Source organism: Acidovorax sp. GW458-11-26-14-TSB4 (genome assembly GCF_059423865.1).
Genome location: NZ_JBWKYR010000031.1, coordinates 1 through 53,941 on the forward strand (window position 1 = coordinate 1; position 53,941 = coordinate 53,941).

The 53,941-nt window shown below is 67.9% G+C and carries 51 protein-coding genes; 37 read left to right on the forward strand and 14 right to left on the reverse strand.

All coding sequences use genetic code 11. The features are described from left to right. Positions 1-180 precede the first annotated feature (180 nt). A complete protein-coding gene (gene pyk / locus AC07X5_RS30080) occupies positions 181-1,617 on the forward strand; it encodes a pyruvate kinase (protein ID WP_494773127.1) in 1,437 nt (478 codons plus the stop codon). A gap of 13 nt (positions 1,618-1,630) precedes the next feature. Here the strand turns inward: pyk and AC07X5_RS30085 are convergent, their stop codons facing one another. Beyond that, positions 1,631-2,371 carry a phosphatase PAP2 family protein gene (locus AC07X5_RS30085; protein WP_494773128.1) on the reverse strand — a complete coding sequence of 247 codons (741 nt, stop codon included), beginning with the start codon at positions 2,369-2,371 and terminating at the stop codon, positions 1,631-1,633. An 89-nt stretch (positions 2,372-2,460) separates the two neighbouring features. On the opposite strand from AC07X5_RS30085, the gene AC07X5_RS30090 reads away from it, so the two are divergent. The 12 genes from AC07X5_RS30090 (at position 2,461) to AC07X5_RS30145 (ending at position 13,801) form a co-directional block, all read left to right on the forward strand. Beyond that, on the forward strand, positions 2,461-3,171 hold the full coding sequence (locus AC07X5_RS30090; RefSeq protein ID WP_494773129.1) for a response regulator: 711 nt from the start codon (positions 2,461-2,463) through the stop codon (positions 3,169-3,171). Then, positions 3,171-4,550, forward strand: coding sequence for a histidine kinase dimerization/phospho-acceptor domain-containing protein (locus AC07X5_RS30095; protein WP_494773166.1), 1,380 nt, complete (start codon positions 3,171-3,173; stop codon positions 4,548-4,550). Before AC07X5_RS30090 ends, AC07X5_RS30095 begins: the two co-directional genes overlap by 1 nt. Before the next feature lie 89 nt (positions 4,551-4,639). Continuing rightward, on the forward strand, positions 4,640-5,704 hold the full coding sequence (gene fba, locus AC07X5_RS30100; protein WP_494773130.1) for a class II fructose-bisphosphate aldolase: 1,065 nt from the start codon (positions 4,640-4,642) through the stop codon (positions 5,702-5,704). Positions 5,705-5,894: 190 nt separating this feature from the next. Next, positions 5,895-7,010, forward strand: a complete 1,116-nt coding sequence (locus AC07X5_RS30105; protein WP_494773131.1) for a Re/Si-specific NAD(P)(+) transhydrogenase subunit alpha — start codon at positions 5,895-5,897, stop codon at positions 7,008-7,010. Further along, entirely contained in the window at positions 7,007-7,717 is a 711-nt protein-coding gene (locus AC07X5_RS30110) for a hypothetical protein (protein ID WP_494773132.1), read from the forward strand. Before AC07X5_RS30105 ends, AC07X5_RS30110 begins: the two co-directional genes overlap by 4 nt. A 21-nt stretch (positions 7,718-7,738) precedes the next feature. Next, positions 7,739-8,284, forward strand: a complete 546-nt coding sequence (locus tag AC07X5_RS30115) for a phenylacetic acid degradation protein (RefSeq protein ID WP_494773133.1) — start codon at positions 7,739-7,741, stop codon at positions 8,282-8,284. Between the two features lie 30 nt (positions 8,285-8,314). Next, the gene (locus AC07X5_RS30120; protein WP_494773134.1) at positions 8,315-8,644 is read left to right on the forward strand and encodes an NAD(P) transhydrogenase subunit alpha part 2; all 330 of its coding nucleotides are present in this window, start codon (positions 8,315-8,317) and stop codon (positions 8,642-8,644) included. Then, on the forward strand, positions 8,641-10,065 hold the full coding sequence (locus AC07X5_RS30125; protein ID WP_494773135.1) for an NAD(P)(+) transhydrogenase (Re/Si-specific) subunit beta: 1,425 nt from the start codon (positions 8,641-8,643) through the stop codon (positions 10,063-10,065). Before AC07X5_RS30120 ends, AC07X5_RS30125 begins: the two co-directional genes overlap by 4 nt. Before the next feature lie 143 nt (positions 10,066-10,208). Continuing rightward, positions 10,209-11,888, forward strand: a complete 1,680-nt coding sequence (locus AC07X5_RS30130) for a long-chain-fatty-acid--CoA ligase (RefSeq protein ID WP_494773136.1) — start codon at positions 10,209-10,211, stop codon at positions 11,886-11,888. A 12-nt stretch (positions 11,889-11,900) separates the two neighbouring features. Continuing rightward, the gene (locus tag AC07X5_RS30135; protein WP_494773137.1) at positions 11,901-12,698 is read left to right on the forward strand and encodes an RCC1 domain-containing protein; all 798 of its coding nucleotides are present in this window, start codon (positions 11,901-11,903) and stop codon (positions 12,696-12,698) included. After that, on the forward strand, positions 12,665-12,967 hold the full coding sequence (locus AC07X5_RS30140; protein ID WP_494773138.1) for a hypothetical protein: 303 nt from the start codon (positions 12,665-12,667) through the stop codon (positions 12,965-12,967). The genes AC07X5_RS30135 and AC07X5_RS30140 overlap by 34 nt, the downstream gene beginning before the upstream one ends. A 90-nt stretch (positions 12,968-13,057) precedes the next feature. After that, on the forward strand, positions 13,058-13,801 hold the full coding sequence (locus AC07X5_RS30145; protein ID WP_494773139.1) for a 5'-methylthioadenosine/adenosylhomocysteine nucleosidase: 744 nt from the start codon (positions 13,058-13,060) through the stop codon (positions 13,799-13,801). 161 nt (positions 13,802-13,962) lie between these two features. Here the strand turns inward: AC07X5_RS30145 and corA are convergent, their stop codons facing one another. The 5 genes from corA to AC07X5_RS30170 all read right to left on the reverse strand — a co-directional run bounded on the left by corA (position 13,963) and on the right by AC07X5_RS30170 (position 18,138). Next, positions 13,963-14,949 carry a magnesium/cobalt transporter CorA gene (gene corA, locus AC07X5_RS30150; RefSeq protein WP_494773140.1) on the reverse strand — a complete coding sequence of 329 codons (987 nt, stop codon included), beginning with the start codon at positions 14,947-14,949 and terminating at the stop codon, positions 13,963-13,965. A gap of 175 nt (positions 14,950-15,124) precedes the next feature. Further along, complete coding sequence (locus tag AC07X5_RS30155) at positions 15,125-15,904, reverse strand: uracil-DNA glycosylase family protein (RefSeq protein WP_409957806.1); 780 nt, start codon at positions 15,902-15,904, stop codon at positions 15,125-15,127. A 13-nt stretch (positions 15,905-15,917) separates the two neighbouring features. After that, a complete protein-coding gene (rimI, locus tag AC07X5_RS30160) occupies positions 15,918-16,397 on the reverse strand; it encodes a ribosomal protein S18-alanine N-acetyltransferase (protein WP_409957807.1) in 480 nt (159 codons plus the stop codon). 12 nt (positions 16,398-16,409) lie between these two features. Next, complete coding sequence (gene tsaB / locus AC07X5_RS30165) at positions 16,410-17,126, reverse strand: tRNA (adenosine(37)-N6)-threonylcarbamoyltransferase complex dimerization subunit type 1 TsaB (protein WP_409957808.1); 717 nt, start codon at positions 17,124-17,126, stop codon at positions 16,410-16,412. Positions 17,127-17,145: 19 nt separating this feature from the next. Then, on the reverse strand, positions 17,146-18,138 hold the full coding sequence (locus tag AC07X5_RS30170; RefSeq protein WP_494773141.1) for a DMT family transporter: 993 nt from the start codon (positions 18,136-18,138) through the stop codon (positions 17,146-17,148). Between the two features lie 60 nt (positions 18,139-18,198). Between AC07X5_RS30170 and dacB the strand changes: the two genes are divergently transcribed. The 4 genes from dacB to AC07X5_RS30190 all read left to right on the forward strand — a co-directional run bounded on the left by dacB (position 18,199) and on the right by AC07X5_RS30190 (position 23,128). After that, the gene (dacB, locus tag AC07X5_RS30175) at positions 18,199-19,653 is read left to right on the forward strand and encodes a D-alanyl-D-alanine carboxypeptidase/D-alanyl-D-alanine endopeptidase (protein ID WP_409957810.1); all 1,455 of its coding nucleotides are present in this window, start codon (positions 18,199-18,201) and stop codon (positions 19,651-19,653) included. Positions 19,654-19,800: 147 nt separating this feature from the next. Then, on the forward strand, positions 19,801-21,105 hold the full coding sequence (locus tag AC07X5_RS30180) for a lipase family protein (protein WP_494773142.1): 1,305 nt from the start codon (positions 19,801-19,803) through the stop codon (positions 21,103-21,105). Positions 21,106-21,274: 169 nt separating this feature from the next. Beyond that, positions 21,275-22,417, forward strand: a complete 1,143-nt coding sequence (locus AC07X5_RS30185) for an SGNH/GDSL hydrolase family protein (protein ID WP_494773167.1) — start codon at positions 21,275-21,277, stop codon at positions 22,415-22,417. A 39-nt stretch (positions 22,418-22,456) separates the two neighbouring features. Continuing rightward, on the forward strand, positions 22,457-23,128 hold the full coding sequence (locus tag AC07X5_RS30190) for an OmpW/AlkL family protein (protein WP_494773143.1): 672 nt from the start codon (positions 22,457-22,459) through the stop codon (positions 23,126-23,128). 68 nt (positions 23,129-23,196) lie between these two features. Here the strand turns inward: AC07X5_RS30190 and AC07X5_RS30195 are convergent, their stop codons facing one another. The 4 genes from AC07X5_RS30195 to purE all read right to left on the reverse strand — a co-directional run bounded on the left by AC07X5_RS30195 (position 23,197) and on the right by purE (position 26,958). After that, positions 23,197-24,153, reverse strand: a complete 957-nt coding sequence (locus AC07X5_RS30195; RefSeq protein ID WP_494773144.1) for an SGNH/GDSL hydrolase family protein — start codon at positions 24,151-24,153, stop codon at positions 23,197-23,199. Between the two features lie 114 nt (positions 24,154-24,267). Then, entirely contained in the window at positions 24,268-25,284 is a 1,017-nt protein-coding gene (locus tag AC07X5_RS30200; RefSeq protein WP_494773145.1) for an L-threonylcarbamoyladenylate synthase, read from the reverse strand. Positions 25,285-25,294: 10 nt separating this feature from the next. Then, the gene (locus tag AC07X5_RS30205) at positions 25,295-26,464 is read right to left on the reverse strand and encodes a 5-(carboxyamino)imidazole ribonucleotide synthase (protein WP_494773146.1); all 1,170 of its coding nucleotides are present in this window, start codon (positions 26,462-26,464) and stop codon (positions 25,295-25,297) included. Then, positions 26,461-26,958: a 5-(carboxyamino)imidazole ribonucleotide mutase gene (gene purE, locus AC07X5_RS30210; protein WP_494773147.1), complete on the reverse strand. Its 498-nt coding sequence runs from the start codon at positions 26,956-26,958 to the stop codon at positions 26,461-26,463. The genes AC07X5_RS30205 and purE overlap by 4 nt, the downstream gene beginning before the upstream one ends. A gap of 154 nt (positions 26,959-27,112) precedes the next feature. Here purE and trxA point away from each other — a divergent pair, with 154 nt between their 5' ends. After that, positions 27,113-28,018 carry a thioredoxin gene (gene trxA / locus AC07X5_RS30215; protein WP_494773148.1) on the forward strand — a complete coding sequence of 302 codons (906 nt, stop codon included), beginning with the start codon at positions 27,113-27,115 and terminating at the stop codon, positions 28,016-28,018. A gap of 62 nt (positions 28,019-28,080) precedes the next feature. On the opposite strand, the gene AC07X5_RS30220 is transcribed toward trxA, so the two are convergent. Continuing rightward, entirely contained in the window at positions 28,081-29,001 is a 921-nt protein-coding gene (locus tag AC07X5_RS30220; RefSeq protein WP_494773149.1) for a phosphoribosylaminoimidazolesuccinocarboxamide synthase, read from the reverse strand. Between the two features lie 200 nt (positions 29,002-29,201). Here AC07X5_RS30220 and AC07X5_RS30225 point away from each other — a divergent pair, with 200 nt between their 5' ends. From AC07X5_RS30225 to hprK, 4 genes are all read left to right on the forward strand, one after another. Further along, the gene (locus AC07X5_RS30225; RefSeq protein WP_494773150.1) at positions 29,202-30,437 is read left to right on the forward strand and encodes an MFS transporter; all 1,236 of its coding nucleotides are present in this window, start codon (positions 29,202-29,204) and stop codon (positions 30,435-30,437) included. Positions 30,438-30,641: 204 nt separating this feature from the next. Then, a complete protein-coding gene (gene hpf / locus AC07X5_RS30230) occupies positions 30,642-30,977 on the forward strand; it encodes a ribosome hibernation-promoting factor, HPF/YfiA family (protein WP_007857535.1) in 336 nt (111 codons plus the stop codon). Between the two features lie 108 nt (positions 30,978-31,085). After that, complete coding sequence (locus tag AC07X5_RS30235) at positions 31,086-31,553, forward strand: PTS sugar transporter subunit IIA (RefSeq protein ID WP_007857534.1); 468 nt, start codon at positions 31,086-31,088, stop codon at positions 31,551-31,553. A 38-nt stretch (positions 31,554-31,591) separates the two neighbouring features. Beyond that, positions 31,592-32,548, forward strand: coding sequence for an HPr(Ser) kinase/phosphatase (gene hprK, locus AC07X5_RS30240; protein ID WP_007857533.1), 957 nt, complete (start codon positions 31,592-31,594; stop codon positions 32,546-32,548). Positions 32,549-32,661: 113 nt separating this feature from the next. Here the strand turns inward: hprK and fur are convergent, their stop codons facing one another. Beyond that, a complete protein-coding gene (fur, locus tag AC07X5_RS30245) occupies positions 32,662-33,078 on the reverse strand; it encodes a ferric iron uptake transcriptional regulator (RefSeq protein WP_494773151.1) in 417 nt (138 codons plus the stop codon). A 91-nt stretch (positions 33,079-33,169) separates the two neighbouring features. On the opposite strand from fur, the gene AC07X5_RS30250 reads away from it, so the two are divergent. The 6 genes from AC07X5_RS30250 to AC07X5_RS30275 all read left to right on the forward strand — a co-directional run bounded on the left by AC07X5_RS30250 (position 33,170) and on the right by AC07X5_RS30275 (position 39,114). Then, complete coding sequence (locus tag AC07X5_RS30250; protein ID WP_409961292.1) at positions 33,170-33,745, forward strand: outer membrane protein assembly factor BamE; 576 nt, start codon at positions 33,170-33,172, stop codon at positions 33,743-33,745. A gap of 84 nt (positions 33,746-33,829) precedes the next feature. Beyond that, complete coding sequence (gene dapB, locus AC07X5_RS30255; RefSeq protein ID WP_494773152.1) at positions 33,830-34,660, forward strand: 4-hydroxy-tetrahydrodipicolinate reductase; 831 nt, start codon at positions 33,830-33,832, stop codon at positions 34,658-34,660. Positions 34,661-34,674: 14 nt separating this feature from the next. Next, complete coding sequence (locus AC07X5_RS30260) at positions 34,675-35,361, forward strand: MotA/TolQ/ExbB proton channel family protein (protein ID WP_494773153.1); 687 nt, start codon at positions 34,675-34,677, stop codon at positions 35,359-35,361. Continuing rightward, on the forward strand, positions 35,358-35,798 hold the full coding sequence (locus tag AC07X5_RS30265) for an ExbD/TolR family protein (protein WP_494773154.1): 441 nt from the start codon (positions 35,358-35,360) through the stop codon (positions 35,796-35,798). Before AC07X5_RS30260 ends, AC07X5_RS30265 begins: the two co-directional genes overlap by 4 nt. Positions 35,799-35,896: 98 nt before the next feature. Further along, positions 35,897-38,608, forward strand: coding sequence for a leucine--tRNA ligase (gene leuS / locus AC07X5_RS30270; protein ID WP_494773155.1), 2,712 nt, complete (start codon positions 35,897-35,899; stop codon positions 38,606-38,608). A 5-nt stretch (positions 38,609-38,613) separates the two neighbouring features. Continuing rightward, complete coding sequence (locus AC07X5_RS30275; RefSeq protein WP_494773156.1) at positions 38,614-39,114, forward strand: LPS-assembly lipoprotein LptE; 501 nt, start codon at positions 38,614-38,616, stop codon at positions 39,112-39,114. Between the two features lie 138 nt (positions 39,115-39,252). Here the strand turns inward: AC07X5_RS30275 and rocF are convergent, their stop codons facing one another. Further along, a complete protein-coding gene (gene rocF, locus AC07X5_RS30280) occupies positions 39,253-40,206 on the reverse strand; it encodes an arginase (RefSeq protein ID WP_494773157.1) in 954 nt (317 codons plus the stop codon). A 232-nt stretch (positions 40,207-40,438) separates the two neighbouring features. On the opposite strand from rocF, the gene holA reads away from it, so the two are divergent. Beyond that, complete coding sequence (gene holA / locus AC07X5_RS30285; RefSeq protein WP_494773158.1) at positions 40,439-41,494, forward strand: DNA polymerase III subunit delta; 1,056 nt, start codon at positions 40,439-40,441, stop codon at positions 41,492-41,494. Between the two features lie 12 nt (positions 41,495-41,506). Here holA and AC07X5_RS30290 read toward each other — a convergent pair whose 3' ends face one another. Then, on the reverse strand, positions 41,507-41,788 hold the full coding sequence (locus tag AC07X5_RS30290) for a hypothetical protein (protein WP_494773159.1): 282 nt from the start codon (positions 41,786-41,788) through the stop codon (positions 41,507-41,509). A gap of 285 nt (positions 41,789-42,073) precedes the next feature. On the opposite strand from AC07X5_RS30290, the gene AC07X5_RS30295 reads away from it, so the two are divergent. The 8 genes from AC07X5_RS30295 (at position 42,074) to gshB (ending at position 53,765) form a co-directional block, all read left to right on the forward strand. After that, complete coding sequence (locus tag AC07X5_RS30295; protein ID WP_494773160.1) at positions 42,074-43,645, forward strand: RCC1 domain-containing protein; 1,572 nt, start codon at positions 42,074-42,076, stop codon at positions 43,643-43,645. A gap of 97 nt (positions 43,646-43,742) precedes the next feature. After that, positions 43,743-45,023, forward strand: a complete 1,281-nt coding sequence (locus AC07X5_RS30300) for a glutamate-5-semialdehyde dehydrogenase (RefSeq protein WP_494773161.1) — start codon at positions 43,743-43,745, stop codon at positions 45,021-45,023. 60 nt (positions 45,024-45,083) lie between these two features. After that, positions 45,084-46,538 carry a Trk system potassium transporter TrkA gene (gene trkA / locus AC07X5_RS30305; protein WP_494773162.1) on the forward strand — a complete coding sequence of 485 codons (1,455 nt, stop codon included), beginning with the start codon at positions 45,084-45,086 and terminating at the stop codon, positions 46,536-46,538. Between the two features lie 12 nt (positions 46,539-46,550). Further along, entirely contained in the window at positions 46,551-48,017 is a 1,467-nt protein-coding gene (locus AC07X5_RS30310; protein ID WP_494773163.1) for a TrkH family potassium uptake protein, read from the forward strand. Positions 48,018-48,113: 96 nt separating this feature from the next. Beyond that, the gene (gshA, locus tag AC07X5_RS30315) at positions 48,114-49,409 is read left to right on the forward strand and encodes a glutamate--cysteine ligase (RefSeq protein WP_409961269.1); all 1,296 of its coding nucleotides are present in this window, start codon (positions 48,114-48,116) and stop codon (positions 49,407-49,409) included. 198 nt (positions 49,410-49,607) lie between these two features. Beyond that, positions 49,608-51,476: a potassium transporter Kup gene (locus AC07X5_RS30320; RefSeq protein ID WP_494773164.1), complete on the forward strand. Its 1,869-nt coding sequence runs from the start codon at positions 49,608-49,610 to the stop codon at positions 51,474-51,476. A gap of 65 nt (positions 51,477-51,541) precedes the next feature. Next, positions 51,542-52,729, forward strand: coding sequence for a benzoate/H(+) symporter BenE family transporter (locus tag AC07X5_RS30325; protein WP_494773165.1), 1,188 nt, complete (start codon positions 51,542-51,544; stop codon positions 52,727-52,729). 79 nt (positions 52,730-52,808) lie between these two features. Next, positions 52,809-53,765 carry a glutathione synthase gene (gene gshB / locus AC07X5_RS30330; protein ID WP_409961264.1) on the forward strand — a complete coding sequence of 319 codons (957 nt, stop codon included), beginning with the start codon at positions 52,809-52,811 and terminating at the stop codon, positions 53,763-53,765. Positions 53,766-53,941 lie beyond the last annotated feature (176 nt).

Here is a 53,941-nt window from a genome sequence, read left to right on the forward strand (position 1 = left end):
ATGGGTTGAACTGTACGCCGCACGTGTTCAGAGAAAAACCAGCCAGTCGCGAATTGACTGTTCCAGTTTTGGAAATAATGGCTGGTGGGTGGATGGGCCTGCCGATCAGGTGGTAATCCGCATGTAACTGGTTTCGTGTGAAAATTGAAATTCAATTACATAACCCGCAGAGACAAGCCCATGCAAATCCGCCGCGCCACCAAGATCGTTGCCACCCTGGGTCCCGCATCGAGCGACCCGCAACTGCTGGAGGCCATGATCCGTGCAGGCGTCAATGTGGTGCGCCTGAACTTCAGCCACGGCAAGGCGCAGGACCACATCGACCGCGCCACCACGGTGCGCGCCGCCGCGCAGCGCGCCGGCCGCGAAGTGGCCATCATGGCCGACCTGCAGGGCCCCAAGATCCGCGTCGGCAAGTTCGCCGAGGGCAAGGTGCAACTGGTGCCGGGTGAGAAATTCGTGCTTGATGCCTCGCGCACCGAACCGGGTGACATCAACGGCGTGGGGCTCGACTACAAGGAACTGCCGCGCGACGTGAAGGCCGGCGACGTGCTGCTGCTCAACGATGGCCTCATCGTGCTCACCGTGGACGCCGTGCGGGGTGAAGAGGTGCACACCACCGTCAAGCTGGGTGGCGAGCTGTCCAACAACAAGGGCATCAACAAGCAGGGCGGCGGCCTCACGGCACCCGCGCTCACGGCCAAGGACATGGAGGACATCCGCACCGCGATGAGCTTCCAGGCCGACTACGTGGCGGTGAGTTTTCCGAAGAACGCGACCGACATGGAGATGGCGCGCCAGCTGTGCAACGTGGCGGCGTCCGAGTTCCGCCACAAGCCGGGCCTGATCGCCAAGATCGAGCGCGCCGAGGCGATTCCGCACCTCGAAGCCATCCTGCGCGTGAGCGACGGCATCATGGTCGCGCGTGGCGACCTGGCCGTGGAAGTGGGCAATGCCGCCGTGCCAGCGCTGCAAAAGAAGATGATCCGCATGGCGCGCGACCTGGACAAGGTCGTCATCACCGCCACGCAGATGATGGAGAGCATGATCACCAACCCCGTGCCCACGCGCGCCGAGGTTAGCGACGTGGCCAATGCCGTGCTCGACGGCACCGATGCCGTGATGCTCAGTGCCGAGACGGCGGCGGGCAAGTACCCGCTCGAAACCGTGATGGAAATGGCCACCATCTGCGCCGCCGCCGAGGCCGCCGAGGACCACCCCCTCGATGCCGATTTCACGGGCCAGACCTTTGGCCGCATCGACCAGTCCATCGCCATGGGCGCGCTGTTCACGGCGCACCACCTGGGCGCCAAGGCCATCGTGGCCATGACCGACAGCGGCGCCACGGCGCTGTGGATGAGCCGCCACCGCATCCACATCCCGATCTATGCGCTCACCCCCAAGGTGGCCACGCAGCGCAAGATGGCCATGTACCGCAATGTGCGCCCGCTGCTCATGGACACCAGCGCCGACCGCGACACGGCGCTGGAGCAGGCCGAAGGCCACCTCAAGACGCGCAACATCGTGCAAAAGGGCGACGTCTACGCCATCACCTGCGGCGAACCCATGGGCGCGCCCGGCGGCACCAACATGCTCAAGATCTGCCGCGCAGGCTGATCCCGGGGGGTGCTCAGGCCGCGGGGGCCGCAGTGCCCGGCGTCCGGGCCATGCGGTCCCGCAGCACACGTGCGGAAAGGTCGCACATCCAGGCGACGGTCCAGCACAGCCAGCCTGACCACAGAGTGTGGCTCATGAAATGCGCGCCCCGCGCCTGCTGGGCCAGGCCCAGCAGCAAACCCCCCGCCAGCGAAGCCGCCAGGCAGGCCCACGCCGCCTGCGGCTGCGAGCGCCGCAGGGCGAACCAGCCCCCGACGAAGGCGAAGCCGGCCGAGGCATGGCCGGCGGGGAAGCACCTGCCGCCGCCGCCATCCACCAGGCCCCAGGCCCAGTGCGAGGCATAGCGCGCCACGCCGCCGAATTCGGCCAGGTCCCAGGGGCAACTGGTGCTGCTCAGGTTCTTGGCGATGCCCACCGCGGCCAGTGCGAGCAGCGCACTCGCCACCCACTGCAGGCGCTCACCCATGTCCAGGCGGCGCAGCGGGCCCAGGGGCCACCACACGCCGAGTGCCAGCAGCAAGACGAGCAGCCAGCCCACCCGTCGCGCCCCTTCGTGCGCAACGTGCACGAAGAACCACTGGTCGCGCATCGGAAATCCCGAGGCATCGCCAAAGGCGCGGGCCAGCGACCGGTCCTGGCCCAGAAAGTCCCACAGCACCACGAGGGCCAGGCAGGCCAGTGTCCAGGCCGCGATGCGCCGCTGTGCGGAGAACGGGGGGAGGGCGGGGTCAAGGGGCGAGGAAGGCAGGCGCATGGGGCGACGATAGGAATCCGCTCTTAAGGCCGTCTTAAACCCCTGCGGTGGTCTGGGCGCAGGCTGCGCGGGACTGCCACAATGCGCGCATGCGAATCCTTGTCGTGGAAGACGATGCCGGCATTGCCAGTGGCCTGCGGACCAACCTGCAGCAGCGCGGCTATGCGGTCGATGTGTGCGATGGCGTGGCGGGCGCCTGGGCGGCCCTGCGCGCCGAGCGCTTCGATGCCGTGCTGCTGGACCTGGGCCTGAAGGACGGCGACGGCAGCGAAGTGCTGCGCCGCCTGCGCGCCAGTCCGGTCGCCACCGCCGGGGTTCAGGTCGCAGTGGTGCTCCCGGACCCGGCTACGCCGGTGCTGATCCTCACGGCGCGCGACCACGTGACCGAGCGCATCGCCGGGCTGGACCTGGGGGCCGACGACTACCTGGTCAAGCCCTTCAACGTCGATGAGCTCGAAGCCCGGCTGCGCGCCCTGCTGCGCCGTGCCACCGGCCGCGCCACCCCCACGCTGCGCCACGGCGACATCGAGCTGGACCCCGGGGCGCGCACGGTGCTCCAGGCCGGGCAAGCGGTGGAGATGTCGCCGCGCGAGTTCTCGGTGCTCTGGGTGCTGATGGATGCACGTGGCCGCGTGCTCTCGCGCCAGCAGATCGAAGAGCGCCTGTACAGCTGGGACGTGGCCATCGAGAGCAATGCCATCGAGGTCTACATCCACCACCTGCGCCGCAAGCTGGGCAGCGCCTGCATCCAGACCATGCGCGGCGTGGGCTATTTCATGCCGCAGGAGAAAACCGGATGATGAAGGCCTGGGGCCGGCGCCTGCTGCGCGTGGCCGGCAGCTCCTCGCTCACCCGACAGCTGCTGCTGTGGTCGCTGGGAGCCCTGGCCCTGGTGTGGGCCAGCTTTGTCTACCTGGGCTACCAGACCGGCATCCACGAGGCCGACGAACTGACCGACGGCCACCTGGCCAGCGTCGCGGCGCTGCTGCTCAACCTGCGCGCGTCCGAGTCGGTGGATGTGGAGAACACCACCCAGCGGGCCGCTATGCCCTGGCTCAAGGCGCACGACTACCAGCAGTCGCTGAGCGTGGTGCAGTGGGACGCCCAGGGCCGCCTGCTGGCACACACTGGCAGTGCTCCCCTGCCCGCCTTCAGTGCGGCCGAAGGCTTTTCCAACCTCACGCTGGGCCCCAAGGCGACGGTGTGGCGCAGCTTTTCCCAGTGGTCGGCCGACCGCAGCCGCAAGGTGGTGGTGCTGCTGGAACTGGGTGAGCGCGACGACCTGGCCGAGGACATCGCCGAGCAGATGGTGGAGCCCGGCCTGTGGCTGCTGCCCGTCGTGGCCCTGGCGCTGGGCCTGGCGCTGTGGCGGGGGCTGCGCCCCTTGTACGAGCTGTCGCGCGACGTGGCCGCGCTCGACCCGGCCAGCGCCGAGCGGCTGACCGCCCGGCGCGCCTGGAGCGAGTTCGAGTCGGTGGTGGCGTCCATCAACACGCTGCTGGAGCGCCAGCAGGCCGCCATGGCACGCGAGCGCCGCCTCGCCAACGAGGTGGCGCACGAACTGCGCACGCCCCTGTCGTCGATTGCATTGCAGGCCAGCGCGCTCGACAAGGGGCTGGACATCGAGGCCCAGGCCCAGGCGGTGGCCCGCATCGGCCAGGACGCGCTGCGCGCCGGCCATGTGCTCAACCAACTGCTGGCCCTGGCGCGCACCAGCCGGGCCGAGCTGCACGAGGCCAAGGCGCCGCTGGACCTGGCGGCCATCGGCCGCGCGGTCTGCGCCGACTACGCCCAGGCCGCCTGGCAGCGCGGCGACGAGATCGCGCTGGCCGGGCCTGAGCGGATGGCCATGGCGGGCCATGCCGTGCTGCTGGACCTGGCGCTGCGCAATCTGATAGAAAACGCCCTCAAGCACACCCCGGAAGGCACCCAAATCGCCGTGCAGATGGGCTGGGACGGCGGTGGCACGGCCTGGCTGCAGGTCTGCGACGACGGCAGGCGCGAAGCGGATGGCCACGGCCTCCCGGTGCCGGTGGACAGCCTGCACCTGGGGCACGAGATCGTGCGCCGGGTGGCCGAGGCCCATGGCGGCCGTTTCGAGGCGGCGCCCGCCCCCGCCCCGTTTACCACCTGCTACCGGCTGGAATTTCCTACAACCCCTCTGGCGGGGGCCGGGTAAAATCACCGGTTACCAAGCGGTTACCGACCGCGCTGCGCCTGCCACCGGGCGCCCGGCACCCCATCAACCCCTGTACGGACCTCACGACCATGCCCCTCGTCTCGATGCGCGAACTGCTCGACCACGCCGCAGCCAACAGCTACGGCATCCCTGCCTTCAACGTCAACAACCTGGAACAGGTCCAGGCCGTGATGGCGGCTGCCGACGAGGTGGGCGCACCGGTGATCCTGCAGGCCAGTGCCGGCGCCCGCAAGTACGCCGGCGAGCCCTTCATCAAGCACCTGATCCAGGCCGCCGTCGAGGCCTTCCCCCACATCCCGCTGGTGATGCACCAGGACCATGGCACCTCGCCCAAGGTCTGTTCGGGCGCCATCGACCTGGGCTTCGGCTCGGTGATGATGGACGGCTCGCTGATGGAAGACGGCAAGACCCCTGCCTCCTTCGACTACAACGTGGATGTGACGCGCAAGGTCGTGGAGATGGCGCACAAGGTCGGCGTCACGGTCGAAGGTGAACTGGGCTGCCTGGGCAACCTGGAAACCGGCGAGGCCGGCGAGGAAGACGGCATCGGCGCCGAGGGCAAGCTCGACCACAGCCAGATGCTGACCGACCCCGAGGAAGCTGCCGTGTTCGTCAAGGCCACCCAGCTCGACGCCCTGGCGATTGCCATCGGCACCAGCCATGGCGCCTACAAGTTCAGCCGCAAGCCCACGGGCGACATCCTGGCCATCAGCCGCGTCAAGGAAATCCACCAGCGCATTCCCAACACCCACCTGGTGATGCATGGCTCCTCCTCGGTGCCCGCCGAGCTGCTGGCGGTGATCAACCAGTACGGCGGCAAGATGAAGGAAACCTACGGCGTGCCCGTCGAGGAGATCCAGGAAGCCATCAAGTACGGCGTGCGCAAGATCAACATCGACACCGACATCCGTCTGGCCATGACCGGCGCGGTGCGCAAGTTCCTGGCCGAGAACCCCGACAAGTTCGACGCGCGCGAATGGCTCAAGCCCGCGCGCGAGGCTGCCAAGCAGGTCTGCAAGGCGCGCTACCTCGAATTCGGCTGCGAAGGCCAGGGCAGCAAGATCAAGGGCCTGAGCCTGCAGCAGGTGGCCCAGCAGTACGCAGCCGGCACGCTGGCCCAGGTCGTGCACTGACCCGGCTCCGCCTCCGGCAAAGCCCGCCAGCCCTGTGCTCGCGGGCTTTTTTCTTGCCGAAGTGTCTCCTTTGCGATGGGGAGTTGCCTCTACATCAGGAGAAAGCGCCAGGCATCAAAGTTTCTTCATGTAAGCTCATGGTCAGCAAGTAAGTAATTCCACTGACCTTACCCCTGAGCAAGGAGACGACATGCTGATTGGTGTGCCTGCAGAGTCCATGGCCGGAGAGACCCGGGTCGCGGTGACGCCCGAGACGGTCAAGAAACTCAAGGCCCAGGGCCATACCCTGCGCATCGAGGCCGGCGCCGGCATTGCCGCCAGCGTCACCGACGCCGCCTACGAGGCCGCCGGTGCCGAGATCACTGATGCCGCGGGCGCCTGGGGCGCCGACCTGCTGCTCAAGGTGCGCTGCCCGTCCGAAGCCGAGACGCCGCGCCTGCGCGCAGGCAGCACGCTGGTCGGCATGCTCAACCCCTTTGACGCCGCCGGCCTGCAGCGCCTGGCGACGGCCGGCGTGACGGCCTATGCCCTGGAAGCCGCCCCCCGCACCACCCGTGCGCAAAGCATGGACGTGCTGTCCTCCCAGGCCAACATCGCCGGCTACAAGGCCGTGATGATCGCCGCCGACCGCTACCAGCGGTTCTTCCCCATGCTCATGACGGCCGCCGGCACCGTGAAGGCCGCGCGCGTGGTGATCCTGGGCGTGGGCGTGGCCGGCCTGCAGGCCATCGCCACGGCCAAGCGCCTGGGCGCGGTGATCGAGGCCTCGGACGTGCGCCCCAGCGTCAAGGAACAGGTCGAGTCGCTGGGCGCCAAGTTCATCGACGTGCCCTACGAGACGCAGGAAGAAAAGGACGCCGCTGAAGGCGTGGGCGGCTATGCCCGCCCCATGCCGCAAAGCTGGCTGGACCGGCAGAAGGCCGAAGTCGCCAAGCGCGTCGCGCAGGCCGACGTGGTCATCACCACCGCCTTGATTCCCGGCCGCCCGGCCCCGGTGCTGGTGACCGAAGACATGGTAAGGTCGATGAAGGCCGGCTCGGTGATCGTCGACCTCGCTGCGCCCCAGGGCGGCAACTGCCCGCTCACCGAACCCGGCCAGACCGTGGTCAAGCACGGCGTGACGCTGGTAGGGGAGACCAACCTGCCGGCCCTGGTGGCGGCCGATGCCTCTTCGCTCTATGCACGCAACGTGCTCGACTTCCTCAAGCTCATCGTCAACAAGGAAGGTGCCCTGCACATGGACCTGCAGGACGATATCGTGGCCGCCTGCCTGATGGCCCACGAAGGCACGGTGAAGCGCGCATGAGGGCGCTCCCCCGCCTGCTGGCCGCGATGGGCGCGACGGCGGTCCTGGCTGCATGCGCTCCCATGCCCGCCGGCCCGGCCGAATTCAGCGCCGGGCGCACGCGCGTGGTGCTGCCATCCCCCGCCTGGGAAGACCTGGGCAGCTTCAGCGAAACCCTGTCGGCGCTGCCACCGCCGGCCAGCGTGCCCCTGCAGACCCGTGCCGTGGCCTTGCGCGGAGCACGCAACGAAGTGCTGGCCGTCATGCTGGTGCAATCCCACCAGCGCAGCGATCCGCGCGATCGCACGCTGTGGACCGCCTCCTGCCCGCAGGAGCAGGGCCTGTGGGTGCGGGACGCCGCCGCCGGCAGCCCGCTGCGCGTGGATTGCCTGCGCTTCAAGCGCTGGGCCCACACCAGCGACCGCTTCCTGGACAAGGCCCACCCCGGCCTGGTGCGCTGGATCGGCGAGCGCGGCGTGGCACTCGCACAGCCGCACTCGCACGTGAACTACCGCTACGCCACCGAGGGCGGCGCCTACATCGAGGTGGATGCCCTGGTGGACCTGCGCCTGCTGAAGCTGCCCGCCGTCAACACGCCCGACTACCTGCGCGCAGGCCTGCCGGCCGAGGACTGGAGCCAGCAGATGGCGCGTGCCGTGCGCGTGAGCGTCGGCATGCTCGATGGATTCCTGGCCGTGCCGCCGTTCCCCGCCGCACTGCCGCAGTAAAAATCAAGGAAGGCACGGAACATGGGGATCATTTTGCAAATCCTGGGCCTGGTCATCACCTTCACCATGGCCATGGAGGCCCTGCGGCGCTTCGGCATCGATGTGGGCTGGCTCAACCCGCTGACCTTCTTCCACCGGCGCGCCTGGCGGAAAAAGGTCACCACGCCACCGCTCTACGCGCTCGACCATCCGGTGGACGTGGTCGCCGTGCTGGCCCTGGCCACGGTGCAGACCACGGGCGCCATCACCGTGCAGCAGAAGACCGGCGTGCAGGCGCTGCTGCGCGAGCACCTGGCGCTGACCGAAGGCGATGCCGGCAGCCTCTGGGTGGCCAGCGCACACCTGCTGCGCAACCGCGCGCTTGCGCTCACCGAGCTGCCCGAGGTACTCGCGCGCAGCGCCGACAAGTTCACCGATTACCACGTGCAAACGCTCAAGACCGTGATGCGATCGGCCGCTCTGATCGAGCCGCCCATCAACCCGGCCCAGCAACAGCTGATCGACGCTGTGGATGCCTATTTCGCCAAGAAGAACGCCGCCAAGGGCCCCTGGTCTGCCGGAACCTAACGCCAATTGAAGAAAGAAGGACACATTTCCATGGATGCCGTCTCTCCCACCCTCATCAACCTGATCATCTTCGTGCTGGCCATCTATGTCGGCTACCACGTGGTCTGGACGGTGACCCCCGCGCTGCACACGCCGCTGATGGCGGTGACCAACGCCATCTCTGCCATCGTCATCGTGGGGGCCATGCTGGCCGCCGCGCTCACCGAGACCACGCTGGGCAAGAGCATGGGCGTGATCGCCGTGGCGCTGGCCGCGGTCAACGTGTTCGGCGGTTTCCTCGTGACGCGCCGCATGCTGGAGATGTTCAAGAAGAAGGACAGGAAGGCCGCCGCGCCCAAGGCCGAAGGAGGCCAGGCATGAGCATGAACCTTGTCACGCTGCTGTACCTGGTGGCCAGCGTCTGCTTCATCCAGGCGCTCAAAGGGCTCTCGCACCCCACCACGTCGATCCGCGGCAACATCTTCGGCATGACCGGCATGGCGATTGCCGTGTTCACCACGGCGGCGCTGATCTGGACCTTATCGGGCGGCAAGCCAGAGGGCCTGGCCTATGTGCTGGGCGCCCTGGTGGTGGGCGGCGCGGCCGGTGCCCTCATGGCCAACCGGGTCGAGATGACCAAGATGCCCGAGCTCGTGGCCTTCATGCACAGCATGATCGGCCTGGCCGCGGTGTGCATCGCGGTGGCCGTGGTGGCCGAGCCCTGGGCCTTTGCCATCGTGCCCAAGGATGCGCCGATTCCCGGCGGCAACCGCATCGAGCTGGCGCTGGGTGCCTTCATCGGCGCAGTGACCTTCAGTGGATCGGTGATCGCCTTCGGCAAGCTCTCGGGCAAGTACAAGTTCCGCCTGTTCCAGGGTGCGCCCGTGCAGTTCCCCGGCCAGCACAAGCTCAACCTGGTGCTGGGCCTGGCCGTGCTGTTCTTCTGCTTCGGCTTCTGGCACTCGCAAAGCTGGATCGACATCGTGCTGGTGATCGCGCTCGGCTTCATCCTCGGCGTGCTGATCATCATCCCCATCGGCGGGGCCGACATGCCGGTGGTGGTCTCCATGCTCAACAGCTACTCGGGCTGGGCGGCTGCGGGCATCGGCTTCTCGCTCAACAACTCGATGCTGATCATCGCCGGCTCGCTGGTGGGCAGCTCGGGCGCGATTCTGAGCTACATCATGTGCAAAGCCATGAACCGCTCGTTCTTCAACGTGATCCTGGGCGGCTTCGGCGGTGACGCGGCCACCGCTGCATCCGGGGCCAAGGAGCAGCGGCCGGTCAAGAGCGGCAGTTCGGATGACGCGGCATTCGTGCTCGGCAATGCCGAGACCGTGGTCATCGTGCCCGGCTACGGCCTGGCCGTGGCGCGCGCCCAGCACGCGGTCAAGGAGCTGGCGGCCAAGCTCACCGAGAAGGGTGTGACGGTGAAGTACGCCATTCACCCGGTGGCGGGCCGCATGCCCGGCCACATGAACGTGCTGCTGGCCGAGGCCGAAGTACCCTACGATCAGGTGTTCGAGATGGAAGACATCAACGGCGAGTTCGGCCAGGCCGACGTGGCCATCATCCTGGGCGCCAACGACGTGGTGAACCCCGCCGCGCACACCAAGGGCAGCCCCATCTATGGCATGCCCATCCTGGAGGCCTACAAGGCCAAGACCGTGATCGTGAACAAGCGCTCCATGGCGGCAGGCTATGCCGGCCTGGACAACGAGCTGTTCTACATGGACAAGACCATGATGGTCTTCGGCGATGCCAAGAAGGTCGTCGAGGACATCGGCAAGGCCATCGAGTAGACCTTTTCCCCGCGGAGTAAGACCCTTCGGACGCTACGGCAACAGCGCTGTCGCCTAGGGGAAACTAAGCACCCACGGAGCCACCACCGGCAGAGACAATGCCGGGGTTCCATTGCAACGAGAAGTTTGGAGAGACACGCATCATGACCGACCGTCCCTGGTTGTCCGCCTATCCGCAAGGCGTTCCCGCCGATATCGATACCTCGCAGTACCCCTCCCTGGTGGCGCTGATGGACGAGGCGTTCACCAAGTACGCCAGCCGCGTGGCCTACAGCTTCATGGGCAAGGACGTGAGCTATGCCCAGACCGATTCGCTGAGCGCCGCCTTCGCCGCCTACCTGCAGGGCCTGGGCCTGGTCAAGGGCGACCGTGTGGCCATCATGATGCCCAATGTGCCGCAGTACCCCGTGGCCGTGGCCGGCATCCTGCGCGCCGGCTTCGTCGTGGTCAACGTGAACCCGCTGTACACCCCGCGCGAACTGGAGCACCAGCTCAAGGACTCGGGGGCCAAGGCCATCGTCATCATCGAGAACTTCGCCACCACGCTGCAGCAGTGCATCGCCAACACCCCCGTCAAGCACGTGGTGCTGGCGGCCATGGGCGACCAGCTGGGCCTGCTCAAGGGCACGCTGGTCAACTACGTGGTGCGCAACGTCAAGAAGATGGTGCCCGCCTACGACCTGCCTGGCGCTGTGCGCTTCAACGACGCGGTGGCCAAGGGCACGCGCGGCAGCTTCAAGAAGCCCGACATCCGCTCCGACGACATCGCCCTGCTGCAGTACACCGGCGGCACCACCGGCGTGAGCAAGGGCGCGGTGCTCCTGCATCGCAATGTGATCGCCAACGTGCTGCAGTCCGAGGCCTGGAACGCGCCCGTGATGGCCAAGGTCCCCTCGGGCGAGCAGCCCACCAGCGTCTGCGCGCTGCCGCTGTACCACATCTTCGCGTTCACCGTGAACATGATGCTGTCCATGCGCACGGGCGGCAAGACCATCCTGATCCCGAATCCGCGCGACCTGCCGGCGGTGCTCAAGGAACTGTCCAAGCACACCTTCCACAGCTTCCCGGCGGTGAACACGCTGTTCAACGGCCTGGCCAACCACCCGGACTTCAATACCGTCAACTGGAAGAACCTCAAGGTCTCGGTGGGCGGCGGCATGGCCGTGCAGGGCGCCGTGGCCAAGCTCTGGCTGGAGAAGACCGGGTGCCCCATCTGCGAAGGCTACGGCCTGTCGGAGACCAGCCCCTCGGCCAGCTGCAACCCCGTGACGGCCAAGGAGTACACCGGCACCATCGGTGTGCCGATCCCCGGCACCATGATGAAGCTGCTCGACGACGAAGGCCACGAAGTCACCACCCTGGGCCAGCCCGGCGAGATCGCCATCAAGGGCCCGCAGGTCATGGCCGGCTACTGGCAGCGCCCCGACGAGACCGCCAAGGTCATGACCGAGGACGGCTACTTCAAGTCTGGCGACATCGGCATCATGGATGAGCGCGGCTACTTCAAGATCGTGGACCGCAAGAAGGACATGGTGCTCGTCAGCGGCTTCAACGTCTACCCCAACGAGGTCGAGGAAGTGGTCGCCAACTGCCCTGGCGTGCTCGAATGCGCGGTGGTCGGCGTGCCCGACGAGAAGACAGGCGAGGCCGTCAAGCTGGTCATCGTGAAGAAGGACCCCGGCCTCACCGAAGCCCAGGTGAAGGAATACTGCAAGGCCAACCTCACGGGCTACAAGCAGCCACGCGTGATCGAGTTCCGCACTGAACTGCCCAAGACCCCGGTGGGCAAGATCCTGCGCCGCGAGCTGCGCGACAAGAAGTAAGACGGCGGCGCCATGCCGCTGGGCACGCTCTACGCCTGGGGCGCCAACCACCTGGGCCAGGCAGGTGCCGGCCCCGGCGAGGACCGGCTGGCCCCCTTGCCGGTGGAGGGCCTGCCGCCCGTGCAGGCGGTCTGCGCCAGCCCCGCAGGTGCCGTGCTGGCACTCGATGGCAAAGGTAGTGTCTGGAGCTGGGGCTGGAACCACCAGGGCATGCTCGGGCGCGGGGCGCAGCCGGCCGGCGCACAGCCCATCTGGCCGCCCACGTTGCTGCGCCGGCGGCGCCACCGCATGCTGGAGCCGGATCCTGCGGACCCCGCAGCCATCGTGCTGCAAGGCGCATGTCCGCCCGCCCCGTTGCCTGGCCTTCCGCCCATCGGGCGGATCGCCCTGGGCAATGACAACGGCTATGCGCTCGATGCCGAGGGCCAGCTCTGGGCCTGGGGCGCGGGCATCGGCACCGGCCACCCCTGGCCGAAGAACCAGATCGAGACGCCCGTGCACTGGGCGCCCGTGCGCGTGCCAGGACTGCCGGCCCTGCGCAGCGTGCACGTCCACCCCGAGGGGCTGGCGGCCTACGCCATCGACACCACCGGCCAGGCCTGGAGCTGGGGCAACGGCTGCGAAGGCGAACTTGGCCACGGCAAGCGGCGCAACGACCATGTACCCGGGCGCATCACTGGCCTGAGCGCGGTGCGCTCCTGGCGGCTGGCAGCTTCTGCGCGCTGGCCGTGCAGGAGGACGGCAGCGCCTGGGGCTGGGGCAAAGCCCAGGACGGCGTGGGCTTTCTGCCGCCCACCAAGCGCACGCTGAGGGTGCCGGAGCCCGTGCCTGTGCAGGACATGGGCGCTGCCGTACGCCAGGCCTGGATGGGCGGTCACCTGGCCCTCTACCGCACGGTGGATGGTTCCATGCATGGCGCCTGGGTCGGGCTGCTGGAGCTGCTGGCGCGCCATGCGCTGGGCAACGGCGAACCGGACGAAGACCTGCTGCGCCAGGCAGTTCCCCTGTCTCTGCCGGGCACGGTGCTGGCCATGGCAGCCGCAGGCCACAGTTCCTTCGCCGTCTGCATGCCTGGATAATTGCCGCCTGTCCCGGTGCACGCAGGCCCCGGGGCTCCGCCAGAGCGTTGCGAAGAAGAAAAGAAAAGCCCGTCCGACCGTTCCCTTGCCATGACCACAGCCATCCTCAGTGCCTTGCCCGAAGAGCAGTCCAGCCTCATCGCCCGGCTCGAGCGCGCCCAGCGCCTTACCCATGCGGGCCGCTCCTTCTGGAAGGGCGAGTTGTGCGGCCGGCCCGTGCTGCTGGCGCTCTCGGGCATCGGCAAGGTGGCGGCCGCGACCACGGCCACGGCGCTGGTCGAGCACTTCGGGGTGGCGCGCATCGTCTTCACCGGCGTGGCCGGCGGGCTGGCCGAGGGCGTGAACGTGGGGGACGTGGTGGTCGCCCAGGCCTTCCTGCAGCACGACATGGACGCATCGCCCCTGTTCCCGCGCTGGGAGGTACCCGGCTATGCGCGCACGCGCTTCGACTGCGACGCGCGCCTGGCCACCCTGCTGCAGGACGCGGCCCGCAACTGCCTGTCCGGCGCCGGCCGCCTGCCCGAACTGGGCGACGGCGCCCACCGCGTGCACCACGGCCTGGTGGCCAGCGGCGACCGCTTCGTATCGAGCGCGCCGGAGGCCCAGCAGCTGCGCCAGGCCCTTCAGGAGGCCGGCCACCCCGTGCTCGCCGTCGAAATGGAAGGCGCCGCCGTGGCCCAGGTCTGCCTGGACTACAGCATCCCCTTCGCCGCCATCCGCACGGTCTCCGACCGTGCCGACGACACCGCCCACGCCGACTTCGCCCACTTCGTCCAGACCGTCGCCAGCCGCTACGCCGAGCACATGGTCCAGGCCCTGATGCGAACGCTGTGAGCGGATAGCATCAGGCGCTGTCTCGCTTGAACCCCGCCGCATCGCACGAAGGCGCGCAGCGCCCGAAGTGCAAATACCAGCGCCACCGTGGATCCGGCTTTGCCGGTCCAGGGGTGGCGTCCCCCTCAGGGGGGAAGGCGCGCAGCGCCACAGGGGGGAGCCTATTTCAACCAGCCCCGCTTGCGGAAATACCACATCGGCCCGAGCGCGCTCGCCACCATGAGTGCGATGCCATAGGCGTAACCGTAGGTCCACTTGAGCTCGGGCATGAACTCGAAGTTCATGCCGTACACGCTGGCGATCAGCGTTGGCGGCAGCAGCGCCACGCTGGCCACCGAGAAGATCTTGATGATCTTGTTCTGGTTGATGTTGATGAAACCGACCGTGGCGTCCATCAGGAAGTTGATCTTGTCGAACAGGAAGGCCGTGTGGTTGTCCAGCGATTCGATGTCGCGCAGGATCTGGCGCGCCTCCTCGAACTGCTCGGCGTTGAGCATCTTGCTGCGCATCATGAAGCTCACCGCGCGGCGCGTGTCCATCACGTTGCGGCGGATGCGGCCGTTCAAGTCTTCCTGGCGTGCGATGGCGGCCAGCACCTCGCCGGCGCGGGTGTCGGTCACGTCGCCGGCCAGCACCTGCTTGCTCACGGATTCGAGTTCGTCGTAGATGTTCTCCAGCGTGTCGGCCGAGTACTCGGCGTCCGCATCGAACAGCTTGAGCAGCACTTCCTTGGCGTCCTCGATGAGGCCGGGCGCGCGGCGCGCCCGCATGCGCAGCAGCCGGAAGACGGGTACGTCCTCGTCGTGGATGGAGAACAGCACGCCCCGGCTCTTGAGGTTGGCGTTGTGCTGGTTCAGGATGAAGGCCACGCGCACCGAGCGCGGGTTCTCATCGTCGTCGATCAAGAAGTCGCTGCGGATGTGCAGCTCGCCATTGTCTTCCTCGTAGAAGCGGGCGGATTCCTCGATGTCCTCGTCCATCGCATCCTCGGGGATGGACAGGCCGTAGTGCTGCTTGATCCAGCGTTTCTCTTCGAGCGTGGGGGCTTCCAGGTCCACCCAGATCGGCTGGAACTTGGCGAGCTCTTCCAGGGACTCGATCTCTTCCTGGAACAGCCGGCCATTGGCGAGCGTAAAGATGTTGAGCATGGGCTCACTCCCTTTGTATTTGGCGTCTGCGGTAGGGGGTCAGGGGTTGCTTTCAACCCCACGGCAGGCCGGGGAGCTGAAAGCTACCAACTCGGGTAGGTTTCCAAGGAGCTTTCTCCGTAATAAAAATGCAAGTGGTGGATTATCGCACCGGCCGGCCTGCGTGCCCCGGGGTTCAGGGGGCAGTTGCCGCACGGACGATGGCCAGTGCCCGGCAGAGGTCGGCCCAGGCGGCGGCCTTGTTGTCCTGCGAACGCAGCAGGAACGCAGGATCGTAGGTGACCACGGCCGGGCAGCCCGCCAGGGTGTGGGGCCCTGCGCGCAGGCGGCCCAGGGGCTCGGTGCTGGCCAGGGCGGCGCGGGCGGCCACGTGGCCCAGCACCAGCACCAGGGCCGGCTGCAGCGTGGCAACGGCCTGGGCCAGTTGTCCGGCCACATCGGCACCATTGCCATCCCCGCCGCCGGGTGCCGCGCGCTCCAGCGCCGCCAGGAACACGCGGGGGTGGCGGTGCAGCTGCATGGCGCGCAGCATGTTGTCCAGCAGCTTGCCGCTGTCGCCTGCCAGCGGGTCGGCGGGCGTGGGGATCTCGGCCACGATGAGCCAGCCGCTGCCCAGTCCTGCCGGGGTGCGTGCCGGGTCCGCCGTGGGGTACAGCGCCTGGGGCGCATGCAGGGACAGCCCGGTCGCCGCTGCCGCCACGGGTGCAGAAGGCGCCGTGGACGCCGGGGCGGCGGCGGGCACGGCTGGGCGCTGTGGTGCCGCGGGCATGGGGGCTGGCGGCGGCGCTGGCACGGGGCTGGTCGCCGGGGGCGAGTCCTGCGCGGCCTCGCGCAGGGGCGCGGCGCCGGCGAGGGCGGCTGCGGGCGGGGCCGCAACGGCTGCGCCAGGGGCCCACACGGTCACCCCCATCTCCTGCAGCATGGCGCGCTGGCGCGCATCGAGTGAAAGGCTCATAGGATGGATGGGCTCACAGGGGCAGGCTCATGACCATCGCGTCCTCGCGCTGGCCATGGTCGGCGGGGTAGTAGCGCTTGCGCTCGCCCACGCGGTGAAAGCCATGGGTTGCGTAGATGTGCTGGGCGCGCAGATTGCTGATCCGCACCTCCAGCCACAGCCACTGGGCGCCCTTGCCGCGCGACCACAGCGCCAGCGCATCCAGCAGCACCCGGGCCCAGCCCTGGCGTTGGTACTCCGGCGTGACGGTGAGGTTCAGCAGATGCACCTCGTCCACCCCCATCATGGCCACGAAGTAGCCCAGCAGGCGGTCGCCGCCCATCAGCAACTGGCACTCGTAGCGCGACGCCATGGCATCGATGAAATTGCCCCGCGTCCAGGGGTGGGTGTAGGCGCGCTGCTCCACCTCGAGCACGGCATCGAGATGGGCCAGCGTGAGGGCTTCCAGGCGCACCTCGGGGGCGTCGGCAGAGGGAGTGGGGACGGCGCTCATGGCGGCTTCGGTTCAAGAGGGGTTGGACGCCGCCTGGGCGGCGCGCAAGGCCTCCCGCTCGGCGGTGGTTTTCGCCACTTTATCGCGGATGTAGCGTGGCAGGGCATCGCTCGCAGCCATGGCGCCGCCCGCGGCCAGCAGGGCCGGGGCCAGGCGCAGCAGCGCTGCGGCGGTGGGAAGGGCCGGTACATGCGGTGCCTGGGGGGCCAGGCGTTCGCCGTAAGGCGTGCGCGCGTTGCCAGCCACGCTCCACCCCGCGGGTACCTCCACGGTCTCGGGGGCACCCAGTCCGAAGTCGGCATCGGCCTGCCAGCGATGCTCGGCGGGCAACCATTCGCAGCGGGCACTGTAGACCTCGTCCATGCGTGCGTCGAGCACCGCCACCACCTGCGTGCAGCCGTGGCGCTGGCGTGCCTCCTCGGCCACCGCCAGCAAGGTGTCCACGGGCAGCACCGGTACGCCCGCACCGCCGCGCGCGCCGAACGCCAGGCCCTGGGCCACGGCACAGGCCGTGCGCAGGCCCGTGAAGGAGCCCGGTCCGCGGCCGAAGACGATGGCGTCCAGCGCCGCGAACGACAGGCCGGCCTCGGCCAGCAGGCGGTTGATGGTCGGAATCAGCACGGCCGAGGCCTGCGCACCGCCGGGGCCGGTGTGCTCGCGCACCAGGTCCCCGTGCTGCACGGCGATGGACAGGATGTCGGTGCTGGTATCGAAGGCAAGCAGGTTCATGGGAGGGGCAGGCAGCACATCAGGCCGCAGATTTTCCGGAAGCGGTGGGCAGGGCGGCGGGCGCGGGGCTCTTGCGCAGCACGCCCATCAGGATACCTGTGGTCACGAGCGCCAGGCCCGCGCCCAGGTTCCAGTGCAACGGTTCGCCCAGGAACAGCACCGCGCCGATGGCCGACAGCCCGGGCACCAGCGCCGTGATCATGGTGCTGCGCACGGGGCCGTAGTGCTGGATCATGCGCGTGAAGGCGATGCCCGAGATGACCACCGAGCCCCCGCCCTGGAATACCAGATGGAACAGGATTTCGCTCCAGGGTGCCTCACGCAGGTGGCTGGTGACCGTGCCCAGCGCCACCAGCACGCCCCAGACGGGCACATACAGCAGCAGCGCGAAGGCGGTGATGGCGATGGTGGCCTGCACCGCGTCCACCGCGAGGCGCCGCGCCTGCACGCTGTAGGTGGCCCAGCACGCGGCCGCCAGCATGAACAGCAGGTCGCCCTTCCACACCTCTCCCCCGGCAAAGCCCGACAGCAGGCTGCGCCCACCCACCAACAGGTCGCCGGCCACGATGAGCGCCAGGCCCAGCGCGCGCAGGGGCGTGATGCGCTCGTGCAGCACCACCATGGCCAGCAGGGCCGTCCACAGCGGCAGGCTGCCGGGCATGAGCACGGCGGCGTGCGTCGCCGGGGCGTGGAAGAAGCCTGTGTAGGCCAGCACGGCGTACAGCACGCCGCCGAAGACACCCAGCAAGGCGGTGGTGGACAGGGGCATCGGCGAGATGCCGCCCAGGCTGGAAGCAGGGGCGCTGGCGCCCATTTGCGCCCGCCGGCGGCGCACCTGCCACCAGCCCCAGGGCACCAGCACCAGGCTGGCGCCGACGATGCGCAGCAGCGAGATGTCCAGCGGCGCAAGGCTGCGCTGTGCCGAGGCACGGGCAATCACGATGAAGCTGGTCCAGATGGTGACGGTCACCAGGGCCGCGAGCAGGCCCATGGCGCGGGGGGAAAGGCGCATGGGGGGATTATCGGCGCGCCGGGGAGGCCGTGCCGGTGGCGGGCGATAGACTACCCGTCCATGTTCTCCATGCCTTCGCTGTCCCGTCTGTCCCTGACCTCCCTGGCGCCCCTGGCCGTGCTGCTGTGGGCCACGGCGCTGCCCGCTGCCCGGGCGCAGGCCCCATCGCAGCTCCCGCCCGAAGTGGAGGCTGCCCTCTCCCGCGCCCGCCTGCCGCGCGAGGCGCTTTCGGTGCTGGTGGCCGATGCCCAGGCCGGCCCACGCCAGGCGCCACGCCTGGCGCACCGCACCCAGGTGCCGATGAACCCGGCGTCGGTGATGAAGCTGGTGACCACCTACGCCGCGCTCGACCAGCTCGGGCCGGCTTACACCTGGAACACGCCCGTCTACGTGCAGGGCACGGTGCAGGACGGCAGCCTGCGAGGCAATGTCTACATCCAGGGCCAGGGCGATCCCAAGCTGGTGATGGAGCGCCTGTGGCTGTTGCTGCGCCGCCTGCAGGCCCAGGGCATCCAGGTCATCGTGGGCGACATCGTGCTCGACCGTACCGCCTTCGACGTTCCCGAGCAGGACCCTGGCAGCTTCGACAACGAGCCCCTGCGGCCTTACAACGCCGCGCCCGATGCCCTGCTGGTGAACTACAAGTCGCAGGTGATGACCTTTGTGCCGGACGCGGCGGCAGGCCTGGCGCGCATCCAGTACGACCCCCCGATGGCCGGTGTGCAACGCCAGGCTTCCGTGGCGCTGGCCGCCCCCGGGGCGGACTGCGGCGACTGGCGCGGAGCCCTGCGCGCAGAACTCTCCGATCCGGCGCGCATCGCCTTCCAGGGCGTGTTTCCGGCCAGTTGCGGCGAGCGCGTCTGGCCGATTGCCCCGGCGGACCCGCGCGGCTTTGCAGCGCGTGCTGTGGAAGGGATGTGGCGCGAGGTGGGCGGCAAGCTCACCGGCAGTGTGCGCGATGGCAAAGTGCCGGCCGGGCTCAAACCCGCCTTCGTGGCCACCTCTCCGGCGCTGGCCGAGGTGGTGCGCGACGTCAACAAGTACAGCAACAACGTCATGGCCCAGCAGGTGTTCCTCACGCTGGCCCTGGGTAACAAGGGGGCTGCTGCCAGCTTCGACGGCGCGCGCGAAGCGCTGCGCCGCTGGTGGCAGCTGCGCTTTGGCGACGCCGACCAGCCGGTGGCCGACAACGGTGCCGGCCTGTCCCGCGATGCGCGCATCACGGCCCAGGGCCTCGCGCGCATGCTGCAGTCCGCCTGGGCCTCGCCGGTGATGCCCGAACTGGTGTCCTCCCTGCCCATCGCCGGGGTGGACGGCACCTTGCGCCGCAGCCAGGCCCGCGGGGCGGCCCACCTCAAGAGCGGCAGCCTGCGCGATGTGATGGCCGTTGCCGGCTACGTGCATGGCGCCAGCGGCCGGCGCTACGTGCTGGTGGCAATGGTCAACCATGCCAACGCCGGGGCCGCCCGCCCGGTGCTCGATGCGCTGACCGACTGGGCGGCGCGCGACCAGTAGGCGGCGGCTCGGGCGGAATGGGCGACCCTGTGTCCCCCAGGCGTCCGCAGGCCCTCGTATTCCCTAATGGCGGCTCTGGCGCTGGTGCGCGCAGGATGCGGCGTTGCCATTGAATGACAGAAACTGCACAGAGAGAGGATTGCGCCCATGAAGTACTTTCGCCTGACCTGTATCGCCGCGGTAGCGGCCCTGCTCGCCGCTTGCGGGGGCTCCGACGAGAACGGACGCGGGGACCTGATGGAGCCGCCCACCGTCCTGACCACGCTCACCGCCGCCCAGATCGATGCGGGCACCACGTCCAGCGGCCTCAGGGCCATTGCCGGCAAGGCCAGGTGCGACGTCAAGGTGGTGGCGCTCAACTACTACACGGCTGGCGTCAAGGCCGGCGAACTTACCAACGCCTCGGGCGTGATGCTGGTGCCTGCGGGCAGTTGCAGCACCGAGAGGACCGCCCTGCTGGCCTACGCCAAGGGCACCGATGTGCAAAAGCCCCGCACCCTGGCCAACCCGCAGGACAGCGAGACCTTCCTGCTGGCCGCGATGTATGCCGCGCAGGGCTATGCCGTGGTGGCCACCGACTACCTCGGGTTCGCCAAGTCCGGCTACAGCTACCACCCCTACCTGCATGCCGATTCGGAAGCCACCTCGGTGATCGATTCGGTGCGCGCCGCGCGCAAGGCATCCGCCTCGGTGGGGGGCAACCTGTCGGGCCGCATCCTGTTCACCGGGTACTCGCAGGGCGGCCATGCCTCCATGGCTGCGCACCGTTCCGCCGAGCGCGACTACGGAAACGAGTTCGACGTGGCGGCCGGCGCCCACCTGGCAGGGCCCTACAACCTCTCGGGCTCGCTGCGCATTCCCGATGCGATTGCGGGTGTGCAGTTCTTTGTGCCCTACCTGGTGACGGCCTGGCAGAAGGTCTACGGCAATATCTACAGCGACGTGAAGCTGGCCTTCAAGGCGCCCTACTCGAACTACATCGAGACCCTGCTGCCCAACCCGACGATGAACTACACCACGCTGGTGACCTCGGGCGCCCTGCCGTCCGGCACACCCAACCAGGCGCGCGATGCGGTGTTCCAGCCCGCATTCATCGCCAGCAGCCAGACGAACCCGAACGACCCGCTTTACCTCGCTGCCCAGAAGAACGACATCCTGGGCTGGACCCCCAAGTCGCGCGTGCTGCTGTGCGGCGGTTCGGGCGATCCCACAGTGCCGCCCGCCGTGCACCAACGGGTGATGGCCGCCGATTTCGCCGCCCGCGGCGTGACCAACGTGATCTCGGTGGACGTGGACAGTGCCATCCAGGCCACCTTTGGTCCCGGTGGCACAGCGCCCACCGATCCGGCCTCTGCGGCCTTCGCCACCTACTACGGCGCCTACCACGGCACCTATGAACCCCCGTTCTGCCATGCCCAGGCACGCGCTGCCTTCGACGTCATCGTGAAGTAGGCGCACCGGTTCTGCCCGCATCCAAAGCCGACCTTCGGGTCGGCTTTTTTCATGGTGCCCGGCTTGGTAGTTTCCCGGGCGGTCAACCGGAGGGGGCGGGGGTACGATGGTAGTTGCAAAAAAGCACGGTCGTGCTTTTTGTAATCGTCTTATCTGGAGAACTCCCTTGATCCCACAACAATGCAAGACAGCCCTCTCGGTGCTGGCAGCAGCCTGCCTGCTGGCGGCCTGCGGTGGCGGCGGCTCGGACACCGCGCCTGCGGCACCGGTGACCTCGGTGAAAGTGGCGGGCGACAGCCTGGCCGACAGCGGCACCTTCGGCTTCAAGGCCACGGTGCAGGGTACGGCAGCCACGGGGGCCGGCTCCACCCCGATCTGGCCCGAGCGCGTGGCCACCAGCTATGGCCAGACACTGTGCGCGCACTACCTGTTCAACGGCACGGCGTTCGTCGCCAACAACAGCTGCTCGAACTACGCCGTGAGCGGCGGCCGCATCAACAACTTCACCGCGCCGACGTCCCCGGTCTCCATCACCCAGCAGCTCAAGGACCTGGGGAACGCCGGCTACAGCGCGGCAGACCTGGTGCTGGTCGATGGCGGCGGCAACGACGCGGCCGACTTGGTGGGCGCTTACTTGCGCGCCTCTGCAGACAACGGGCAGGCCTATGCGGCCATGCTCACCAGCGTGCTGCCCGCAGCCACCGTCAACACGGCCCTGGCCGGCGGTGCCGCGGGCCTGGCGCAGATCGGCGGCGCCTACATGCAGGCGCTGGCCCAGCAGTTCGCCGCGACCGTCCGGGCCAACACGGTAGCCAAGGGGGCGCCGCGCGTGGCTGTGCTGAACGCGCCGGGCATCACCCGCACGCCCCGCTTCCAGATGGTGCTGGGCTCCATCGCTGCCCAGCGCGGTGCCGACGCCGCGAAACAGGCCGAAGCCCTGTTCGACGGCTGGGTCCAGGCCTTCAATGCGCAGTTGGCCACCAGCCTGGCCGGCGACGCCAAGATCGTGGTGGTGGACTTCTACACCTCGTTCAAGGACCAGTCGACCAACCCCGGCCAGTACCAGCTCACCAATGCCACCACGCCCGCCTGCCCGGCCACGGGCATGGGCAGCGATGGCCTGCCGACCTACAGCTTTCCGACCTGCACCGCGGCCGCGCTGTCTGCCATGGCACCCCCGGCCGGAGCCACTGGAGGAGCGGACTGGTGGAAGAGCTACGGATTTTCCGACAGCTTCCATCCCACGCCCTACGGCCACCAGCTGATCGGGCAACTGGTCTCGCGCTCGCTGTCGCGCGCTGGCTGGCTCTAGGCCGCCACCGTGATCTCCGCATTTTCCAAGGAGTTTTCCATGCACCACTTTTCCCGGCTGGGCTTGGCAACGGCAGCCCTGCTGCTTGGCGCTGGCGCCTCGGCACAGGTCGCCGGCACCTTCAGCGTGCGCGCTGGCTTCACCCACATCGCCCCGCAGGTCAAGAGCGGCAACCTCAGTGCCCCGAGCTTCCCGGGCACCACGGTTGACGTGGGCAATGCCACCTCGCTGTCGGGCGGTGTGAACTACATGGTGACCAACCACTGGGCCATCGACGTGCCCCTGGCGCTGCCCTTCAAGCACGACATCGAGGGCGACGGCGCCATCGCCGGCGTGGGCAAGCTCGGCGAGACCAAGGTCCTGCCGGTCACCGTGTTCGCGCAGTACCGCTTTGCCGAGCCCGACGCGAAATTCCGCCCGTATGTGGGGCTGGGCCTGACCTACAGCCGCTTCTTCAAGACCCGCACCACGGCCACCCTGAGCGGCCTGACCGGCGGCACCCCGGCGCGCCCCACCACGGCCTCGGTGGACAACAAGTGGGGGCTTACGCCCCAGATCGGCTTTGTCTGGAGCATCAACGAGCGCTGGTCGCTGGACGCCGCCTACTACAAGAGCTTCCTCAAGACCACGACGCACCTGTCGTCGGGCCAGTCGATCACCACGCGGCTGAACCCCGACGTGATCGCCATCGGGGTGGGCTACCGATTCTGAGGGCGCGTCCGGGATGCAAAAAGCCGACCTCCGGGTCGGCTTTTTTTCGTGGGCTGCAGCCGCAGGGCTTACCAGCGCGCGCGCAGGCGGTCGTAGGCGTAGTTGCCGAACTGGCGCTGCGCGTTGGGCGTCAGGTACACGCTGTCGGCGAACACGTAGGAGTCCTGGTTGGCACCCGTCAGCAGGGTCGAGGGCGTGCACAGGGCCGAATTGACCTGGCCGGCGCCAATGCCGATGCCGTTGGTGGTGTCCAGCGAGGTGCACACGGGCGTGGTGGCGTTGTTGAAGCCGTAGTTGGCGGGGGTGCCGACATACAGGTTCACGTAGTAGGCCGAGTCCACGTAGAGCACGTTGGCGCCCAGGTCGACGATGCTCACCAGCAGGCCTTCGTTGAAGCGGCTGCTGGCGTCGCTCAGCAGGGCCTCGCGGTTGATGGCCTTGGCCCAGGGCGTCTTGCCCAGGTCGTAGGTACCGGTGACGACGACGTTCTTGGCGCCTGCTGCGACCAGGCGGCGCACCTGGGTGGCCAGGTCCTGGCCGGCCTTGCGTGCAGCAGCCACCATGTCGGTGGTGCTTTGCGTGCCGGCCGTCACGGCGGCCATGCCGGCGATCACGTCGCTCGGTCCGCCGTTGATCACGATCAGGTCCCCGGTGGCCAGGCCGCCGGCCGCCAGGAAGGCGTCGATCTGCTCGGTCACCGTGGGCGTGGCCGCCACACCGGCGGCATCGGGCTTGATCGCCACGCGTGCATTGCCCACGGCATAGCTGCGGCCGCCGGCCGTGGACGATGCGGCCAGGGTCTTGCCGTAGCGCGATGCGATCTGCAGCGTCCAGTTGTTCACGCTGCCATCGTTGACCGAGTAGCGCGTGCCCTTTTGGCCGACGTCGCTGTAGGCGTCACCGAAAGCCACCAGGCGTTCGGGGTTGAAAGCCGACTCCGTCGTGCTCGAACCGCAGGCCGCAAGCAATGCGGCCGACGCGCATGCGGCCACCAGTACGGTGCGGCGCATCCAAGTTGCTGCCATGTATTTCTCCAGAAAATGGGGTGTTAGTTTAACGACGCCGTGTCAAGGCGTGTAAAGGCTTGTCACGGAGCGACTTTGGACAGAGTGCGGCGCCCGGCGCGGGTTCCCTTGGCGTCACGCGGCGGCGGCCCGCTGCAACCGGTCGCGCACACCTTCCCACTCGGGGCCCGAGGGGGGGGTCTCGATCCAGATCAGCTTGACCCCTTCGTCGTCGAAGCTGCGCAGCACGGCAAACAGCTGCTGTGCGGTCGCGGCCGCATCATCGGGCATGCGGCGCATGACCAGGCGTGACGAGCGGGTGCGCAGCGCCGTGCGCGCATAGACCGCCATGTGGGCCGCATCGGCGCCCAGCAGGTCCAGTCCGGTCTGCAGCGCCTTGGCATCCATCAGCCGCACCTTGGCGTTGGGGGCGTAATGGGCCTCCAGCGTGCCCGAGGCGCGGGGCGTGTGCGCGGGCAGATCTTCCCTGGACAGCGGCTGCATGCCGCAGGCCTGTGCGATCTGCGCGCGCGTGATCGCGCCGGGCCGCAGCAGCACCGGCTGGCCGCGCGTGCAGTCCACGATGGTCGACTCGATCCCCACGCCGCACGGCCCGCCATCGAGCACCAGCAGGTCCTCGCCCAGCTCGTCGGCGACATGCCGGGCGGTGGTGGGGCTCACACGGCCGAAGCGGTTGGCGCTGGGGGCGGCCACGCCCCACACGGGTGGGCCGCCGAGTTCACTGCCATCGCCCGGGGCTGCGCAGGCGAGCAGCAGGGCATGGGCCACGGGGTGGGCGGGGCAACGCAGGCCCACGCTGCCCTGGCCGCCGGTGGCCGCAGTGGCCACGCCGGCCAGGCGCGGCAGGATGATGGTCAGCGGGCCGGGCCAGAACGCGTCGACGAGCGCCTTGGCGAAAGCCGGGATCTCGCGGGCGAAATGGGCGATGCCTGTGGCGTCGGCCACGTGCACGATCAGCGGATGGTCGCTGGGCCGGCCCTTGGCGGCAAAGATCCGGGCCACGGCGGCATCGCTGCTGGCATCGGCTGCCAGGCCATACACCGTCTCGGTGGGCAGGCCCAGCAGGGCGCCGCTGCGCACCGCGCGGGCGGCGGCGGCAATGGATTCGGGCTGGGTGCCGTCAAGGATCATGGGGGCTGGCTCAGAAAGGCGCAATGCCCAGCAAGGCGGCAGCCTTGAGGGCGGTGGCGCGCGCCGCGTCGGCGCTGTCGGCGGTGATGTTCAGGTGCCCCATCTTGCGCCCGCGCTTGGCGTCGCGCTTGCCGTACAGGTGCAGGTGGGTGCCAGGCAGGGCCAACACCTCGGCCCAGGGCGGGGTCTGTGCGCTGCCGTCGGCGGCAAACCACAGGTCGCCCAGCAGATTGAGCATGACCGCGGGGCTGTGCTGGCGCGGCTGCGTGAGCGGCAGGCCGGCCATGGTGCGCACCTGCAGCTCGAATTGCGAGACATCGCAGGCATTCTGGCTGTAGTGGCCGCTGTTGTGTGGGCGTGGGGCGATCTCGTTGACCACCAGGCTGCCATCCTGCAGCACGAAGAACTCGACGCACAGCACGCCCACGTAGGACAGGCCCACGGCGATGGAGATGGCGCCGGCAATGGCTTGGCGCGCCAGCGCATCGGGCAGGTTGCCGGCGTGCACCTCGGTCACGGCCAGGATGCCTTCGCGGTGCAGGTTGCGCTGCACCGGCAGGTGCACACAGGCGCCGTCGGCACCGCGCGCCACGATGACCGAGCATTCCAGCGCCAGCGGCAGCATCTTTTCGAGCACGCAGGCCACCTGGCCCACGGAATCCCAGGCGGCGGCGAGTTCGGCGGCGGTCTTCACCCGCACCTGGCCCTTGCCGTCGTAGCCCATGCGCGCGGTCTTGAGGATGCCGGGCAGGAGGTCTGTGGGGACGGCGGCCAACTGCTCGGCGGTCTCGATCACCGCGTAGGGCGCGCAGGCCACGCCGCAGCGCACGAAGTGGGCCTTTTCCTGCGCGCGGTCCTGGGCCACGGCCACGGCGCCCGCAGCAGGCGAGACCGGGCGCAACGCGCCCAGCGCCGCCAGGGCGGTGGCGGGCACGTTCTCGAACTCGGTGGTCACGGCATCGGCCACACGCGCCAGCTCGGCCAGGCCGGCGGCGTCCTCGTAGCCGGTCTCTATGTGGTGGTGGCTCACCAGGCCGGCGGGGCTGGTGGGGTCGGCGTCGAGCACGGCCGTGAAGTAACCCATGGTCTGGGCCGTGTGCACGAACATGCGGCCCAGCTGGCCGCCACCGAGCACGCCCAGCGTCGCCCCAGGAAGAAGAGGTGCGGACAACGTGGTCATGCGGCGGGGGAGGGCAGGGCCATGTTGCGCGCCACCTCGGTCTGCTCGGCGCGGAAGGCCTCCAGGCGCTGGCGCAGCCCGGGGCTCTCGCTCGCCAGCAGCGCCACCGCGAACAGGGCCGCGTTGGCGGCACCCGCCGTGCCGATGGCGAAGGTCGCCACGGGGATGCCCTTGGGCATCTGCACGATGCTGTGCAGCGAGTCCACGCCCTGCAGGTGGCGGCTGGCCACGGGCACGCCCAGCACCGGCACGGTGGTCTTGGCGGCGATCATGCCGGGCAGGTGGGCGGCACCGCCGGCACCTGCGATGATGGCCTTCAGGCCCCGGCCTGCAGCGGCCTCGGCATAGGCGAACATGTCGTCGGGCATGCGGTGCGCCGACACCACGCGCGCCTCGTGGGCGATGCCGAATTGCTCAAGAATCTGCACTGCATGCTGCATGGTCTCCCAGTCGCTGCTGGAGCCCATGACCACGCCGATCTGGATGGGTTTCATGGTGTGTGTGGGGGCGCCCCGGCGGACTGGGGTCCGCTGCGGCGCTGTAGGTGGAACCCCCGATTTTACGATTTGCGATGGCCCCCCTGCCACGGGGTTGTTTCAATGCGCCAAAATAGCGCCAACTTGCTTCACCGGCCCTGGGCCTCCGACCATGATTGATGTCACCGTAGAAAATTTTGAAGCCGAGGTGATTGCCGCCTCGATGGAAGTGCCCGTGCTGGTGGATTTCTGGGCGCCCTGGTGCGGCCCCTGCAAGTCCCTCGGCCCGGTGCTGGAAAAGCTCGAGACCGAATACGAGGGCCGTTTCCGCCTCGCCAAGATCGATTCCGACCAGGAGCAGCAGCTGGCCGGCATGTTCGGCATCCGCAGCATTCCGACCTGCGTGCTGCTCATGAACGGCCAGCCCGTGGACGGCTTCATGGGTGCACTGCCCGAGGGCAAGGTGCGCGAATTCCTCGACAAGCACGTGCCCACGGCCGAAGCCCTGGAAGCCGAGGAACAGGAGGAGGAAGCCCAGGATGCGCTGGCCGGCGGCGACACCGAGACCGCGCTGGAGAAGCTGCAGCACGCCGTGGCCACCGACCCGGGCAACGACGATGCACGCTTCGACTACGTCAAGCTCTTGCTGCAACTGGGCCGCGACGATGACGCCAAGGTGGCATTTGCCCCGGTGATCGCCAAGGCACCGAACTCGCGCAAGATCGCCGCGCTCAAGGTCTGGATGGACGCCATCGACACCGTCGCCACCACCGAAGGCGCTGGCGACGCCGCCGCCTTCGAGGCCAGGATCGCCGCCAACAAGCGCGATTTCGACGCCCGCCTGGCCCAGGCGCGCTGGCTCATCACCGAGCAGCGCTGGACCGATGCCATGGACGAGCTGCTGGAGATCCTCATGCGCGACAAGGCCTGGGGCGACGAGGTGGCGCGCAAGACCTACGTCGCCATCCTGGAGATCATCGAGCCGCCCAAGGCCAAGGTGGCCGACGGCCAGATTCCGCCCGATGATCCGGTCGTCGCGACCTACCGCCGCCGCCTGTCCAGCGTCGTGCTCAGCTGATCGGCATCCACCATGCAAAAAGGCTCCCTCGGGAGCCTTTTTCATTGCCGGAGTGCGTGCGCTCAGCCGACGAGGCGTTCCAAGGCCTCGCGGTATTTCGCCGCGGTTTTCTCGATAACTTCGCGCGGCAGGCGTGGCGAGGGGGGCGTCTTGTCCCAGGGCCTGCCGTTGACCTGGGCCTGCTCCAGCCAGTCGCGCACGAACTGCTTGTCGTAGCTTGGCGGGTTCTGGCCGGCGGCCAGCGCGGCCTCATAGCCTTCCACGGGCCAGTAGCGCGAGCTGTCGGGCGTGAGCACTTCGTCCATCAGCACCAGCGTGCCATCGGGCGCCAGGCCGAACTCGAATTTCGTGTCGGCAATGATCATGCCCTTGGTCAGGGCGATCTCGGCCGCCGCCTTGTAGATGGCGATGCTCAGGTCGCGGATCTGCGTGGCCAGGGGCAGGCCGATCATCTCCACGGTGCGCTCGAAGGTGATGTTCTCGTCGTGCTCGCCGGCGGCGGCCTTGGCGGCCGGGGTGTAGATGGGCTCGGGCAGCTTGGCTGCATTCGTCAGGCCCTCCGGCAGGGGCACGCCGCAGACCGAGCGCGACTCCTGGTACTCCTTCCAGCCGCTGCCGGCCAGGTAGCCGCGCACCACGGCTTCCACCGGGATGGGCTTCAAGCGCTGCACGAGCATCGAGCGGCCGCGGATCTGCGCGGCCTCGGCCGGGGTGACCACGCTCTCGGGGGCATCGCCCGTCAGGTGGTTGGGGCAGATGTGGCCGAGCTTGTCGAACCAGAACAGCGCCATCTGCGTGAGCAGCTCGCCCTTGCCGGGGATGGGCTCGCCCATGATCACGTCGAAGGCCGAGAGGCGGTCGCTGGCCACCATCAGGATGCGGTCGTCGCCCACGGCGTAGTTGTCGCGCACCTTGCCGCGTGCCAGCAGCGGCAACGAGGTCAGGGCGGAGGTGTGCAGGGCGTTGGAGCTGGGCTGGGTCATGGTGTCGGTGTGGGGCAGTCGATGTCCGCTGCAGGCCCGGGGAAGGGGAGGGCGCGCACCCGCGCGGCCACGTTCTCTGTACAGCAAGCCGATTTTACGCGCCGGGGCGGCGGGCAAGGTGCGGCAAGGACTTGTGGCGTGCCCCAAGGGGCGGCACACTGCCGGGTTCGCCTTCCCCCTGCCCTTGCCGGCAATCCCCTGTGCCCACCTCCCATCCGCTTTCTCCCCGCCGCGAATTGTGGCTGCTTCTGACCCTGGCGGGCGTGCAGTTCACCCACATCCTGGACTTCATGATCATGATGCCGTTGGGTCCGCAGCTCACGCGCATCTTCTCGATCACGGACGCACAGTTCGGCCTGCTGGTCTCGGCCTATACCCTCTCCGCGGGAGCCTCGGGCCTGCTGGCCTCGACCTACATCGACCGCTTCGGCCGCAAGCGCCTGCTGCTGGTGCTGTACGCGCTGTTCGGCCTGGCCACGCTGGCCTGCGGCCTGGCGCCCACCTATGCCACGCTGATGGTGGCCCGGGTGCTGGCCGGCATGTTTGGTGGCGTGCTCTCGGCCCTGTGCCAGACGGTGGTGGCTGACGTGGTGCCCTTCGAGCGGCGCGGGCGGGCCATGGGCATCGTGATGACCTCGTTCTCGGTGTCCACGGTGGCCGGCGTGCCGCTGGGGCTGGTGCTGGCCGAACATGGCGGCTGGCACATGCCGTTCTTCGCGATTGCCGCCATGTGCGTGGTGCTGCTGGTGTTTGCCGCACGCACGCTGCCGACGATGGATGCCCACCTGGCGGCAGGCCAGCAGCGCACGGCATTGGGCGGCATTGCCGAAGTGTTCAGGGACTCCAACCACCGGCGCGCCTTTGTGTTCTCGGGCCTGCTGATGTCCACCGGTTTCACGGTGATCCCCTACATCACGATCTACATGCAGGCCAATGCCGGCGTGCGCACCGACGAGGTGCCGCTGATCTACCTGTGCGGCGGGGTGGTGACCCTGTTCACCGCGCGCCTGTTCGGGCGCCTGACGGATGCGCGCGGCAAGGTGCGCACCTTCCGCTGGCTGGCCCTGGCCGTCGGGCCGTGCCTGCTCGCCATCACCACGGTGCATGGCGTGCCGCTGTGGGCGGTGCTCACGGTGTCCACACTGATGTTCGCCTTCATGAGCGGGCGCATGATCCCGGGCATGGCCATCATCACCTCGGCCGCCAACCCGCAGCTGCGCGGTACCTTCATGACGCTCAATGCCTCGGTGCAGTCGGCGGCCATGGGCGTGGCATCGCTGGTGGGGGGCGTGCTGATCAGCCGCGACGCCCAAGGGCTGGTGCAGGGCTACTGGATGGCCGCCGTGGTCGGCACCGTGGCCAGCGTGCTGTCCATCGTGGTGGTGGGGCGGCTGGTGCTGCATGGGGCAGCGCCGGGGACTGCAGGAAAGGCCTGACCTGCCGACTCAGCCATTGTGCGCCCTTTTCGGGCCGCTGGCACCTCGGGCGGCATAACCCAGCAGGCGGGGGCGGTATGGGATTGCATTTCGGTGACAGCGGGCGCATAGTGAACCCGTCGATGGATGCATCCAAGTTCGCCAGGCCGCAACTCTGATCAAGGGCGGCCATTCGTTCCACAGTGAGCCACAGGAGACTTATTTATGAACTTGACGATCAGCGGTCACCACCTCGAAGTTACCCCAGCCCTGCGCAGTTATGTGACGACCAAGCTGGACCGGATCAATCGGCATTTCGACCAGGTAGTGGACGTCAAGGTGCTGCTGACAGTAGAGAAGCAAAAGGAAAAGGAAAAGCGCCAGCGAGCGGAATGCAACATCCATGTGAAGGGCAACGACCTGTTTGCCGAAAGTTCCCACTCCGACCTGTATGCTGCCGTGGATGAACTGGTGGACAAGATGGACCGCCAGGTGGTGCGCCACAAGGACCGCCTGCAGGACCACCACCACGAAGCTGCCAAGCGCGAAATGCACGCCTGAGCGTTGCATTGCGGCCCACAGCAACCGCCCCTGGAGGCGGTTTTTTTGTGGCCCCTTGTAAATTGCTCAGGGTTTTTGCCAATATGTGCATAATTGTTACCTCTGACCATGAACCGACTCGCCTCCATCCTGCCTCCCGCCCAAGTGCTTGTGAGCGTGGACTCCACCAGCAAGAAGCGTGCTTTTGAAGAGGCGGGTCTGCTGTTCGAGAGCCAGCACGGGCTCTCGCGTGCCCTGATCACCGACAGCCTGTTCGCGCGCGAACGCCTGGGCTCCACGGGGCTGGGCCATGGCGTGGCCATCCCGCACGGCCGCATCAAGGGCCTCAAGGCCCCCATGGCGGCAGTGTTCCAGCTCGCCCACCCCATAGGCTTCGATGCCCCTGATGAAATGCCGGTGGCGCTCCTGATCTTTCTGCTGGTGCCCGAAGCGGCGACCCAGAAGCACCTGGAGATCCTGTCGGAGATTGCCGAGCTGCTGAGCGACTCGGTGCTGCGCGAAAAGCTCAAGGCCAGCACCGACGCGGCCGAACTGCACGGCATGATTGCCGGCTGGCAGTCCACCCAGGCCGCCTGAGCCCCACGGCACCGCGCTCACCCCCCCCGCAGCCCGCCGTGAAGCCCAATGTTGTCAGCGCCGACGTCCTGTTCGAGGAGTTCCGCAGCGCCCTGAAATGGGAATGGGTCGCGGGCCTCGGTGCCTCCGAGCGCCGCTTCGACGAAGTGGCCGTGCGCTCCGCCCGCTCGGGTGCCGACCTGGTCGGCTACCTCAACTACATCCACCCCTACCGGGTGCAGATCCTGGGCGAGCGCGAGATCGCCTACCTGAGCAATGCCTCGCCCGACGACTGCAAGCGCCGCATCGCCCGCATCGTGACGCTGGAGCCGCCGGTGCTGGTGCTCGCCGACAACCAGACCGCGCCCGATGCGCTGGTCTCCATGTGCGAGCGTGCGCAGATCCCGATGTTCTCCACGCACGAATCGTCGGCCTTCGTGATCGACGTGCTGCGGGCCTACCTGTCCAAGCACTTCGCCGACCGCACGACCATGCACGGCGTGTTCATGGACATCCTGGGCCTGGGCGTGATGATCACCGGCGAGTCGGGCCTGGGCAAGAGCGAACTCGGCCTGGAGCTGATCTCGCGCGGGAACGGCCTGGTGGCCGACGATGCGGTGGACCTGTTTCGCATCAACCAGACCACCATCGAGGGCAAGTGCCCCGAACTGCTGCAGAACCTGCTGGAAGTGCGCGGCATCGGCCTTTTGGACATCCGCGCCATATTTGGCGAAACGGCCGTGCGCCGCAAGATGCGCCTCAAACTCATCGTGCACCTGGTGCGCAAGGAAACCCTGGAGCGCGACTACGAGCGCCTGCCCTACGAGCCGCTCACGCAGGACGTGCTCGGCGTGCCCGTGCTCAAGGTGGTGATCCAGGTGGTGGCTGGCCGCAACATCGCCGTGCTGGTCGAGGCGGCCGTGCGCAATACCATCCTGCAGCTGCGCGGCATCGACACCTACCAGGAGTTCGTCGAGCGCCACCGCCGCGCCATGGAGCGCGACACCGGCGGCTAGAGCTCAGGCCGCCAAAACTGTCGCGGCCGAGGCCAGTGCTCCCGCGCAAGGGCCGCCCCGCCGCGCTGGGAGCGTCCCCCTTTCAGGGGGAAGGCGCGAAGCGCCTCAGGGGGTCATTTCTTGGCACAATCGGCGCACTGGCCGTAGAGCGCCATGGTGTGGTCCTGCACCAGCCAGCCCTTGGCCTTGGCCACGATCTGCTGGCGCTTTTCGATCTCGGGGTCGTAGAACTCTTCCACCTTGCCGCAGGACGTGCAGACGAAGTGGTCGTGGTGCTGCCCCTCGTTGAGCTCGTACACCGCCTTGCCGCTCTCGAAGTTGCTGCGGATCAGGATGCCCGCCTGCTCGAACTGCGTGAGCACGCGGTACACCGTGGCCAGGCCGATGTCCGAGCGCTCTTCGAGCAGCACACGGAACACGTCTTCGGCCGTCATGTGGCGCTGCGTGCCCTTCTGGAAGATCTCCATGATCTTCAGGCGCGGCAGGGTCGCCTTGAGGCCGGTGCTTTTGAGTTCGTCGATGTTGGTCATGGATGGGTCCTGGTTGCCGGTGTCCCGGGATCAGTAGGGGGCAGGAGGCTGCCGCTACAATGGTTTGATCATATCCTCAGCCCTTTCCCCCATGCCAGTCAAAGCCCGTATCAATGCCCGCCTGGGCTGGATCCTGTTGGTGGGTGCCGCCGCCGGTACCCTGGCGGGGTGCAGCAGCCTGGACAGCGCCAGCCGCCGCGTGGCCAGCGTGGTCACGCCCTACAAGATCGATGTCGTGCAAGGCAATTTCGTCTCGCGCGAGCAGGTCGAGGCCTTGAAGCCCGGCATGAGCCGCCAGCAGGTGCGTGAAATCCTGGGCACCCCCCTGGTGACCAGCCTGTTCCACGCCAACCGCTGGGAGTACGTCTTCACCCTGAAGAAACCTTCGGCCGAACTGCAGACCCGCAAGCTCACGGTGTTCTTCGAGGGCGACGTGCTGGCCCGCTCGGAGGGCGACGAAATGCCTTCGGAGACCGAGTTCGTCGCCTCCCTGGACGGCGGCCGTACCGGCAAGAAGGGCAAGGTGCCTGTGCTGGAAGCCACCGAGGACCAGTTGTCGCGGTACCCCGCCCGCAAGGCCGAAACGCCTGCCGAGAAGGCCGCCGACGCCGCCCCGCAGGAAATGGCACCCACCCGCTACCCGCCGCTCGAAGCCCCCGGACGCTGAGCGGGCGGCAGCCGCAGCCCCCGCGGGGGGCTTTTTTCATTGTCACTGGTCTGCGGACCACTACCAGCGAACCCAGAGAAACACATGGCAGGGAATACATCGACAGCCTCCAACCCCGTGCGCGTGGCCATTGCCGGCGCATCGGGCCGCATGGGCCGCATGCTCATCGAGGCCGTGCGCGCCACCGATGACTGCGTGCTCGCTGGCGCACTTGACGTGGCCGCCAGCCCCGGCATCGGCTCGGACGCCACCGCCTTCCTCGGCCATGCCAGCGGCGTGGCCATCACCTCGGACATCAAGGCCGGCCTGCAGAACGCCGACGTCCTGATCGACTTCACCCGTCCCGAGGGCACGCTGGCCCATCTGGCGGTGTGCGCCGAGCTGGGCGTGAAGATGGTCATCGGCACCACCGGCTTCTCCGACGAGCAGAAGGCCGAGATCGCCGCCCTGGCGCGGCGCACGGCCGTGGTCATGGCGCCCAACATGAGCGTGGGCGTCAACGTCACGCTCAAGCTGCTGGAAATGGCCGCCAAGGCCATGGCTACCGGCTACGACATCGAGATCATCGAAGCCCACCACCGCCACAAGGTGGATGCGCCCTCGGGCACCGCGCTCAAGATGGGCGAAGTCATTGCCGAGGCCATGGGCCGCGACCTCAAGGAATGCGCCGTCTACGCCCGCGAAGGCATCACTGGCGAGCGCGATCCGTCCAGCATCGGCTTTGCCGCCATCCGCGGGGGCGACATCGTGGGGGACCACACGGTGCTGTTCGCGGGCGTCGGCGAGCGCATCGAGATCACGCACAAGTCCAGCAGCCGCACCACCTACGCCCAGGGCAGCCTGCGCGCCGTGCGCTACCTGGCAGCGCACAAGACCGGCCTGCACGACATGTTCGCCGTGCTGGGCCTGAACTGAGTCCCGCCCGGCGCATGGATGCATTCCACTGGTGGCGGCAGGGCGATGCGGTGACGCAGGGCACGGCCCTGCTGCTCTTGGGCATGTCCGTCGCCAGCTGGGTGGTGATCGTCTGGAAGCTGCGCCTGCTGCGCCGTGCCAGCGCCGACGTGGCGCGCTGCGTGGCCGCCGTCTGGCAGGCGCCGTCGCTGCCCGAGGCCGCGCAACGCCTGCAATCGTTTGACCGCCTGCAACTGGTGTTGCCCATGGTGGCGGCCGTCAACACCGTGGCCGACCAGGCGTCTCCCGCCGCCCTGGCCTCCATGGGCAGCCTGTCCCAGCGCCTCACGCGCGTGCTGCGTGACGCCCTGCACGCGGTGCTGGGCCGCCTGCAGTTCGGCCAGGTGCTTCTGGCCACCGTGGGTTCCACCGCCCCTTTCGTGGGCCTGCTGGGCACCGTCTGGGGCATCTACCATGCGCTCTCGGCCATGGCGGGTGCCGGGCAGATCACCATCGACCGCGTGGCCGGCCCGGTGGGCGAGGCCCTGGTCATGACCGCGGCCGGCCTGGCCGTGGCGATCCCAGCCGTACTGGCCTACAACGTCTGCGGACGGCTCATCGGGCGCATCGAGGCCGATCTGGAAGGGTTCGCCCGGGACTTGCGCGAGTTGCGTACCGACATGGCGCACGGGGCCGCCCCCGTGGGCAAGGTGGCCGAATGAGCTTCGGCAGGCTGGAGCGCACCCCGGGCTCCCAGCCCATGAGCGACATCAACATGACGCCGCTGGTCGACGTGATGCTGGTGCTGGTGGTGATCTTCATCCTCACGGCGCCCCTCATGGCCAGCTCCATCCGGCTGGACCTGCCGCGCGCAGACGGCACGGCCTCCGGCGCGCCCGCCAAGGCGGTGACGCTGGTGGTGGACCGCACCGGCCAGGCTTTCCTGGACGACCAGCCGCTGGCACAGGCCGCACTGGCCGAGCGCCTGCAGCGCATCGGCGCCACGGCGCCCGACACCGAAGTGCAATTGCGTGCCGACGCCGCCGTGCCCTATGGCCGCATCGTCGAGGTCATGGGTGCGGCCCACGCCGCCGGCCTGCAGCGCATCGGCTTCGTGGCCGAGCCGCAGGCCGCCGCAACGTCCCCGAGAGCCCCCTGAAACCTGGCCGGCCGGGCGAGCGCACTGCGTGGTGCGCCCGACAGCCTAAAATCCGCGCAGCGCAGTCCTGTGGCTGCACCCTACTGACCCGAGCCTCCATGCAAGATAAATACTCTCCCCAAGAGGTTGAGCGCGCCGCGCAAGACCACTGGACCGCCCGCGATGCCTACCGCGTGGTCGAAGACGCGAACAAGAAGAAGTTCTACGCCTGCTCGATGCTGCCTTACCCCAGCGGCAAGCTGCACATGGGCCATGTGCGCAACTACACCATCAACGACATGCTCACGCGCTACCTGCGCATGAACGGCCACAACGTGCTCATGCCCATGGGCTGGGACGCCTTCGGCCTGCCGGCCGAGAACGCGGCGCTCAAGAACGGCGTGCCCCCTGCCAAGTGGACGTACGAGAACATCGCGTACATGAAGAAGCAGATGCAGGCCATGGGCCTGGCGATCGACTGGTCGCGTGAAGTCGCCACCTGCGACCCCGAGTACTACCACTGGAACCAGTGGCTGTTCCTGAAGATGCTGGACAAGGGCATCGCCTACCGCAAGACCCAGGTCGTGAACTGGGACCCGGTGGACCAGACCGTGCTGGCCAACGAGCAGGTCATCGACGGCAAGGGCTGGCGCACCGGCGCCACGGTGGAAAAGCGCGAGATCCCCGGCTACTACCTGAAGATCACCGACTACGCCGAAGAACTGCTGGACTTCGTGACCGGCGACAAGCTGCCCGGCTGGCCCGAGCGCGTCAAGTTGATGCAGGAGAACTGGATCGGCAAGAGCGAGGGCGTGCGCTTCGCCTTCCTGCACGACATCAAGGGTGATGACGGCAAGGCCATCGGCGATGGCCGCATGTACGTCTTCACCACGCGTGCCGACACCATCATGGGCGTGACCTTCTGCGCCGTGGCGCCCGAGCACCCGCTCGCGGCCCATGCCGCGCGCAGCAACCCGGCCGTGGCGGCGTTCATCGACGAGTGCAAGAGCGGCGGCACCACCGAGGCCGAACTCGCCACGCAGGAAAAGAAGGGCGTGCCCACGGGCCTGTTCGTGACCCACCCCATCACCGAAGAGCAGATCCCGGTGTGGGTGGGCAACTACGTGCTCATGGGCTATGGCGACGGCGCCGTGATGGGCGTACCCGCGCACGACGAGCGCGACTTCGCCTTCGCCCTCAAGTACGACCTGGAGATCAAGCAGGTGGTGCTGGTCGATGGTGAGCACTTCAACTACCACCAGTGGAACGACTGGTACGGCGACAAGCAGCGCGGCGTGACCATCAACTCCGACAGCTTCAGCGGCATGGGCTACAAGGAGGCCGTGGCCGCTGTGGCCCACGCCCTGCAGGCCAAGGGCCTGGGCGAGACCAAGACCACCTGGCGCCTGCGCGACTGGGGCGTGTCGCGCCAGCGCTACTGGGGCACCCCCATCCCCATCATCCACTGCGAAGAGCACGGCGCCGTGCCCGTGCCCGAGAAGGACCTGCCGGTGGTGCTGCCCACCGACTGCGTGCCCGACGGCTCGGGCAACCCGCTGCACAAGCACGAGGGCTTCCACGCTGGCGTGACGTGCCCGGTCTGCGGCAAGGCCGCACGGCGCGAGACCGACACCATGGACACCTTCGTGGACAGCTCGTGGTACTTCATGCGCTACTGCGACCCGAAGAACAACGATGCCATGGTGGCCGATGGCACGGCCTACTGGATGCGGGACCAGCAGGCGGCTGCGGGCGGCAGCGGCATGGACCAGTACATCGGTGGCATCGAGCACGCCATCCTGCACTTGCTTTACGCACGCTTCTGGACCAAGGTCATGCGCGACCTGGGGCTGGTCAAGGTGGACGAGCCGTTCACCAAGCTGCTCACCCAGGGCATGGTCCTCAACCACATCTACTCGCGCCGCACCGACAAGGGGGGCAAGGAGTATTTCTGGCCCCATGACGTCGAGCATGTGCACGACGAGGCGGGCAAGATCATTGGCGCCAGGCTCGTCAATGCGGTTGGTGACCTGCCTGTGGGCACGGCCATCGACTACGAGGGCGTGGGTACCATGTCCAAGTCCAAGAACAATGGTGTCGACCCCCAGGACCTGATCGAGAAATACGGTGCCGACACGGCTCGCCTGTACACCATGTTCACGGCCCCGCCCGAAGCCACGCTGGAGTGGAACGACGCCGCCGTCGAAGGCAGCTACCGCTTCCTTCGCCGGGTATGGAACTTCGGCTTCAAGCTCGCCGCCATTGACCGCGAAGCGGCGCTGGCCAGCGTGGCCGGGGCCTCGAGCCTGGCGGACGTGCAGTTCGGCAAGGAGGCCAAGGCCCTGCGCCTGGAGATCCATACCGTGCTCAAGCAGGTGGACTACGACTACCAGCGCATGCAGTACAACACCGTGGTCTCGGGCGCGATGAAGATGATCAACGCGCTCGAAGACTTCAAGGCCACCGACTCGGCCGGTGCCCAGGTGGCGCTGATCGAGGGCTTCGGCATCCTGCTGCGCAGCCTGTACCCGGCCACGCCCCACATCGCCCATGCGCTGTGGAGCAGCCTGGGCTATGCCAGTGCCCTGGGCGAACTGCTCGATGCACCCTGGCCCCAGGTGGACCCCGGTGCCCTGGTGCAGGACGAGATCGAGCTCATGCTCCAGGTCAATGGCAAGCTGCGTGGCTCCATCCTCGTGCCGGCCCAGGCCGACAAGGCCGAGATCGAGCGCATCGCGCTGGCCAGCGAGGCTTTCACCGCCCAGGCCGCCGGTGCCGCGCCCAAGCGCGTGATCGTGGTGCCCGGGCGTCTGGTGAACGTGGTGGTGTGAACATGATGCACAAGCGCACCCTGCTCACGCTGGCGCCTGCCGCGCTCTTGCTCACGGCCTGCGGGTTCCGCCTGCGCGGCGTGCCCGAGTTCTCGTTCGACGTGCTGTTCATCGCAGCGCCCAACGCTTCCACGCTGGCGCGTGAGCTGCAGCGCACGCTGGAAGGTTCGGGCACCAAGCTCACCGTGCTGCGCGACCCCGTGGACCTGCCCAAGGCCCAGGTCGGGCTGGAGCTGCTGTCCGAGCAGCGCGAGCGCATCGTCGTCGGGCAGAACGCTTCGGGCCAGGTGCGCGAACTGCAACTGCGACTGCGCGTGAAGTTCCGCGTGCGCGGCTCCAACGGCAGCGAGCTGATCCCCGAGACCGAACTGCTGCAGCAGCGCGACATCAGCTACAACGAAACCATCGCCCTGGCCAAGGAGGCCGAAGAGGCGCTGCTGTACCGCAACATGCAGACCGACATCGTGCAGCAGCTGCTGCGGCGTCTGGCGGTCGTGAAAAGGTAGCCCCCTGAGGCGCTTCGCGCCATCCCCCCACGGGGACGCACCCGGTGCGGCGGGGCGGCCCTTGCACGGGGGCTCTGGCATCGGGTGCGCCAGTTTCGGGTGTTGCGCGCATGCGGCACCACCGAGAAGCCGAAGCCCTCATTTCAGCGGCGGTATCCGCATCAGGGTGCTCTTGCCGAAGAGTGATTCCACCAGGTCAACGGCCACCTCGGCCGTCTGGTTGCGCACGTCCAGGGCCGGGTTCAGCTCCATGATGTCGAGCGAGGCCAGGCGGCCGCTGTCGGCAATCATCTCCATGCACAGCTGGGCTTCGCGGTAGGTGGGGCCGCCGGGCACGGTGGTGCCCACGCCTGGCGCAATGCCGGGGTCGAGGAAGTCCACGTCGAAGCTCACGTGCAGGTGGGTGTCCTCGTCCATGCCGGCCAGGGCTTGCTGCATGGCCTGGCGCATGCCGATCTCGTCTATGGCGCGCATGTCGAACACCTCCAGCCCCTGCTCGTGCACCAGGCGCTTCTCGCCCGCATCCACACTGCGGATGCCGATCTGGCGCACCTGCTGCGGCATGAGCGCCGGGCCGCCGCCAGGCATGCCGGCCAGGCCCGTCAGCTCCACCGGCCCCAGGCCGCACAAGCAGGCCACCGGCATGCCGTGCACATTGCCGCTGGGGGTCAAAGCGCTGGTGTTGAAGTCGGCATGGGCGTCGAGCCAGAGCACGCGCAGCTTCTTGCCGGTCTCGGCGCAATGGCGTGCCACGGCGCTGATGCTGCCCAGGCCCAGGCAGTGATCGCCGCCCAGCAGGATGGGCAGGCGCCCCTGCTGCAGCTCGGCGTACACCGCATCGAACACCAGCTGGTTCCACTGCACCACCTCGGGCAGGTGGCGGTAGCCGTCCACCGGCGGCTGCCAGGGGTTGGCCGGGCCGTTCAGGTTGCCCCGGTCCACCACCTGCAGGCTGTGCCTTTCCAGGGCCGCCTGCAGCCCTGCCACGCGCAGGGCTTCGGGGCCCATGGATGCGCCGCGCGCGCCAGCGCCTATGTCGGTGGGGGCGCCGATCAGGCTGGCGGCCAGCAGCGATGCGGGGGAGGAGGTCATGCGAAAAAGCCTTTGTGGGGGTGAAAGAGGGCTGCTGCGGCACGGGTAGCGCCGTAGCGCGGGCAGGGCGTTATTGTGGGTGCGTGGACGCGCAATGCAAAGCCAAAGGCCTGTGCAATTCTTGCCATGGATTGATCACTTTGTTCCATTGCATTGGCATTTTGTGGGTTGCGAAGTCCTGCGCATTGCCGCGAAGCCCGGCCGATGCCGCAGGGGCGATAGACTTTGCACCATGCAAGTCGCCCTGGCCCAACTCTCTTCCCACCTTCAAAAGGGCCTGTCGCCGCTGTATGTGCTGCATGGCGACGAAGCGCTGCTGCAGCAGGAGGCAGCCGACGCCATCCGCGCCACGGCGCGCAGCCAGGGCTATACCGAGCGCAGCTCCTATACGGTAGCGGGCGCCCACTTTGACTGGAGCGCCGTGCTGGCGGCAGGCGGTTCGCTGAGCCTGTTTGCCGACAAGCAGATCGTGGAGGTCCGCATCCCTTCGGGCAAGCCCGGCAAGGACGGTAGCGTGGCGCTGCAGCAGATCGCCGAATCGGCCCGGGGCAACGACAGCACGTTGACGCTGGTGATGCTGCCGCGCCTGGACAAGGCCACGCGCACAGGGGCGTGGTTTGCGGCGCTGGAAGGCAACGGTTGTTCGATCCAGATCGACCCCATCGAGCGCGGCATGCTGCCGCAGTGGATCGCCCAGCGCCTGGCCACCCAGGGCCAGCGCGTGGTGGCAGGCGAGGAGGGCCAGCGCACGCTGCAGTTCTTTGCCGACCGGGTTGAGGGCAATCTGCTCGCGGCCCACCAGGAGATCCAGAAGCTCGCCCTGCTGCACCCGCCCGGAGAGCTCACGCAGGCCCAGGTCGAGGCCGCCGTGCTCAATGTGGCGCGCTACGACGTGTTCAAGCTGTCCGAGTCGGTGCTGGCGGGCCACACCGGGCGCGTGCAGCGCATGCTAGACGGCCTGCAGGCCGAGGGCGAGGCCGAGGTGCTGGTGCACTGGGCCCTGGCCGAAGACATCCGGGCCCTCAAGCGCGTGAAGGATGCGATGAACGCCGGGCGCCCCCTGCCCATGGCGCTGCGCGAGAACCGCATCTGGGGCCCCAAGGAGCGCTTGTTCGAGCGCATCCTGCCCAAGGCCAGCGATGCCGCGCTGGCGCGCCTGCTGCAGTCGGCGCACACGGTGGACGGCATCGTCAAGGGCCTGAAGGTGCCCGACTGGCCCACCGACGGCTGGCAGGCCCTGCAGCGCCTGGCGCTGCAGCTGTGCCGTTTGACCAGCGCGGCGCGCTGAACCCGGCCGCGTTCAGCGGCTGTCCAGTACGCCCCGGGCCTTGTCCACCCACATCTGCAGATTGGCCACCAGGTCCTTCTGGCTGAAGGAGCAGCTCTCCTCGGAGAACAGCGCGCTCGATTCGAGCCGGTCCAGCAGGTTCAGCAGCACCTCGCTGTAGCGCGGCGGCAGGGCTGACAGCAGCTGCGTCTGTTCCCGCGCCAGGCTGCTCAGGGTCGCAGCACTGGCTGCGCCATCGCTGAAACGCGCCAGGGCGCCTTGCAATGTGGTGAGTTGGTCGTGTTCGGCGGACATGCCCCAAGTATCCGCGAAAGGCCCGGGCAGTTCGGCAGCCGCACGGTCGTGCGCTTTTGCGCGCCGGCTTCGTGCACAAGTTCACGCCAGGCCCGCCGGCCTGCGCCGCACACCATTGTTTGCAAAGCCGGCCGCCGTCAGACTCGCGGCCAGGCGGTTCGCAGCCATGCATCACAAAGATGGTGGCACGGCGCACACCGCTGGTTCATGGAGCCCTCCATGGGTTCTGAACGATCTACCTGTTTGTGATTTCTATCTATATATACCGATTCACTGAGAGACCCGATGAAACATCTGATGAAGAACAAGTCCGTGCGCACCGTTGCAGCCCTGGGCGCCATGGCGCTGTGCTCCACGTTCCTGGCGGGCGCCGCGCATGCGGTGCAGCCGGCCATTTCCATGGGCTACGACCACGCCCTGGTGCTGCGCGCCGACGGCACGGTCTGGTCCTGGGGCTATGGCGGCAGCGGCCAGCTGGGCCTGGGCAGCACCGCCACGCGCACCACGCCCACCCAGATCCCCACGCTGCAGAATGTGGTGCAGGTGGTGGCGCGCGGCTCCTTCTCGCTGGCCCTGAAGGCCGACGGCACGGTCTGGGCCTGGGGCGACAACTCGGGCGGGCGCACCGGAGGCAACGGCACCAGCGTGCCGGTGCAGATCAATGGCCTGTCCAACATCGTGAGCATCAACGCCGGCACCGACACTGCGGCTGCCTTTGCCACCGATGCGGCCGGCCAGGTCTACGCCTGGGGCAGCAACAGCAGCGCGCTGCTGGGCACCGGCCAGACCAGCCCCGGCGGCAACCCCGTGCCCCGCCTGGTGGCCGGCGCCCAGGGCGCCGTGGCCGTGAGCGCCTCGGACGCCGCGGCCCTGGCCCTGCGCCAGGACGGCAAAGTCCTGGCCTGGGGCTCCAACGGCAACAAGGCCCTGGCACCCGTGGCCGGCACCGCCACCGCGCCCGTCGTGATCGACGCCCTGGGCAGCGTGCAGGCCGTGGCTGCCACTTCCATGAACATCGCGGGCCAGTACTACGCCTTGAAGGGCGACGGCAGCGTCGCCGTCTGGGGCCAGGCATCGACCAACGCCACCTACTGCGGCCAAAAGGGCATCCAGAATGGCGGCTTCGCCCTGATCGACATCTCCCCCATCGCGGGCCTGTCGCGCATCCAGCAGATCGAGCCGGGCGATGGCCACACCCTGTTCGTCGATGCCGACGGTGCCGTGCACGCCTGCGGCGTCAATGCTGCCGGCCAACTGGGCGACGGCACCCTGGTGAACCCCAGCACCGAAGTGCCCAAGATCGCCCACGTTGCGGGTCTGCCCCCCGTGGTCGCTGCGGCGGCGGGCTCGGCGATCTCCGGCGCCATCGGCACCGACGGCAGCGTCTGGATCTGGGGCAAGGGCACCAACCTGGGCGGCACCGACAAGACCACGGCCCCTGTGCGCGTGATGGGCGGCAATGGCGCAGCCTTCGATGCCGGGCGGGTGGGCGAGGCCAGCGGCACCTTTGCCGGCGGGCAGACCGGCCCGCTGAGCAATGTGACGGTGGACGTGGGCGCCACGGTCTCCCCACTGCACCGCGGCAAGACAGGCCGCGTCTACGTGGCCGCGCTGGCCGGCTCGACCGCGCTGTTCCTCGGGCCGAATGGATGGTCTGTCTACACGGGTGGGACCATTCCGGCCTACCTGGGTGGTCCGCTGCCGCGCACGGTGCCGGTGCGCATTGCTTCGGGCCTGAACTTCAGCGGGCTGGAGGGCGTGCAACTGGTGGTGGGCTACGGCGTGGGCGACGATGCCTCGGCCGCGGCGGAGATGATCAGGGCAGGCCGTTACAAGGTCGTGCACACGCTGAACTGAGGGCTGCGCAGGGGCTTGGGTACGCGCATCGGCCCATAGCCCCCCATGCGCTCCCCCTGGCGCGCAGGGGGAGGGCGCTTCTGCGAGAATCGGGGCCATGAACGCGCTCAACGTGGCTGAATACACGCACACCCTCGGATCCCAGGCCAAGGCCGCCTCCGCCCTCATGGCGAAGGCGCCCGCCGCCATCAAGAACAAGGCGCTGCGCGCCCTGGCGCGCCTGCTGCGCGAGCACACCGCCGCACTGCAGGTGGACAATGCCCGCGACCTGGAGCGTGCCCGTGCCGCCGGCCTGGCCGAGCCCCTGGTCGACCGGCTCAAGCTCACCCCCAAGGTGCTCGAAACCTGCGCCGAAGGCTGCGAGCAACTGGCCGCCATGGCCGATGTGATCGGCGAGATCATCGGCATGAAGCAGCAGCCCAGCGGCATCCGCGTGGGCCAGATGCGCGTGCCCATCGGCGTGTTCGGCATGATCTACGAGAGCCGGCCCAACGTGACCATCGAGGCCGCCAGCCTGTCCATCAAGAGCGGCAATGCCTGCATCCTGCGCGGCGGCTCGGAGGCCATCGACTCCAACAAGGCCCTGGCGCGCCTGGTGCAGCTGGCGCTGGCCGAGGCCGGTTTGCCCGAGGACGCGGTGCAGCTGGTGCAGACCACCGACCGCGAGGCCGTGGGCCAGCTCATCGCCATGCCGCAGTTCGTGGACGTGATCATCCCGCGCGGCGGCAAGGGCCTGATCGAGCGCATCAGCCGCGATGCCAAGGTGCCCGTGATCAAGCACCTGGACGGCAACTGCCACACCTATGTGGACGACCCCTGCGATGTGGCCATGGCCGTCAAGGTGGCCGACAACGCCAAGACCCAGAAGTACAGCCCCTGCAATGCCAGCGAGGGCCTGCTGGTCGCGCGCGGCGTGGCGGCCGAGTTCCTGCCCCTGATCGGCGCCGTCTATGCCGCCAAGGGCGTGGAGATGCGCGTGTGCCCCGAAAGCCGCGCGCTGCTGGCCCCGGTGGCCGGCGCGAAACTGGTGGACGCCACTGAGCAGGACTGGTCCGAGGAATACCTTGCGCCCATCATCAGCATCAAGCTGGTGGCCGGCGTGGACGAGGCCATCGCCCACATCAACCACTACTCGTCGCACCATACCGACGCCATCCTCACCACCGACCATGTGCATGCCCAACGCTTCCTGCGCGAGGTGGATTCGGCCAGCGTCATGGTCAATGCCAGCACGCGCTTTGCCGACGGCTTCGAGTACGGGCTGGGGGCCGAGATCGGCATCAGCACCGACAAGTTCCATGCCCGTGGCCCTGTGGGCATCGAAGGCCTGACCTCGCTCAAATACGTGGTGTTGGGCGAAGGCGAGGTGCGCGGCTGATGGCGCTGGCCGCATGGCGGCCGGCTTGACGCGCACGCCATCCCCACCGACTATCTCCCCGTGAAAATCATCATCCTGGGTGCCGGCCGTGTCGGCCACAGCGTGGCCGAGAGCCTGGTCTCCGAGCGCAACGACATCACCGTCATCGACACCGATGCCGAGCGCCTGCGCGACCTGGAGTCGCGCTTCGACCTGCGCGGCGTGGTGGGCAGCGGCATCGACCCCGCAGTGCTGGCCGAGGCCGGCGCGCACGACACCGACCTGCTGATCGCCTGCGCCGCACAGGACGAAACCAACCTGGTGTGCTGCAAGATCGCGCAGGTGCTGTTCAGCGTGCCCACGCGCATCGCGCGCGTGCGCTCCACGGGCTTCGACAACGACGAGCGGCTGCTGGGCCCCGAGGGCTTTGCGGTGGACCGCATCATCTGCCCCGAGGAATCGCTCACGCGCTACATCGGCAAGCTCATCGAATACCCCGAGGCCATGCAGGTGCGCGAGTTCGCCGGCGGCCGGGCCTGCCTGGCCTCGGTGCGCGCGCGGCTCGGGGCGCCCATGGTGGGCCGCACCATTGCCGAACTGCGCGCGGGCGCCCCCGATGTGGCGGTGCGCATCGTTGCCATCTACCGGCGTTTTCCCGACGAGCCCGACCGTTTCGTGGCCTGCGATGGCAACACGCGCATCGAACCGGGCGACGAGGTCTTCGTGCTCGCGGCCAGCGGCCACATCGCCCACGTGCTGGCGGCGCTGCACCGGCGTGGCGCCGCGGGCGTGCAGCCGGTGCGGCGCATCATGATCGCGGGCGGCGGTCGCGTGGGCCTGCGCCTGGCGCGCCAGCTGGCCAAGCTGGGTGGGCGCTTTCGCGTCAAGATCGTCGAGGGCGATGCGCAGCGCTGCACCGAGCTGGCCGCGTTGCTGCCGGCCGACATGCTGGTGCTGCACGGCGATGCCACCGATGAGGACCTGCTCGGGGACGAGAACATCGAGGATATCGATCTCTTCCTGGCGCTCACCGACGACGACGAGAACAACATCATGTCCTGCCTGCTGGCCAAGCGCATGGGTGCGCGCCGCGTGCTGTCGCTCATCAACCGGCGCAGCTATGCCGACCTGATGCACGGCACGCAGATCGACATTGCGCTGTCGCCCGCGCAGGCCATGCTCGGCGAGCTGTTGGCCTATGTGCGCCAGGGCGATGTGCAGGCAGTGCACAGCCTGCGCCGCGGCGTGGCCGAGGCGCTGGAGATCGTGGCCCGCGGCGACCGCAAGAGCTCGCGCGTGGTGGGCCGCAAGGTCGGCGAGCTGCAGTTGCCCGCCGAGGTGCACATGGGCCTGATCGTGCGCGGCCTGCCCGATTCACCCGACGTGGCGCCCGAGGACCTGCTCGAGCCCGAGGTCATCATCCCGCGCAGCTCCACGGTGATCGAGAGCAACGACCACGTGGTGTTCTTCCTGCCCAACAAGCGGCTGGTGCGCGACGTGGAAAAGCTCTTCCGCGTGAGCGCCACCTTCTTCTGACCGCCTGCGGCCATGGTGGACCTGTTCCCCGTCCTGCGCGTGCTCGGCATGCTGGCGATGATCTTCTCGCTGGCCATGGGCCTGCCGCTGGCCGTGTCGTTGTGGACGCGCGACGGCATCTGGCATGTCTACCCCCAGGCCATGGGCGCCACCTTTGCGGTGGGCGCCTGGCTGTGGTGGCGCCTGCGCCTGTTCCGGCAGGAGCTGCAGCCGCGCCACGGGGTCATGCTGGTGACCCTGGTCTGGCTGGCGCTGCCGCTCTTTGCGTGCATTCCCCTGCTGCTGGCCGGGCACCACATCGGCCGGTCCATGTCCTTCACGCATGCCTATTTCGAGGCGGTCTCGGGCCTGACGACGAGCGGCTCCACGGTGCTCGCCGGGCTCGATACGCTGCCAGTGTCCCTCAATGTGTGGCGCACCTTCCTGCAGTGGATGGGCGGCATGGGCATCCTGATCCTGGCGGTGGCCGTGCTGCCCCTGCTGGGCGTGGGCGGCAGCCAGCTGTTCAAGGCCGAGGCGGCCGGCCCACTCAAGGATTCCAAGCTCACGCCGCGCATGACCGGGACGGCCAAGGGGCTGTGGGGCGTCTACGCACTGTTCTCCGTGGCCTGCGGCCTGGCCTATTGGCTGGGCGGCATGAAGCCGCTGGACGCCCTGATGCACATGTTCACCACGGTGAGCCTGGGGGGACTATCGTCCTATGACGCGAGCTTCGGACATTTCCAGTCGCCGCTGCTGGAAGCCATCTGCATCTTCTTCATGCTGGTCGCCAGCTGCAATTTCGCGCTGTACTTCGTGGCCTTCCGCAAGGGACATTGGGGTGGTTTCTGGAGGGACCCGGAACTGCGTGCCACGCTGTTCGCATTGGTGGGCGGCGGCCTGGTGATCTCGCTGCTGCTGTGGGCCAAAGGGGTGTATGCGCCGCTCGATGCACTGCGCCACGGCATGTTCAACACCATATCCCTGGCCACCACGACCGGCTACGCCACGGTGGACTACCTGGCCTGGCCGGTGTTTGCGCCGGTGTTCATGCTGCTGCTCTCCGGCGTGGCCACGAGTGCGGGCTCGACCGGCGGCGGCATCAAGATGGTGCGCATGCTCATCCTGGTCAAGCAGGCGCGCCGTGAGATGAACCGCCTGGTGCACCCGCGCGCCGTGCAGCCGTTGTGCCTGGGCGGTGGTGTCGTGGACAACCGCGTGATCTTCGCCGTGTTGGCCTTCATGCTGGTCTATGGTGGCACGGTCTTCGGCCTGAGCATGCTGCTCTTGCTGACCGATCTGGATCCGGTGACGGCTTTCTCCGCCGTGCTGGCCAGTGTCAACTGTGCCGGACCGGGCCTGGGGAGCGTGGGCCCAGCCACCAATTTCGCGGGCCTGACGGATTTCCAGATCTGGGTCTGCTCCCTGGCCATGCTGCTCGGGCGCTTGGAAATCCTGAGTTTCATGGCCTTGCTGACCCCTTCGTTCTGGCGGCGCTGAAAGAAAGCGGCCCGCCGGGCTTGCGAACAATTGGTCACGCCCCCACCCTACAATGGCTCGCCACCGCAATAGACCCGCCTCCACGTAAGGTTTTCCATGGTTCCGCACCTCATCACGGCCCTGACCGGGCCGATCAACGAACTCGAGCAGCGCGTGCTCGACTCCATGCCCGCCATCGAGCGCTGGTTCCGGCTGGAGTGGATGGAGCACACGCCGCCGTTCTACACCTCGGTGGACATCCGTAACGCCGGCTTCAAGCTGGCCCCGGTGGACACCAACCTGTTCCCGGGCGGCTGGAACAACCTGACCAAGGAAATGCTGCCCCTGGCCGTGCAGGCCGCGATGGCCGCCATCGAGAAGATCTGCCCCGAAGCGCGCAACCTGCTGATCATTCCCGAGAACCACACGCGCAACACCTTCTACCTGTCGAATGTGGTGCAGCTGCAGCGCATCTTCAACATGGCGGGCCTGAACGTGCGTGTGGGCTCCATCAGCCCCGAGATCAAGAAGCCCACCCTGATCGAGCTGCCCAACGGTGACACGGTGACGCTGGAGCCCGTGGTGCGCAACAAGCGCCGCCTCGGGCTCAAGGATTTCGATCCCTGCACCATCCTGCTCAACAACGACCTTACCGCGGGCGCGCCCGGCATCCTGGAAGACATCCACGAGCAGTACCTGCTGCCGCCCCTGCACGCGGGCTGGAGCGTGCGCAAGAAGAGCACCCACTTCAAGAATTACGAAGAAGTGGCCAAGCGCTTCGGCAAGATGCTGGGCATCGACCCATGGCTCGTGAACCCCATGTTCAGCCAGTGCGGCGACGTCGATTTCGCCGAAGGCGCGGGCATGGAGAACCTGCAGACCAATGTGGACGCGCTGCTCACCAAGGTGCGCCGCAAGTACAAGGAATACGGCATCAACGAAAAGCCCTTCGTGATCGTCAAGGCCAACAATGGCACCTACGGCATGGGCATCATGACCGTGCGCGATGCCAAGGAGCTCGACGCGATCAACCGCAAGACGCGCAACAAGATGGCCATCATCAAGGATGGCCAGGTGGTCAACGACGTGATCATCCAGGAAGGCGTGCTCACCCAGGAGCGCGTGAATGATGCCGTGGCCGAGCCCGTGGTCTACATGATGGACCGCTACGTGGTCGGCGGTTTCTACCGCATGCACGCCGAACGCGGCACCGACGAGAACCTGAACGCCCCGGGCGCGAGCTTCGTGCCCCTGGCCTTCGAGCACAGCACGCACATGCCCCAGCCAGGCATGCGCCCGGGTGTGAGCGCGCCCAACCGCTTCTACATGTACGGTGTGGTCGCACGCCTGGCCATGCTGGCGGCCAGCTACGAACTCGAAGCCACCAACCCCGACGCCGAAGTCTACGACTGAGGTTTTCTCCCTAAAGCGACGAAAACCGCGAAAGGACCCCTGGCCCCGCCTGCCACGTCTGCAGACGGGGCGCCAGAGGGCAGTTGCTGCGCTGCAACATGCCCCGGGCTGGTGCGCTGCTGCACCAGCACAGGAGCACAATAGCGTTCCCAAAAGTAACGGAACCCCGGCAGACCCCCAGTGCGCCGGGTGCGGTCAGTGCAAAGCTCCAAATCCTCGCTCGCAGCGCTCACGCTGGGCGCCATCGGTGTTGTCTACGGTGATATCGGCACCAGCGTGCTTTATGCGGTCAAGGAGGTGTTCGGGTCGGGCCATGTGCCTTTCACCCAGGACAACATCTACGGCATCCTGTCCATCCTGTTCTGGACGCTCACGGTCATCGTCTCCCTCAAGTACGTGGTGCTGGTGCTGCGCGCCGACAACAACGGCGAGGGTGGCCTGATCGCCATGCTGGCCCTGGCCTCCCAGGCCGTGAAGGACAAGCCCCGCCTGCGCGGACTGCTGCTGGGCGTGGGCATCTTCGGTACCTCGCTGTTCTATGGCGACGGGGTCATCACCCCGGCGATCTCGGTGCTGTCGGCGGTGGAGGGCCTGGAGGTGGTTTCGCCGCACTTCAAGCAGTATGTGATTCCGCTGACCCTGGTGGTGCTGTTCTGCCTGTTTCTGGTGCAAAAGCGCGGCACCAGCGGCATCGGCAAGTTTTTCGGGCCTATCACCCTGGTGTGGTTTGCCACCCTGGCGGTATTGGGGGTTTCGCACATCGTCACCCACCCCGAGATCCTCTGGGCCATGAGCCCGCACTATGCGCTCGGCTTCATGTTTGCCAACCCGGGCACCAGCTTCATCATCCTGGGCGCCGTGGTGCTGTGCGTGACCGGCGCCGAGGCCCTGTACGCCGACCTCGGGCACTTCGGCAAGCGGCCCATCCGCCTGGCCTGGTTCTGCGTGGCCATGCCGGCGCTGGTCCTCAACTACTTCGGGCAGGGCGCCCTGCTGCTGGCCGAGCCCGAAGCGGTGAAGAACCCGTTTTTCATGATGGCCCCCGGCTGGGCGTTGCTGCCCCTGGTGGTGCTGGCCACCCTGGCCACGGTGATCGCCTCGCAGGCGCTGATCACCGGCGCCTTCAGCGTGACCAAGCAGGCCATCCAGCTCGGCTACCTGCCGCGCCTGAACATCCAGCACACCAGCGTGCGCGACACGGGGCAGATCTACATGCCGCTCGTGAACTGGGGCCTGTTCGTGGCCATTGTGCTCGCGGTGGTGATGTTCCGCTCGTCGAGCAACCTGGCGGCCGCCTATGGCATCGCCGTGACGCTGGACATGCTGATCACCACCACGCTGACCTTCTTCGTGATCCGCTACGGCTGGGGCTACCCGCTCGCGCTGTGCGTGGCGGCCACGGGCTGCTTCTTCGTGGTCGACCTGGCCTTCTTCGCTTCCAACCTGCTCAAGCTGTTTGCCGGCGGCTGGTTCCCGCTGATGATCGGCGGCGTCGTTTTCACCTTGATGATGACCTGGAAGCAGGGGCGCCACCTGGTCAACGACAAGCTGCGCGCCGATGCCATCGACCTCAAGGACTTTCTGGAGTCGGTGTTCATCAGCCCACCCACGCGCGTTGAAGGCACGGCCGTGTTCCTCACGGCCGAGACGGGGGTCGTGCCCAACGCGCTGCTGCACAACCTCAAGCACAACAAGGTGCTGCACGAGCAGAACCTGTTCGTCACGGTGAAGAGCCATGAAGTGCCCTGGATCGGCATGGACAAGCGCCTGCAGGTCGATGCCCTGGGCCACGACTGCTGGCAGGTGGTGGTGCACTACGGCTTCAAGAACGACCCGGACCTGCCGCGTGCGCTGGAGCAGCTGCGCGGCCGCGGTTGCGGCATGGAGCCCATGACCACCAGCTACTTCCTCTCACGCGACACGGTGGTGCCCACCATCGGCAGCGGCATGGCGCCCTGGCGCGAAAAGCTGTTTGCGCAGATGCACCACAACGCCAGCGGTGCGGCCGACTTCCTGCACCTGCCGAATAATGCGGTGGTGGAGCTCGGCTCCAAGATCGAGATTTGATTCGGGGCGGGGCTTCGATAGACCCCATCGTGCACCGCCGCGGTGCAACGGGCAGAATCCCGCCCATGCAGTTTCTCAAGGATCTGAGCCTGTCGGCCTTCACCGCGGGCTTCGTTGCGGTGCTGGTGGGCTTCACCAGCTCGGTGGCCATCGTCTTCCAGGCAGCCCAGGCTTTCCATGCCACGCCGGAGCAGACCACCTCCTGGATGTGGGCGCTGGGCCTGGGCATGGGCCTGTGCTCCCTGGTGCCATCGCTCATCCTGCGCATGCCGGTCATGGTCGCCTGGTCCACACCCGGCGCAGCCGTGCTGGCCACGGCGGGGATGGCCGGCGGCTTCAGCATGGGAGAGGCCATCGGCGCCTTCATGGTCAGCGCGGTGCTGATCACGCTGTGCGGCGTCACCGGCTGGTTCGAGCGCATCATGAACCGCATCCCCATGGAGATCGCAGCCGCGCTGCTGGCAGGCGTGCTGGCGCGTTTCGGCATCCAGGCCTTCACGGCAGCGCAGACGGCCTTGCCCCTGGTGCTGCTGATGCTGGGTTGCTACCTGGTGGGCCGCCGCCTGCTGCCGCGCTATGCCGTGGTGCTCACGCTGGCGGTGGGCATTGCCTGGGTGGCGCTGCGCGGGCAGATGGCCTGGTCGGCCGTGCACTTCTCGCTGGCCGTGCCGGTCTGGACCACGCCGCAGTTCAGCCTGTCGGCCCTGGTGAGCCTGGCCATCCCCCTGTTCGTGGTGACCATGGCCTCGCAGAATCTGCCGGGTGTGGCTGTGATCCGCGCCTCGGGCTACCCGCTGCCGGTCTCGCGCCTGCTCACGCTCACGGGCCTGGTCACCCTGGTTCTGGCACCGTTCGGCGCCTTTGCCCTCAACTTCAGCGCCATCACGGCCGCCATGTGCATGGGGCCCGAAGCCCATGAGGACCGTGCACGTCGCTACACCGCCGCCGTGTCCTGCGGCGCCATCTATGTGGTGATCGGCATCTTCGGCGCGGTGATCACCGGCCTGCTCACCGCCTTCCCCAAGGAATTGATCGCTGCCATCGCCGGGCTGGCCTTGCTGGGCACCATCGGCAATGGTCTGGCGACCGCCTTGCGCGAGGAAGGGCACCGCGAGGCGGCCCTTATCACCTTCCTGGTTACGCTCAGCGGCGTGGTGGTGGCGGGCGTGGGCTCTGCCTTCTGGGGCGTGGTCGCAGGCAGCCTTGCGCTATTTGTGCAACAGTACGGGCGTACGCGCACCCAGGGCGGCTGACGGCTATCTCTCTATATATGCAGGGGCCGTACCGCGACCCAGGGTGTTGCCTTTCTCATTACCTCCATCTTCCAAGCCCATGCAAATCCTCTTCATCGCCGATCCGCTGGCCAGCTTCAAGATCTACAAGGACACCACCTTCGCCATGATGCGCGAGGCCCAGCGCCGTGGCCACAGCATCACCGTGTGCGGCCCGCAGGACGTGAGCTGGCAGCGTGGCGGCAAGGTCACGGCACGCGTGACAGACATCGTGCTTACCGGCCACCCCGAGACCTGGTACACCGAGGCGCCCGCGCGCACGGCCGTGCTGGCCGACTTTGGCGCGGTGCTGATGCGCAAGGACCCGCCTTTCGACAGCGAGTACTTCTACGCCACCCACATGCTGGAGCAGGCCGAGCGCGACGGCGCGCGCGTGTTCAACAAGCCCCGGGCGCTTCGCGACCACCCGGAGAAGCTGGCGATCATGGAATTCCCCCAGTTCATCGGCCCCACCCTGGTCACGCGCGACCCGGCCGACATCCGCAGCTTCCACGCCGAGCACAAGGACATCATCTTGAAGCCCCTGGACGGCATGGGCGGCATGGGCATCTTCCGCGTGGGACCGGACGGTCTGAACCTGGGCAGCATCATCGAGACGCTGAACAAGGACGGCGCCGAGAGCGTGATGGTGCAGAAATTCCTGCCCCAGATCGTCGAGGGCGACAAGCGCGTGCTCATCATCGGCGGCAAGCCTGTGCCTTACTGCCTGGCGCGCATTCCCCAGGGCACGGAAGTGCGCGGCAACCTGGCGGCCGGCGGCAAGGGTGTGGCCCGCCCCCTGTCCGAGCGCGACTGGGAGATCGGCAACGCCCTCGGCCCCATCCTGCTGGAACGCGGCCTGCTGCTGGCCGGTGTGGATGTGATCGGTGACTGCGTCACCGAGATCAACGTCACCAGCCCCACTTGCTTCCAGGAGATCTTCGACCAGACCGGCTGCGACGTGGCGGCGCTGTTCATCGATGCACTGGAGGCGGCGCTGGCATCGCCGGCACGCTGATCTCACTTGTCTGCCTGGTTGTTGCGGAGCCCCTCAAAAAAGTGCTATAGTCGAGGGCTTCGCTGCACAGAGGACCTTGTTGGGAAGTCTGGGTGGTTCGAAGAAGGAAGTTTGCAAAAACTTCGAAGTTTTGGAAAAGACGCCGATTTCTCGGTATACAATCTAAGGCTGCGCTG

Bases quoted from the DNA above. Each gene is read 5' to 3' on its own strand.
- AC07X5_RS30200 (WP_494773145.1), bottom strand. From the start codon at position 25,284: ATGATCCTTGACGGCACCCAGCCCGAATCCATTGCCGCCGCCGCCCGC.
- AC07X5_RS30275 (WP_494773156.1), top strand. From the start codon at position 38,614: ATGCACAAGCGCACCCTGCTCACGCTGGCGCCTGCCGCGCTCTTGCTC.
- AC07X5_RS30155 (WP_409957806.1), bottom strand. From the start codon at position 15,904: ATGAGCCTTTCACTCGATGCGCGCCAGCGCGCCATGCTGCAGGAGATG.
- rimI (WP_409957807.1), bottom strand. From the start codon at position 16,397: ATGAGCGCCGTCCCCACTCCCTCTGCCGACGCCCCCGAGGTGCGCCTG.
- tsaB (WP_409957808.1), bottom strand. From the start codon at position 17,126: ATGAACCTGCTTGCCTTCGATACCAGCACCGACATCCTGTCCATCGCC.
- corA (WP_494773140.1), bottom strand. From the start codon at position 14,949: ATGCTCAACATCTTTACGCTCGCCAATGGCCGGCTGTTCCAGGAAGAG.
- AC07X5_RS30090 (WP_494773129.1), top strand. From the start codon at position 2,461: ATGCGAATCCTTGTCGTGGAAGACGATGCCGGCATTGCCAGTGGCCTG.
- AC07X5_RS30115 (WP_494773133.1), top strand. From the start codon at position 7,739: ATGGGGATCATTTTGCAAATCCTGGGCCTGGTCATCACCTTCACCATG.
- trxA (WP_494773148.1), top strand. From the start codon at position 27,113: ATGATTGATGTCACCGTAGAAAATTTTGAAGCCGAGGTGATTGCCGCC.
- AC07X5_RS30125 (WP_494773135.1), top strand. From the start codon at position 8,641: ATGAGCATGAACCTTGTCACGCTGCTGTACCTGGTGGCCAGCGTCTGC.
- AC07X5_RS30145 (WP_494773139.1), top strand. From the start codon at position 13,058: ATGACCACAGCCATCCTCAGTGCCTTGCCCGAAGAGCAGTCCAGCCTC.
- AC07X5_RS30235 (WP_007857534.1), top strand. From the start codon at position 31,086: ATGAACCGACTCGCCTCCATCCTGCCTCCCGCCCAAGTGCTTGTGAGC.
- AC07X5_RS30120 (WP_494773134.1), top strand. From the start codon at position 8,315: ATGGATGCCGTCTCTCCCACCCTCATCAACCTGATCATCTTCGTGCTG.
- AC07X5_RS30170 (WP_494773141.1), bottom strand. From the start codon at position 18,138: ATGCGCCTTTCCCCCCGCGCCATGGGCCTGCTCGCGGCCCTGGTGACC.
- pyk (WP_494773127.1), top strand. From the start codon at position 181: ATGCAAATCCGCCGCGCCACCAAGATCGTTGCCACCCTGGGTCCCGCA.
- rocF (WP_494773157.1), bottom strand. From the start codon at position 40,206: ATGACCTCCTCCCCCGCATCGCTGCTGGCCGCCAGCCTGATCGGCGCC.
- AC07X5_RS30135 (WP_494773137.1), top strand. From the start codon at position 11,901: ATGCCGCTGGGCACGCTCTACGCCTGGGGCGCCAACCACCTGGGCCAG.
- AC07X5_RS30085 (WP_494773128.1), bottom strand. From the start codon at position 2,371: ATGCGCCTGCCTTCCTCGCCCCTTGACCCCGCCCTCCCCCCGTTCTCC.
- dacB (WP_409957810.1), top strand. From the start codon at position 18,199: ATGTTCTCCATGCCTTCGCTGTCCCGTCTGTCCCTGACCTCCCTGGCG.
- holA (WP_494773158.1), top strand. From the start codon at position 40,439: ATGCAAGTCGCCCTGGCCCAACTCTCTTCCCACCTTCAAAAGGGCCTG.
- dapB (WP_494773152.1), top strand. From the start codon at position 33,830: ATGGCAGGGAATACATCGACAGCCTCCAACCCCGTGCGCGTGGCCATT.
- AC07X5_RS30195 (WP_494773144.1), bottom strand. From the start codon at position 24,153: ATGGCAGCAACTTGGATGCGCCGCACCGTACTGGTGGCCGCATGCGCG.
- AC07X5_RS30265 (WP_494773154.1), top strand. From the start codon at position 35,358: ATGAGCTTCGGCAGGCTGGAGCGCACCCCGGGCTCCCAGCCCATGAGC.
- AC07X5_RS30110 (WP_494773132.1), top strand. From the start codon at position 7,007: ATGAGGGCGCTCCCCCGCCTGCTGGCCGCGATGGGCGCGACGGCGGTC.
- purE (WP_494773147.1), bottom strand. From the start codon at position 26,958: ATGAAACCCATCCAGATCGGCGTGGTCATGGGCTCCAGCAGCGACTGG.
- hpf (WP_007857535.1), top strand. From the start codon at position 30,642: ATGAACTTGACGATCAGCGGTCACCACCTCGAAGTTACCCCAGCCCTG.
- AC07X5_RS30130 (WP_494773136.1), top strand. From the start codon at position 10,209: ATGACCGACCGTCCCTGGTTGTCCGCCTATCCGCAAGGCGTTCCCGCC.
- AC07X5_RS30190 (WP_494773143.1), top strand. From the start codon at position 22,457: ATGCACCACTTTTCCCGGCTGGGCTTGGCAACGGCAGCCCTGCTGCTT.
- AC07X5_RS30295 (WP_494773160.1), top strand. From the start codon at position 42,074: ATGAAACATCTGATGAAGAACAAGTCCGTGCGCACCGTTGCAGCCCTG.
- gshA (WP_409961269.1), top strand. From the start codon at position 48,114: ATGGTTCCGCACCTCATCACGGCCCTGACCGGGCCGATCAACGAACTC.
- AC07X5_RS30290 (WP_494773159.1), bottom strand. From the start codon at position 41,788: ATGTCCGCCGAACACGACCAACTCACCACATTGCAAGGCGCCCTGGCG.
- AC07X5_RS30220 (WP_494773149.1), bottom strand. From the start codon at position 29,001: ATGACCCAGCCCAGCTCCAACGCCCTGCACACCTCCGCCCTGACCTCG.
- fur (WP_494773151.1), bottom strand. From the start codon at position 33,078: ATGACCAACATCGACGAACTCAAAAGCACCGGCCTCAAGGCGACCCTG.
- AC07X5_RS30180 (WP_494773142.1), top strand. From the start codon at position 19,801: ATGAAGTACTTTCGCCTGACCTGTATCGCCGCGGTAGCGGCCCTGCTC.
- AC07X5_RS30095 (WP_494773166.1), top strand. From the start codon at position 3,171: ATGAAGGCCTGGGGCCGGCGCCTGCTGCGCGTGGCCGGCAGCTCCTCG.
- AC07X5_RS30250 (WP_409961292.1), top strand. From the start codon at position 33,170: ATGCCAGTCAAAGCCCGTATCAATGCCCGCCTGGGCTGGATCCTGTTG.
- leuS (WP_494773155.1), top strand. From the start codon at position 35,897: ATGCAAGATAAATACTCTCCCCAAGAGGTTGAGCGCGCCGCGCAAGAC.
- AC07X5_RS30205 (WP_494773146.1), bottom strand. From the start codon at position 26,464: ATGACCACGTTGTCCGCACCTCTTCTTCCTGGGGCGACGCTGGGCGTG.
- AC07X5_RS30260 (WP_494773153.1), top strand. From the start codon at position 34,675: ATGGATGCATTCCACTGGTGGCGGCAGGGCGATGCGGTGACGCAGGGC.
- fba (WP_494773130.1), top strand. From the start codon at position 4,640: ATGCCCCTCGTCTCGATGCGCGAACTGCTCGACCACGCCGCAGCCAAC.
- AC07X5_RS30325 (WP_494773165.1), top strand. From the start codon at position 51,542: ATGCAGTTTCTCAAGGATCTGAGCCTGTCGGCCTTCACCGCGGGCTTC.
- AC07X5_RS30310 (WP_494773163.1), top strand. From the start codon at position 46,551: ATGGTGGACCTGTTCCCCGTCCTGCGCGTGCTCGGCATGCTGGCGATG.
- AC07X5_RS30105 (WP_494773131.1), top strand. From the start codon at position 5,895: ATGCTGATTGGTGTGCCTGCAGAGTCCATGGCCGGAGAGACCCGGGTC.
- gshB (WP_409961264.1), top strand. From the start codon at position 52,809: ATGCAAATCCTCTTCATCGCCGATCCGCTGGCCAGCTTCAAGATCTAC.
- AC07X5_RS30300 (WP_494773161.1), top strand. From the start codon at position 43,743: ATGAACGCGCTCAACGTGGCTGAATACACGCACACCCTCGGATCCCAG.